This window comes from Janthinobacterium salmonicoloratum (genome assembly GCF_051380845.1).
GTDB lineage: Bacteria > Pseudomonadota > Gammaproteobacteria > Burkholderiales > Burkholderiaceae_D > Janthinobacterium > Janthinobacterium lividum_F.
The window spans coordinates 675810-732515 of sequence record NZ_JBNYXV010000001.1 but is presented as its reverse complement, the minus strand read 5'-3'; the positions used below and the strand labels follow the sequence as shown (position 1 = coordinate 732515).

50 protein-coding genes (2 of these 50 running past the window's edge) are annotated in these 56706 nt (G+C 64.0%); 28 read left to right on the top strand and 22 right to left on the bottom strand.

Going from position 1 to position 56706, the window contains the following annotated elements; all coding sequences use genetic code 11:
* The 3 genes from ACQ4WY_RS03380 to ACQ4WY_RS03370 form a co-directional block, all read left to right on the top strand.
* On the top strand, window positions 1-265 hold the end of the coding sequence (locus ACQ4WY_RS03380; protein WP_436502821.1) for an alpha/beta hydrolase. The gene continues 638 nt to the left of window position 1, outside the view; 265 of the gene's 903 nt are visible here — the last part of the coding sequence; the start codon falls outside the window, past its left edge; it ends in the stop codon at window positions 263-265.
* A gap of 253 nt (window positions 266-518) precedes the next feature.
* Window positions 519-1181, top strand: a complete 663-nt coding sequence (locus tag ACQ4WY_RS03375) for a DUF2625 family protein (RefSeq protein WP_436502820.1) — start codon at window positions 519-521, stop codon at window positions 1179-1181.
* A gap of 239 nt (window positions 1182-1420) precedes the next feature.
* Window positions 1421-1879 carry a nuclear transport factor 2 family protein gene (locus tag ACQ4WY_RS03370; RefSeq protein WP_436502818.1) on the top strand — a complete coding sequence of 153 codons (459 nt, stop codon included), beginning with the start codon at window positions 1421-1423 and terminating at the stop codon, window positions 1877-1879.
* Between the two features lie 51 nt (window positions 1880-1930).
* Here the strand turns inward: ACQ4WY_RS03370 and ACQ4WY_RS03365 are convergent, their stop codons facing one another.
* The 3 genes from ACQ4WY_RS03365 to ACQ4WY_RS03355 form a co-directional block, all read right to left on the bottom strand.
* Window positions 1931-3034 (bottom strand): HD-GYP domain-containing protein, encoded by a 1104-nt coding sequence (locus ACQ4WY_RS03365; RefSeq protein WP_436502817.1) that lies wholly within the window; start codon window positions 3032-3034, stop codon window positions 1931-1933.
* Window positions 3035-3074: 40 nt separating this feature from the next.
* Entirely contained in the window at window positions 3075-4253 is a 1179-nt protein-coding gene (locus tag ACQ4WY_RS03360; protein ID WP_436504383.1) for a pyridoxal phosphate-dependent aminotransferase, read from the bottom strand.
* Window positions 4254-4336: 83 nt separating this feature from the next.
* Window positions 4337-4771: a putative toxin-antitoxin system toxin component, PIN family gene (locus ACQ4WY_RS03355; protein ID WP_436502816.1), complete on the bottom strand. Its 435-nt coding sequence runs from the start codon at window positions 4769-4771 to the stop codon at window positions 4337-4339.
* 30 nt (window positions 4772-4801) lie between these two features.
* Between ACQ4WY_RS03355 and yaaA the strand changes: the two genes are divergently transcribed.
* Window positions 4802-5572 (top strand): peroxide stress protein YaaA, encoded by a 771-nt coding sequence (gene yaaA / locus ACQ4WY_RS03350; RefSeq protein WP_436502815.1) that lies wholly within the window; start codon window positions 4802-4804, stop codon window positions 5570-5572.
* 35 nt (window positions 5573-5607) lie between these two features.
* Here yaaA and ACQ4WY_RS03345 read toward each other — a convergent pair whose 3' ends face one another.
* Window positions 5608-6411, bottom strand: coding sequence for an outer membrane protein assembly factor BamD (locus ACQ4WY_RS03345; RefSeq protein WP_219116005.1), 804 nt, complete (start codon window positions 6409-6411; stop codon window positions 5608-5610).
* Window positions 6412-6500: 89 nt separating this feature from the next.
* Here ACQ4WY_RS03345 and ACQ4WY_RS03340 point away from each other — a divergent pair, with 89 nt between their 5' ends.
* Window positions 6501-7526, top strand: a complete 1026-nt coding sequence (locus ACQ4WY_RS03340) for an RluA family pseudouridine synthase (RefSeq protein WP_436502814.1) — start codon at window positions 6501-6503, stop codon at window positions 7524-7526.
* Window positions 7526-8311 carry a peptidoglycan editing factor PgeF gene (pgeF, locus tag ACQ4WY_RS03335; protein ID WP_436502813.1) on the top strand — a complete coding sequence of 262 codons (786 nt, stop codon included), beginning with the start codon at window positions 7526-7528 and terminating at the stop codon, window positions 8309-8311. Before ACQ4WY_RS03340 ends, pgeF begins: the two co-directional genes overlap by 1 nt.
* Before the next feature lie 16 nt (window positions 8312-8327).
* Here the strand turns inward: pgeF and ACQ4WY_RS03330 are convergent, their stop codons facing one another.
* Window positions 8328-8561 (bottom strand): hypothetical protein, encoded by a 234-nt coding sequence (locus ACQ4WY_RS03330; RefSeq protein ID WP_436502812.1) that lies wholly within the window; start codon window positions 8559-8561, stop codon window positions 8328-8330.
* Between the two features lie 81 nt (window positions 8562-8642).
* Here ACQ4WY_RS03330 and phaC point away from each other — a divergent pair, with 81 nt between their 5' ends.
* The 4 genes from phaC (at window position 8643) to ACQ4WY_RS03310 (ending at window position 14009) form a co-directional block, all read left to right on the top strand.
* Entirely contained in the window at window positions 8643-10388 is a 1746-nt protein-coding gene (gene phaC / locus ACQ4WY_RS03325) for a class I poly(R)-hydroxyalkanoic acid synthase (protein WP_436502811.1), read from the top strand.
* A gap of 225 nt (window positions 10389-10613) precedes the next feature.
* Window positions 10614-11177, top strand: coding sequence for a polyhydroxyalkanoate synthesis repressor PhaR (gene phaR, locus ACQ4WY_RS03320; RefSeq protein ID WP_010399000.1), 564 nt, complete (start codon window positions 10614-10616; stop codon window positions 11175-11177).
* A gap of 194 nt (window positions 11178-11371) precedes the next feature.
* Window positions 11372-12727: a 30S ribosomal protein S12 methylthiotransferase RimO gene (gene rimO, locus ACQ4WY_RS03315; protein WP_010398991.1), complete on the top strand. Its 1356-nt coding sequence runs from the start codon at window positions 11372-11374 to the stop codon at window positions 12725-12727.
* Window positions 12728-12842: 115 nt separating this feature from the next.
* A complete protein-coding gene (locus tag ACQ4WY_RS03310; RefSeq protein WP_436502810.1) occupies window positions 12843-14009 on the top strand; it encodes a cystathionine beta-lyase in 1167 nt (388 codons plus the stop codon).
* Between the two features lie 36 nt (window positions 14010-14045).
* Here ACQ4WY_RS03310 and ACQ4WY_RS03305 read toward each other — a convergent pair whose 3' ends face one another.
* A complete protein-coding gene (locus ACQ4WY_RS03305) occupies window positions 14046-14408 on the bottom strand; it encodes a DUF4870 family protein (RefSeq protein ID WP_436502809.1) in 363 nt (120 codons plus the stop codon).
* An 86-nt stretch (window positions 14409-14494) separates the two neighbouring features.
* Between ACQ4WY_RS03305 and ACQ4WY_RS03300 the strand changes: the two genes are divergently transcribed.
* Window positions 14495-16384: a serine hydrolase domain-containing protein gene (locus ACQ4WY_RS03300; RefSeq protein ID WP_436502808.1), complete on the top strand. Its 1890-nt coding sequence runs from the start codon at window positions 14495-14497 to the stop codon at window positions 16382-16384.
* A 16-nt stretch (window positions 16385-16400) separates the two neighbouring features.
* Here the strand turns inward: ACQ4WY_RS03300 and ACQ4WY_RS03295 are convergent, their stop codons facing one another.
* From ACQ4WY_RS03295 to ACQ4WY_RS03265, 7 genes are all read right to left on the bottom strand, one after another.
* On the bottom strand, window positions 16401-16667 hold the full coding sequence (locus tag ACQ4WY_RS03295) for a hypothetical protein (RefSeq protein WP_436502807.1): 267 nt from the start codon (window positions 16665-16667) through the stop codon (window positions 16401-16403).
* Complete coding sequence (locus ACQ4WY_RS03290) at window positions 16664-17518, bottom strand: MbnB/TglH/ChrH family RiPP precursor modification enzyme (RefSeq protein WP_436502806.1); 855 nt, start codon at window positions 17516-17518, stop codon at window positions 16664-16666. The genes ACQ4WY_RS03295 and ACQ4WY_RS03290 overlap by 4 nt, the downstream gene beginning before the upstream one ends.
* Window positions 17508-18425 carry a TIGR04222 domain-containing membrane protein gene (locus ACQ4WY_RS03285; protein WP_436502805.1) on the bottom strand — a complete coding sequence of 306 codons (918 nt, stop codon included), beginning with the start codon at window positions 18423-18425 and terminating at the stop codon, window positions 17508-17510. The genes ACQ4WY_RS03290 and ACQ4WY_RS03285 overlap by 11 nt, the downstream gene beginning before the upstream one ends.
* Window positions 18422-19150 carry a hypothetical protein gene (locus ACQ4WY_RS03280; protein WP_436502804.1) on the bottom strand — a complete coding sequence of 243 codons (729 nt, stop codon included), beginning with the start codon at window positions 19148-19150 and terminating at the stop codon, window positions 18422-18424. Before ACQ4WY_RS03280 ends, ACQ4WY_RS03285 begins: the two co-directional genes overlap by 4 nt.
* Window positions 19151-19243: 93 nt before the next feature.
* Entirely contained in the window at window positions 19244-20110 is an 867-nt protein-coding gene (gene serB / locus ACQ4WY_RS03275; RefSeq protein ID WP_436502803.1) for a phosphoserine phosphatase SerB, read from the bottom strand.
* Between the two features lie 31 nt (window positions 20111-20141).
* Window positions 20142-23585, bottom strand: coding sequence for a transcription-repair coupling factor (mfd, locus tag ACQ4WY_RS03270; protein WP_436502802.1), 3444 nt, complete (start codon window positions 23583-23585; stop codon window positions 20142-20144).
* Between the two features lie 218 nt (window positions 23586-23803).
* A complete protein-coding gene (locus ACQ4WY_RS03265) occupies window positions 23804-24739 on the bottom strand; it encodes a 5'-nucleotidase (RefSeq protein ID WP_436502801.1) in 936 nt (311 codons plus the stop codon).
* Between the two features lie 340 nt (window positions 24740-25079).
* Between ACQ4WY_RS03265 and ACQ4WY_RS03260 the strand changes: the two genes are divergently transcribed.
* The 4 genes from ACQ4WY_RS03260 (at window position 25080) to ACQ4WY_RS03245 (ending at window position 32643) form a co-directional block, all read left to right on the top strand.
* Window positions 25080-26831, top strand: a complete 1752-nt coding sequence (locus ACQ4WY_RS03260) for a methyl-accepting chemotaxis protein (protein WP_436502800.1) — start codon at window positions 25080-25082, stop codon at window positions 26829-26831.
* A gap of 332 nt (window positions 26832-27163) precedes the next feature.
* Entirely contained in the window at window positions 27164-28762 is a 1599-nt protein-coding gene (locus ACQ4WY_RS03255) for a methyl-accepting chemotaxis protein (RefSeq protein ID WP_436502799.1), read from the top strand.
* On the top strand, window positions 28762-29814 hold the full coding sequence (locus ACQ4WY_RS03250) for a putative bifunctional diguanylate cyclase/phosphodiesterase (RefSeq protein ID WP_436502798.1): 1053 nt from the start codon (window positions 28762-28764) through the stop codon (window positions 29812-29814). Before ACQ4WY_RS03255 ends, ACQ4WY_RS03250 begins: the two co-directional genes overlap by 1 nt.
* Before the next feature lie 51 nt (window positions 29815-29865).
* Entirely contained in the window at window positions 29866-32643 is a 2778-nt protein-coding gene (locus ACQ4WY_RS03245) for an ATP-binding protein (protein WP_436502797.1), read from the top strand.
* A 3-nt stretch (window positions 32644-32646) separates the two neighbouring features.
* On the opposite strand, the gene ACQ4WY_RS03240 is transcribed toward ACQ4WY_RS03245, so the two are convergent.
* Both ACQ4WY_RS03240 and ACQ4WY_RS03235 read right to left on the bottom strand, forming a co-directional pair.
* Window positions 32647-33567 (bottom strand): lipase secretion chaperone, encoded by a 921-nt coding sequence (locus tag ACQ4WY_RS03240; protein WP_436502796.1) that lies wholly within the window; start codon window positions 33565-33567, stop codon window positions 32647-32649.
* 10 nt (window positions 33568-33577) lie between these two features.
* Window positions 33578-34492, bottom strand: a complete 915-nt coding sequence (locus ACQ4WY_RS03235; RefSeq protein ID WP_353656765.1) for a lipase family alpha/beta hydrolase — start codon at window positions 34490-34492, stop codon at window positions 33578-33580.
* 333 nt (window positions 34493-34825) lie between these two features.
* Between ACQ4WY_RS03235 and ACQ4WY_RS03230 the strand changes: the two genes are divergently transcribed.
* The gene (locus ACQ4WY_RS03230) at window positions 34826-35524 is read left to right on the top strand and encodes a TetR/AcrR family transcriptional regulator (protein WP_436502795.1); all 699 of its coding nucleotides are present in this window, start codon (window positions 34826-34828) and stop codon (window positions 35522-35524) included.
* Between the two features lie 44 nt (window positions 35525-35568).
* Here ACQ4WY_RS03230 and ACQ4WY_RS03225 read toward each other — a convergent pair whose 3' ends face one another.
* Complete coding sequence (locus tag ACQ4WY_RS03225) at window positions 35569-37893, bottom strand: penicillin-binding protein 1A (RefSeq protein ID WP_436502794.1); 2325 nt, start codon at window positions 37891-37893, stop codon at window positions 35569-35571.
* 212 nt (window positions 37894-38105) lie between these two features.
* On the opposite strand from ACQ4WY_RS03225, the gene ACQ4WY_RS03220 reads away from it, so the two are divergent.
* Window positions 38106-40373, top strand: a complete 2268-nt coding sequence (locus tag ACQ4WY_RS03220) for an OPT family oligopeptide transporter (RefSeq protein WP_436502793.1) — start codon at window positions 38106-38108, stop codon at window positions 40371-40373.
* Window positions 40374-40429: 56 nt separating this feature from the next.
* Here ACQ4WY_RS03220 and ACQ4WY_RS03215 read toward each other — a convergent pair whose 3' ends face one another.
* Both ACQ4WY_RS03215 and ACQ4WY_RS03210 read right to left on the bottom strand, forming a co-directional pair.
* Window positions 40430-41359, bottom strand: a complete 930-nt coding sequence (locus ACQ4WY_RS03215; protein WP_436502792.1) for an AAC(3) family N-acetyltransferase — start codon at window positions 41357-41359, stop codon at window positions 40430-40432.
* Window positions 41352-42557 (bottom strand): prenyltransferase/squalene oxidase repeat-containing protein, encoded by a 1206-nt coding sequence (locus ACQ4WY_RS03210; protein WP_436502791.1) that lies wholly within the window; start codon window positions 42555-42557, stop codon window positions 41352-41354. The genes ACQ4WY_RS03215 and ACQ4WY_RS03210 overlap by 8 nt, the downstream gene beginning before the upstream one ends.
* Window positions 42558-42670: 113 nt before the next feature.
* Between ACQ4WY_RS03210 and ACQ4WY_RS03205 the strand changes: the two genes are divergently transcribed.
* A complete protein-coding gene (locus ACQ4WY_RS03205; protein ID WP_436502790.1) occupies window positions 42671-42931 on the top strand; it encodes a hypothetical protein in 261 nt (86 codons plus the stop codon).
* 9 nt (window positions 42932-42940) lie between these two features.
* On the opposite strand, the gene ACQ4WY_RS03200 is transcribed toward ACQ4WY_RS03205, so the two are convergent.
* From ACQ4WY_RS03200 to ACQ4WY_RS03185, 4 genes are all read right to left on the bottom strand, one after another.
* Window positions 42941-43321 carry a hypothetical protein gene (locus ACQ4WY_RS03200; protein WP_436502789.1) on the bottom strand — a complete coding sequence of 127 codons (381 nt, stop codon included), beginning with the start codon at window positions 43319-43321 and terminating at the stop codon, window positions 42941-42943.
* A 13-nt stretch (window positions 43322-43334) separates the two neighbouring features.
* Complete coding sequence (locus tag ACQ4WY_RS03195) at window positions 43335-45038, bottom strand: hypothetical protein (protein WP_436502788.1); 1704 nt, start codon at window positions 45036-45038, stop codon at window positions 43335-43337.
* Window positions 45039-45050: 12 nt separating this feature from the next.
* Window positions 45051-45737, bottom strand: a complete 687-nt coding sequence (locus tag ACQ4WY_RS03190) for a UPF0149 family protein (RefSeq protein WP_436502787.1) — start codon at window positions 45735-45737, stop codon at window positions 45051-45053.
* A 130-nt stretch (window positions 45738-45867) separates the two neighbouring features.
* Complete coding sequence (locus tag ACQ4WY_RS03185) at window positions 45868-47316, bottom strand: peptide MFS transporter (protein WP_436504382.1); 1449 nt, start codon at window positions 47314-47316, stop codon at window positions 45868-45870.
* Window positions 47317-47684: 368 nt separating this feature from the next.
* On the opposite strand from ACQ4WY_RS03185, the gene ppnN reads away from it, so the two are divergent.
* From ppnN to ACQ4WY_RS03135, 10 genes are all read left to right on the top strand, one after another.
* Window positions 47685-49055, top strand: a complete 1371-nt coding sequence (ppnN, locus tag ACQ4WY_RS03180; RefSeq protein ID WP_070254173.1) for a nucleotide 5'-monophosphate nucleosidase PpnN — start codon at window positions 47685-47687, stop codon at window positions 49053-49055.
* Window positions 49056-49260: 205 nt separating this feature from the next.
* Window positions 49261-50328 (top strand): LacI family DNA-binding transcriptional regulator, encoded by a 1068-nt coding sequence (locus ACQ4WY_RS03175; RefSeq protein ID WP_436502786.1) that lies wholly within the window; start codon window positions 49261-49263, stop codon window positions 50326-50328.
* A gap of 230 nt (window positions 50329-50558) precedes the next feature.
* The gene (locus ACQ4WY_RS03170) at window positions 50559-51365 is read left to right on the top strand and encodes a transporter substrate-binding domain-containing protein (RefSeq protein WP_436502785.1); all 807 of its coding nucleotides are present in this window, start codon (window positions 50559-50561) and stop codon (window positions 51363-51365) included.
* Between the two features lie 91 nt (window positions 51366-51456).
* Window positions 51457-52149 carry an amino acid ABC transporter permease gene (locus ACQ4WY_RS03165; protein WP_436502784.1) on the top strand — a complete coding sequence of 231 codons (693 nt, stop codon included), beginning with the start codon at window positions 51457-51459 and terminating at the stop codon, window positions 52147-52149.
* Between the two features lies 1 nt (window position 52150).
* Entirely contained in the window at window positions 52151-52801 is a 651-nt protein-coding gene (locus ACQ4WY_RS03160) for an amino acid ABC transporter permease (RefSeq protein WP_436502783.1), read from the top strand.
* Complete coding sequence (locus ACQ4WY_RS03155; protein ID WP_436502782.1) at window positions 52788-53522, top strand: amino acid ABC transporter ATP-binding protein; 735 nt, start codon at window positions 52788-52790, stop codon at window positions 53520-53522. Before ACQ4WY_RS03160 ends, ACQ4WY_RS03155 begins: the two co-directional genes overlap by 14 nt.
* Complete coding sequence (locus ACQ4WY_RS03150) at window positions 53519-54265, top strand: sugar phosphate isomerase/epimerase family protein (protein ID WP_436502781.1); 747 nt, start codon at window positions 53519-53521, stop codon at window positions 54263-54265. Before ACQ4WY_RS03155 ends, ACQ4WY_RS03150 begins: the two co-directional genes overlap by 4 nt.
* On the top strand, window positions 54262-55236 hold the full coding sequence (locus ACQ4WY_RS03145) for a sugar kinase (RefSeq protein WP_436502780.1): 975 nt from the start codon (window positions 54262-54264) through the stop codon (window positions 55234-55236). The genes ACQ4WY_RS03150 and ACQ4WY_RS03145 overlap by 4 nt, the downstream gene beginning before the upstream one ends.
* 20 nt (window positions 55237-55256) lie before the next feature.
* Window positions 55257-56216, top strand: a complete 960-nt coding sequence (locus tag ACQ4WY_RS03140; RefSeq protein WP_436502779.1) for a 2-hydroxyacid dehydrogenase — start codon at window positions 55257-55259, stop codon at window positions 56214-56216.
* 27 nt (window positions 56217-56243) lie between these two features.
* Window positions 56244-56706: the 5' portion of a porin gene (locus ACQ4WY_RS03135; protein WP_436502778.1), read on the top strand. 560 nt of this gene lie beyond the right edge of the window; only the first 463 of its 1023 coding nucleotides appear in the window; the start codon lies at window positions 56244-56246; its stop codon lies beyond the right edge, outside the window.

The window sequence follows — 56706 nt, the reverse complement described above, 5'->3', positions numbered from 1 at the left end:
TGCCGCCAGCCACAAGGACTTGCCGGCGTCCGTGTTCTTCGGCATCGGCGGCCTGGAAAAGCTGGCGGCGGGCAAGAAGCGTTCGCGTTCGGAGGAAGAGGCCGACATGCTGGCCGACGTGCGCGAGTTCGACGGAAAGTTGAAATCGCGCAAGTTCCCCGGCTTGAAAACCCGCCTGCGCGTCTTCGAGGATGAAGATCACGCGAGCGTGTTTCCTTTTGTGCTGACGCATGGACTGCGGGCGTATTTGACGTCCGCAAAATGAATGGCGCTCAGGGGCGCATCAATGCCGGCATGTCGGGCGGCGCCATCAAGCCAGCTTTCCGTGGCGAGTGGCTGGCGTGCGGGCGTGCAGGGTGGAGGCTGTGTAAAATTTGCGGAGCGTTCAGATTTCGTCATTGATACTGGATCGCGTCCAGGGCGAGCAGCTGGAGTGCCTGGCGGTGCCCGCCAGACAGTGCCAGCTTCGCCATGCACTCTCCGACCGCCGGAAGCGGTCATCGATAAGGTCAGGTGACATGCGTACATTGAATGAATTATTGGATAGTGAAGACCCGGCGTTTCCGCTGATCAGGCAATGGGCCAGCGAGGCCGACATCCCGGTGGAATTGCTGCCTCCCTCGGCCGGCAGGGAAGATGTGCTGCTGAGCCTGCAGGTCACCACGCGGTCTCCCCTCGGCGCGATAGCCTATGAAACCGGGGGCATTTTGGTGGATGACGGGTGGCTCCGGATATTGGGGTCTGGCCATGGCAAGCTGGGCCGGAACATTGCTACGTGGAACGAAGGAAAGGCCGAGGGTTTTCTGTTGGTGGCTGATGACGTGCTCGGTGGCTTTTTTGCTATCAATGGCGGTGCGCTCGGAGCCGACCAGGGCAATATGTATTACCTTGCCCCCGAGACACTGGAGTGGGAAGGGCTGGAGATCGGCTTCACGACGTTTGTCGAATGGTCCTTTACAAGCCAGTTGCGGCAGTTTTACGGCCGGCAGCCTGGCGATGCGGATGGCTTTGAGGAATTGCCCTTGTCCGGCGAGCTATGCCTGAATTTTTATCCATTTCTGTGGACGCAAGAAGGTTCCCTCAAGACCAGTTCGCGGCGCGCCATTCCGGTGGCAGAGCAGTGGGCGCTCAATCTTGATCTGAAACAGAAGTCGCTGGATGCTCCTGCGAGCGCGAGCTGAGGCATGGCTTGCTGAGCATCCCGACGCTGCAATGGCAAGCGCGCCATCGAGCCGGCGAAATTGCGTTTCAATCCCTCAATCATGCGGTTTGTCGCAATGGCAGGTGTCAGAAAATGGCAATGGGATAGCATACAGTGGGCTTCCTCGTGATGAGCTTGCCCGCAAGCGAGTGTCCGATACTGGCGGTGCCGCAGTCATCAACGGATGCTTCTCAATGACCTCGACCAGGATGAATACGCATGAAATTGACGTTTCCATATGTTCTTTCCACCTGCCTGCTTGGCGCTGTCGGCGCGATCGCTAGCGCGAACGCGGCTCCCGGCGATGCCGAACTGGTGGCGTTGGTGCAGCGCCATGCGCAGGCGCAGAATAACTTTGATCAAGTTGCCTTGAAAGCCACCACGGCCGAGAATTATGTGGAAATATCGCCGGTCGGCGAGGTGGACGGGCGTGAAAAAATGCTTTCCTTCTATGCGCCCGAACAGAAGCGGCCGAGTCCTCAACTCCAGGTCGATGAGCCAGTGGTGCGCCTCTTTGGCGATACGGCGCTCATCTCGGCACGGCTATCCTACCGTGTCAATCAGGAGGGGGCTGCCCGCACCTTCGCCATGCGCGCCGGGTATGTCGCTCGGCTGGTTGACAAGCAATGGCTACTGGTCAGCGCACAGTACACCGGCATCCGTCCGCCGAAACCGTGAGCTGACATTTTTCCAGGTGGTGGGGCTGGCGTCCGGCGTTGCCCAGGCAGGCTACAGCCGCGCTTCATCGCCCCACACATGCCGCATGCTGAAATGCACGCCGGCATCGTCTTCGTGCAGCGATGAAACGATGGCGTAGCGGCTGTCGGCCGTGTCGCGCGGAGACAGTTGCGCCAGCTCGGCGGCGGCCAGCGGCGCGCCCAGCGGGTCGCTGAGCGGATGCACGTGGCTGGCGCCCCGTTGCGTCACCACCCCCAGTTCGCCGCTGCGCAGGCGGACTAAGGTTCCGGGTGGATATTTGCCCAGCAGATTGACGAACTGTTCGCCCAGCAAGGGGTCGATGGGTACACCCTGGTCGAGGAAGATGTGCTGCAGTGCCTGGTCGGGCACGATGGAGCGGCGGTAGTTGCGCGCCGAGACGCGGGCGCAATAGCGGTCGGCCAGGCCGATCAGCTTGGCATTTTGCAGGATTTCATCGGCCGTGCACCCCTGCGGGTAGCCGCTGCCATCGTCGTTTTCATGGTGCAAGAGCACGCAGCTGAGCCATTCCTCGTCATCGACGCCCGCGCAGCGCAGCAATTCCGCGCTTTCCTGCGGATGCTGGCGCACGATGCGCATTTCGTCGTCATTCAGGGGGCCGCGCCGGTCCTGGAAACTGTCGTGGTGGCGCAGCATGCCCACATTCATCGTCAGCGCGGCCGCACCGATCAGCAATAGCTCATCGTTGGGCTTGTGCATGCTGCGGCCCACGAGCATGGCCAGCAAGGCTGTTTCGATGCAGTGGCGCACGGCATAGCTGCCGGCGATCTGGTTCAGCAGGATGCTGGCCAGGGCGATGTCGGCATCGTGCTCAAGTGCGCGCAGCAGCTCGCGGGCGATGTCGCGCACGTCGCGCTCGGCATTGCTTTCGCTGCGCAAGTCCAGCAGCAAGCGCTGCAGGCGCTGCGCCGCCTCGTTGAGCAGGCGCAAGACGGACGGCTGCTCGGACGTGCCCACGTACAGGCCCAGCTGCATTAGCCGCCCCAGCTGCGCGCCGTCCGTGATGATCTGCCCCTTGCGTAGTTGCGGGCCGGCACTATGGTCAGCCAGAAACAGATCCCAGGGCAGGGGTTCGCCGGGAACCAGGTCGGCCGGGCCGATGCGACGCTGTACCATGCTGTCATCCTTTGCTCCGCCGAAGCGGAGCCGTGCTCGGTTATATGCTGCGCAGGCGCTCCAGCGCCAGGCGCAAGGTCTCGTCTTTCTTGGCAAAGCAGAAGCGCACGATACCTGATTCCTTGCCTTGCGCGTAAAACGCTGACACGGGAATGGCGGCCACCTTGATTTCCGTCGTCAGCCATTCGGCGAACTGGGCTTCGGTCTCTTGCGAAATGGCATCGTAGCGCACGCACTGGAAATATGTGCCGTCGGCCGGCAGCAGGGTAAAGCGGCTGCCCGCCAGGCCGTCGCGGAACAAATCGCGCTTGCGCTGGTAAAACGCGGGCAAGTCCAGGTAGGGCTGCGGGTCCGCCATGTAGCCGGCCAGGCCGTGCTGCATCGGTGTGTTGACGGTAAAAACGTTGTATTGGTGTACCTTGCGAAATTCCGCCGTCAGGGCCGCGGGCGCCGCCACATAGCCGACTTTCCAGCCCGTCACGTGATACGTCTTGCCGAAGCTGGAGACGATGAAGCTGCGCGCCGCCAGTTCCGCATTGCGCGAGAGCGAAGCGTGCGGCACGCCGTTGTAGACCATGTGCTCGTACACTTCGTCGGACAGTATCAAAATTTGCGTGCCGCGCACGATGTCGGCCAGCGCCGCCACATCGGCGGGGCGCAAAATAGTGCCCGTCGGATTATGCGGCGTATTGATGATGATCAAGCGCGTCTTGTTGCTGACGGCAGCGGCCAGCTTGTCCCACGGCACGCTGTAGCCGGACTCTCCCACTTGCATGGCCACCAGCACGGGCACGCCGCCGGCCAGGGCGATGGCGGGCAAATAGCTGTCGTAGGCCGGTTCGATGACGATGACTTCGTCGCCCGGATGCACGCAGCACAGGATGGCGGTGGTGAGCGCCTGCGTGGCGCCGGCCGTGACGGTAATTTCCGTGCCGGCATCATAGCTGTGGCCGTACAGGCTGGCGATCTTCGCGGCAATTGCCTCGCGCAAGGGAGCGGCGCCCGTCATCATCGGATACTGGTTGTGGCCGGCGCGCATGGCGTCGCTGACGCGATCGACCAGGGCCAAGTCGCAATCGAAATCGGGAAAGCCCTGGCCCAGGTTGACGGCGCAATGCTGGGCCGCCAGGCTGGACATGCGGGTAAACACGGTGGTGCCCACGAGAGGCAAGCGGGTGGTCAGGGTGGGAGTCAGATGGGGCAGGGACGGGCTGTTCATGAACGGTAGGGGCGCGGTGCGGAAAGTGGAATCGTGCCCCATTCTAGCGCAGCGCGCCCCGTTGCGTGCGGGCCTTTGGCGGCTCAGCCTGGCAATACCCAGCCTTCCGGCAGCATGATCTTGAACATGCCGGCCTTGGCCGTCTTGCGGGCCAGTTTCAGCAGGGCCTTGTCCTTGGTGATGAGGATGTCGGCGTTGGCGTCGCGCGCCAGTTCGAGGAATTTCTGGTCATCCTTGTCCGTGCAGACGGGCAGGCGCACGCCGGACACCGGTGGCGCCACGACCGTGATGTGGGCGTCGAAGCGGGCGGCGGCAACCGCGCGGCTGGCTTCGTCGAGCGGCAGATGTTTGTAATGTAATACAACCAGATATTCTGCACGGCAATCTTCGCGCGTGATGGCGTGCACGGCGCCGCTTTCCATGGCCGCCAGCAGGGGCGCCCAGCGCGGGTCGTTGAAGACGAACAGGTCGAGGCAAACATTGGTGTCGAGGACGAGTTTTTGTGGAGCAGGTATCATGTCGGCAATTCTATTCTGTAGTGATAATTTATGTTGATCGTGCTTTCGCCCGCCAAGAGTCTCGACCTGGAGACGCCGCCAACAACTTCGTTGCACAGCACCCCCGATTTTCTCGACCATTCCGCCCAGCTGATCGAGCGCATGCGCCAGTTTTCGCCCGCCGAAGTGGGCAGCCTGATGGGCATTTCCGACGCCTTGTCGGCCCTGAACGTGGCCCGCTACGCCTCCTGGACGCCCAAACTGGCGGAAGCGCGCCAGGCCATCATGGCTTTCAATGGCGACGTGTATGCCGGTTTCGAGGCGCGCAGCCTGCAGCCGGCCCAGCTCGACTATGCCCAGTCGCGCGTGCGCATCCTGTCGGGCCTGTACGGCTTGTTGCGCCCGCTGGATCTGATCCATCCGCACCGCCTGGAAATGGGCACGCGCCTGTCGACCACGCGCGGCAAGGATTTGTATGCGTTCTGGGGCGACACCATCACCAACGGCCTGAACCGCACGGCCAAGGAGCAGGGCGCGAAAGTGCTGGTCAATCTTGCTTCCGAAGAATATTTCAAATCCGTCAAGCCGCGCCAGTTGGACGTGCCCGTCATCGCGCCCGTGTTCGAGGACTGGAAGAACGGCAAGTATAAAATCATCTCGTTCTACGCCAAGCGCGCGCGCGGCATGCTGGCCCGCTATGCGGCGGTCAACGCCATCCGCGATCCAGAACAACTGAAACAGTTCGACGTCGACGGTTACGCGTATGTGCCGGAAGCGTCAAACGATAAAAGCTGGGTGTTCCGGCGCAGAGTGGGCGAATAAGTAAAAAAACCGGGCTAGCCCGGTTTTTTCTAATCTTACTGCCAGAATTTCCACCACTTGCGTTCCTTGTTCACCCCTTCCGGGCTGAGGAATGCCGTGTTCGGGTAGTTCTTGGTCAGCACGCGCAAGGCATCGTCGCGCAGGTCGGTCAAGCCCAGCTTGTCATACGAGCGGTACATGATGAACAGCGCTTCTTCGATGGCCGGCGAGGCGGCAAAGTCGCTGACCGTCGTTTGCGCGCGGTTGGCGGCGGCCAGGTAGGCGCCGCGGCGGTAGTAATAGCGCGCCACGTGCACTTCGTATTTCGCCATGGCATCGATCAAATAGTTCATGCGGGCCAGCGAATCGGGCGCATATTTGCTATTTGGGAACTTGTCGACCAGCTGCTTGAAGGCCGCAAACGCTTCGCGCGTGGCTTTCGGATCGCGCTCGGTCGGGTCTTGCTCGTACAGGAAGTTCAGGAAACTGATCTGGTCGTTAAAGCTGATCAGGCCCCGCAAGTAGTACATATAGTCTACATTGGCGTGGTTCGGATGCAACTTGATGAAGCGTTCGACGGCAGCCAGTGCCTGCGCCTGGTCTCCCGACTTATAATACGCGTAAGCGATCTCCATCTGCGCTTGCAGAGCATAGTTGCCGAAAGGATAGTTAGCCTCCAGCTTCTGGAACAGGCCGATTGCAGCTTCATAGTGCTGCCCGGCCATTTCTTCACGCGCCTCCGAGTATAATTTCGTAACGGACCAGTTTTTGGTCTCATCCACTTTTTCAGGCAACAAGCTGCAAGCGGACATGCCGAGCAGAACGACTGAAGCGACTACCAACGATAATTTTTTTTGCATGACGTTTTGCAAGAAGGTTTTAACCAAGATTTTACAATAGGCTGATTATAGCCGATGGGAATGCTGTGATATTAACTCCGAAGCCTAATTTGGCTGACCCCGCGTTTGACTCCCTTTCTGACCATGTTGCCGAAGAGGCGTTTGACGGCGATTTTGCCGCCGACGACGTCTTCGAGGAAATGGCCCCGATTACATTGGAACTGACGCCGGACGCCTGCGGCCACCGCCTCGATAAAGTGATCTCCAAGCTGGTGCCGCAATACTCGCGCAGCCGCTTGCAATTGTGGCTGGAAGCCGGTTTCGTGACCGTCGATGGAAAAGTTGCCAAACGCAACATGACCGCCTATGGCGACGAGAAGATCGTCATTCTGCCGCAAAGCGCGCCGGAAGACGAGGCTTTTAAGCCGGAAGCGATGGAATTGAACATCGTGCACGAAGATGAGCATATCATCGTGATCAACAAACCGGCCGGACTGGTCGTGCATCCGGGCCCCGGCAACTGGTCGGGCACCTTGCTCAACGGCCTGCTGCACCACTGCCCGCAACTGGCTGGCGTGCCGCGCGCCGGCATCGTGCACCGCCTGGACAAGGATACCAGTGGCCTGATGGTGGTGGGCAAGACCCTGGCCTCGCAAACGGACCTGGTGCGCCAGTTGCAGGCGCGCACCGTCAAGCGCGAATATTTCGCGCTCGTGTGGGGCACGCCGAAAATGGCGGGCACCATCGACGCATCCATCGCGCGCCACCCGCGCGACCGGGTCAAGATGGCTGTCTCGGAGAATTTCACCGCCAAGCCCGCCATCACGCACTATGAATTGATCGGCAGCGGTGAACTCGACCGCCGTCCCGTGAGCCTGATGCAATGCCGTCTGGAAACAGGCCGCACGCACCAGATCCGCGTGCACATGCAGCACCTGGGGTTTGCGCTCGTTGGTGACTCCGTGTATGGCAAGCAGCACCTGGTGTCCGTCTTCTCGCGCCAGGCGCTGCAGGCGCGCCGCCTGGGTCTCGTGCATCCGGGCACCCTGGAAGCATGCGAGTGGATCGTGCCGCTGGCCGACGATTTCGCGCAATTGATCGCCACAGCCGGCATTCCCGAGCCGGAACAGGTCTGATGACGTCACCGTTGCCCTGCATTCTTCCCGATTGGCCCGGCTTGCCCGCCAACGTGGGCGCGCTGGCGACCGTGCGTGCGGGCGGCATCAGCCAGGACCCCTACGGTGACGGGCAGGACGGCGGTGGCTTGAACCTGGGTACGCATGTGGGCGACGACCCCGCGCACGTGGCGGCCAACCGCGCGCGGCTGGCGGGCGTCTTGCCATCCGAGCCTGCCTGGCTGTCGCAGGTGCATGGCGTGGCCGTGGCCGATGCTGGCAAGCTGGACGGTTGCGTACCCGATGCCGACGCCAGCATCGCCACGCAGCCTGGCGCCGTATGCGTAGTGATGACGGCCGATTGCCTGCCGGTATTGTTCTGTTCGACCGATGGCTTGGTCGTCGGTGCGGCCCATGCGGGCTGGCGCGGCCTGGCCAACGGCGTCTTGCAGCGTACGGTGGACAGCATGCGCGCGCAGGGCGCGACGGACATCCTCGCCTGGCTGGGGCCGGCGATTGGTCCGCTGCAATTCGAAGTGGGGCAGGACGTGCTGCAAGCGTTCCGCGACGGCGCACGTGATGATGCCGAGCGGCAAGTGTTGAGCTCCGCCTTCGTCGCCCTCGATGGCAAGCCAGGCAAGTACCTGGCCGACATCTATGCCTTGGCGCGTACCATGCTGCTGCGCGATGGCGTGACGCAAGTGGCGGGTGGAGAATATTGCACCGTCAGCGATGCGGTGCAGTTTTATTCGTACCGGCGCGATGGCGTCACGGGAAGACAGGCCAGCTTGATCTGGCGCAAATAATCTGCACGGCAGACACTTATGTGTCTGCCGTTTTTGTTTTATCGTCTGCTGAGGCAAGCGCGCGGGCGTTCACTTCAGCGATACGCTCGGCCTTGCGTTTGCGTCGGCGCGAGCCCGTCAGATAGAATAGGATGGACAGCGGGATGACGCAGTACAGTACGAAGGTCATCACCCCGGCGACGATGGACGGTTCCGTCAGCGCCATGAGGCCGACGACATAGATCCAGGCAACAGCGGTCATGAGCATCATGAGTAGTGGCAGTCAGTAAAAGTTTGCATGCAGTTGGCCCGGAAGTAATTATTTATTAATTCTTGAATGGACTTACATTTTATGAATATGCCCGATCCTCAAATGATGACCAAGGAATGGATGGCGCAGATCAGCAATCCTGAGCAGTGGAAGACGTGGTTCAACATGGTACCGCAGCCCCAGGGCAATCCGATTGCCGGCATTTTGCAGGATGCGGGCGCCAGCATCAAGCCGGAAGCGATCGAGCAACTGAAAAATGCCTACGTGGCCAAGCTGACGGGCTTGTGGGCCGACTTTATGGCCGGCAAGGCGCCGCAGCTGAAAGACCGCCGTTTCGCCGCGCCCGCCTGGCACGCCAGCCCCCTGTCGGCATTCAATGCGGCAGCCTATTTGCTGAACGCGGAGTTTCTCAGCGCCATGGCCGATGCCGTGGAAGCGACGCCGCACCAGAAGCAAAAGATTGCGTTTGCCGTGCAGCAAATCGTCGACGCCATGTCGCCCGCCAATTTTCTTGCCACCAACCCCGACGCCCAGCAAACCCTGATCGAGACCAAGGGCGAAAGCCTGGCCAAGGGTTTGAGCAACATGCTGGCCGACATGGGCAAGGGCCGCATCTCGCAGTCCGACGAATCGGCGTTCGAAGTGGGGCGCAACGTGGCCACCACGCCGGGCACGGTGGTATTTGAAAACGCCTTGTTCCAGCTGATCCAGTACACGCCGACGACGGCCACGGTACACCAGCGGCCGCTGCTGATGGTGCCGCCGTGTATCAATAAATTCTATATCCTTGACTTGCAGCCGGAAAATTCGCTCGTGCGTTATGCGGTAGAGCAGGGCAATACCGTGTTCCTCATGTCCTGGCGCAATCCGGACCTGAGCATGCAGCACCTGACGTGGGACGATTATGTGGAGCAAGGCGTGATCGAAGCCATCCGGGTGACGCAAGACATTTCCGGCCAGGAAAAGCTCAATATGTTCGGCTTTTGCGTGGGCGGCACCATCGTCTCTACGGCGCTGGCCGTGCTCAAGGCGCGCGGCGAGAATCCGGCCGCCAGCCTGACTCTGTTGACCACCTTCCTTGATTTCTGCGACGCGGGCGCGCTCGACGTCTTTATTGACGAGCCGCAAGTGGCGCTGCGCGAGCAGAGCCTGGCCAAGGGCGGCCTGATGTCGGGCCGCGACCTGGGGAGTACGTTCTCGAGCCTGCGGCCGAACGACCTGGTGTGGAACTACGTGCAGTCGAATTATCTGAAAGGCAAGGAGCCACCCGCGTTCGACATGCTGTACTGGAATGGCGACGGCACGGGCTTGCCAGGCCCCATGTTCTGCTGGTATCTGCGCAACACTTACCTGGAAAACAGCCTGAAAGTGCCGGGCAAGCTGACGGTGGCCGGGGAACAGGTCGACCTGAGCAGCATCGATGCGCCCGCTTTCATCTACGGTTCGCGCGAAGACCATATCGTGCCCTGGGGCGCGGCTTACGCCAGCACGGCCTTGCTGAACCCGAAAAAGCCGAAAGCCAACCGTTTTATCCTGGGCGCTTCGGGCCATATCGCCGGCGTGATCAACCCGGCGTCGAAGAAAAAGCGCAGTTACTGGAGCAATGACGCAGGCAAAGGCGCACGCACGGCGAAAGCCAAGCCCTTGACTGCCGAGCAGTGGATGGAAGGCGCGACCGAGTACGTGGGCAGTTGGTGGCCCGAATGGGCGGCTTTCCTGGCCGAACACGGCGGCGCGCAGGTCAAGGCGCCAGGCAAGCCGGGCAACAAGCGCCACGCGGCAATCGAGCCGGCGCCGGGGCGGTATGTTAAAGTCAGGGCAGACTAGTTTATAAAAGCTTCTTGCCTGGCAAGACTGGCGTAATCTCCGGTCTTGTCAGGAATCTACTTTTAGTTGCGTTGCAATAAATGCGGGAATCTACTACCCTGATGTGCAATGGAGCCGTTTTCCACTCTATAATGGAAAAAGTAGGCAGGTGCGAAAGCGGACCCACGTTCGCTTTTTTTTCGGATTAACTCTGTACGCGCTGCGGCGCAATAAGTGGAACTTGTGATGAGTAGTGCAAAAAAAAGTATAGACCGCCTGATTAAAAAATATCCCAACCGCCGTCTGTATGACACGCAAACCAGTTCCTACATCACCTTGACGGACGTCAAGCAGTTGGTGTTGGACAATGAAGTGTTTACCGTCGTCGATGCCAAATCCAATGAGGATTTGACGCGCAGCATCTTGCTGCAAATCATTTTGGAAGAGGAAGCGAACGGCGCGCCCATGTTCTCGAGCAGCGTGTTGTCGCAGATCATACGCTACTATGGCCACGCCATGCAGGGCATGATGGGATCCTACCTGGAAAAGAACGTGCAAGCGTTCACCGACATCCAGCACAAATTCACGGGCACGTCGGCAGGCAGTTTCGAAGGCAAGCCCTTCAGCCCGGAAATGTGGACCCAGTTCATGAATGTCCAGGGCCCGATGATGCAAGGCATGATGAACAACTACATCGACCAGAGCAAGAGCCTGTTCGTGCAGATGCAGGAACAGATGCAGAGCCAGAGCAAGAATCTGTTCGGCACGTTTCCGTTTGTTCCGCCGGTTCCCCCGACCGACAAAAAGTAATCAATGCGATACACTCACGGGGCGATTCGATCGCCCGTGAGTTGTATCGGCGTCATCAAAACAGCATAGTTCTGCCAGCAAGGGGCGGCTCGGGGTACAATAGCCGATTCGCCTCACCATTTTACTAGCTGCCAACTATGTCTGAAATTCACCGTATTCCTGTTCCTTCCGCCCAGCCCGAGGCCATGCTGGCCATGCCAGGTGCGGCGCCGAAAGTGGGCTTTGTCTCGCTCGGCTGCCCGAAAGCGCTGGTCGATTCCGAACAAATCCTGACCCAACTGCGCGCCGAAGGCTACGAAACGGCGAAATCCTACGCTGGCGCCGATCTGGTGATCGTCAATACCTGCGGTTTTATCGATGCTGCCGTGCAAGAGTCGCTGGACGCCATCGGCGAAGCGCTGGCTGAAAACGGCAAGGTCATCGTCACCGGTTGCCTGGGCGCCAAGAAAGATGCTGCCGGCGACGACATCATCATGAAGGTGCACCCGAAAGTGCTGTCCGTCACCGGTCCGCACGCGCTGGCCGAAGTGATGGATTCCGTCCACTTGCACCTGCCGAAACCGCATGCGCCGTTCCTCGACCTGGTGCCGCCGCAAGGCGTCAAGCTGACGCCGAAGCACTATGCCTACCTGAAAATTTCCGAAGGCTGCAACCACCGCTGCAGCTTCTGCATCATCCCGTCCATGCGCGGCGACCTCGTCTCGCGCCCGATCGGTGAACTGATGATCGAAGCGGAAAACCTGTTCAAGGCCGGCGTCAAGGAATTGCTGGTCATTTCGCAAGACACCTCGGCGTATGGCGTGGACGTGAAATTCCGTTCCGGCTTCTGGAATGGCCGTCCCGTGAAAACCCACATGACGCAGTTGACGGAAGCGCTGGGCGAACTGGCCAAGTCCTACGGCGCCTGGGTGCGCTTGCACTATGTATATCCATACCCGCACGTGGACCAGATCATCCCGATGATGAGCGGCGGCCACATCCTGCCATACCTCGATATTCCGATGCAGCATGCGCACCCTGACGTGTTGAAACGCATGAAGCGCCCGGCCAGCGGCGAGAAAAACCTCGACCGCATCCAGGCCTGGCGCGCCATCAACCCGGACCTGACGATACGCTCGACCTTCATCGCCGGTTTCCCTGGCGAAACGGAAGCGGAATTCGAATATTTGCTCGACTTCCTCAAGGAAGCGCAGATCGACCGCCTCGGTTGCTTCGCCTATTCGCCTGTCGAAGGCGCGACGGCCAACGCAATCGCCAATCCTGTGCCGGAAGAGCTGCGCGAAGAGCGTCGCGGCCGCGTGATGCTGCTGCAGGAAGAAATTTCCAAGAAACGCCTGCAAGCCAAGGTCGGCAAGACCGTGCGCGTACTGATCGATGAAGTCACCCGCTCCGGCGGCGTGGGCCGCTCGTCCGCCGATGCGCCGGAAATCGATGGCGTCGTGTATGTGAAGCCGCCGTTTGAGCCGCACCGCAAGCTGGCAGTCGGTCAATTCGTCGACGTGACGATCACCTCAGCCGATGCGCACGACCTGTGGGGGGCGGCAGAATAAGTATTTTGATGCAGGTGTAACACTCTGTCAGACGTACGGCAGGCAAGGGCATAAGCCCTTACAATCAAGGCGGACCAGCAATTGCTGGCCCGCCTTTTTTTTATTTTCCGACGCCATGACCACACCAAAATCTCCGCAAACCGCGCTGATCCACAGCGATTACCAGGCGCCGCAAGGTTTTGCCGCCTTTCCCAACGCCATACATCACGCATCGACCGTGCTGTTCAAGGACGTGGCGGCCATGCGTTCGGGCGACTGGAAAGAGAAAAACGCCTACACCTACGGCTTGCACGGCACGCCCACCACGTTCACCCTGGAAGCGCGGCTGGCCGAGATCGAAGGGGGCACACACTGCCTGCTGGCCCCATCGGGCCTGGCGGCCATCGCCATGGCGGACTTTGCCCTGCTGAAAACGGGCGATGACGTTTTATTGCCGGAAAATATCTACAATCCGAACCGCGAACTGGGACGCTGGCTGGCGCAGGACTTCGGCATCACGGCACGTTACTACGACCCGCTGATCGGCGCCGGTATCGCGGCCCTGATTCAGCCAAACACCAAACTGATCTGGACGGAAGCGCCAGGCTCCGTGACGATGGAAGTGCCGGACTTGCCCGCCATTTGCGCAGCCGCCCACGCGCGCGGCGTGCTGGTGGCTTTGGATAACACCTGGTCGGCCGGCCTGGCCCTGCGCGGCTTTGACCTGGGCGTGGACATCATCATGCAGGCGCTGACGAAGTACCAGTCGGGCGGCTCCGACGTGCTGATGGGCGCGCTCATTACGCGCGAGCGGGCGCTGCACGACCGCCTGGCGCAGGCGCACATGCGTCTGGGCATGGGCGTGGGGGCGGATGACGCCTATCTGGTGCTGCGCGGCTTACCCACCATGAAGCTGCGTTTCGACGCCCACGATGCGGGCGCGCGCACGGTGGCCGCCTGGCTCAAGGATAGGGCCGAGATCGCCACGGTGCTGCATCCGGCTTTCGACGATTGCCCTGGTCACGCCATCTGGCAGCGCGATTTCACGGGCGCGGGCGGCTTGTTTTCCGTGCTGTTCGATGCCCGTTACACGGAGGCGCAAACGGACCGTTTCGTCGACGCCTTGCAGTTGTTCAAGATTGGCTACAGCTGGGGCGGCGCGAACAGCCTGGTGATGCCGTACCGCATCGCCGCCATGCGCAAGGGTTGGCAGTTGCCTGGCCAGCTGGTGCGCCTGAATGTGGGACTGGAAGATCCGCAGGATCTGATCGCCGATATCGAACGGGCGTTCGCGGTGATGTAGGCAGCGGCAAGCCGTTGGCTTGCCGCGAAATACCTTTTACATGGGCACGGGCTTGTTGTTGTTCAGGTCGAGGAAGCCGCGCAGCAAGCGGTAGGCTTTCCACAGCCAGGCCACGCCCCACACGAGGAACGCCAGTGGAATGCCGATCAGCGTGATCCACAGGATGGCGCCGACGACGATCCAGGCCACATACCACCAGAAGGAACGGATCATCCAGCTGTGATGGCTGTACACGAAGGTCCCGGCCGCCTCGTCCCGCTTCACATAATTGATGATGAGCGGAATGAAGGAAAACGCGCCCAGCGAAAACACAAAGCTGGCGCCATGTATCAGGTACAGCCACCAGGCCATGTTTTTGGTCTGCTGGAGTTGGGTATCCAAAATAATATCTTGTGACATGAAAGCTCCCGTCGTTGCTCAATTTTTAATTGTAACAAGCAAAGCGGCACGGGAGCGCAGTCCATGCAAAAAGGCGAAATACATTGTTGAAACGAGATCGATATCCTGCCTTGGCCGCGCGCGCCAGGTCGTGGCTGCGGCGCGCGGTGCCGGCCTTGCTGCTGTGCGCCACGGTGGCCCATGCCGCCGGCGCCCCCCTGGAGGCGGAGTTCGCCGCCGGCTTGAAGGATGAAGGCCTGGCGGGCGCCGTCTGGAGCGAAGTCTTGCCCGATGGCACAGTGCGCACGGGCGCCGCCGGTTTGCGCGACGCCGCCAGGCACATGCCCATGCAGGCGGACACGCGCGTACAGGTGGGTTCCGTGGGCAAGGTGGCGCTGGCGCTGGGCGTCTTGCGCCTGGTCAGCGAAGACCGGCTCACGCTCGATACGCCCTTGCAGCAGGTGCTGCCGGAATTGGCGCTGAAAAACCCGTGGCAAGCCAGCGACCCCGTGCGCATTCGCCACCTGCTGGCGCACACGTCCGGCCTGGATAATGTGCGCTTCTGGCAGGCGTTCAGCCTTAACCCTGCGCCGGACACGCCGCTGGCCGAGGCTTTTGACGGCGGCGGCAATCTGCTGCGCGTGCGCGCCCGGCCCGGCAGCCGCTATGCGTATTCCAACATGGGTTATGGCTTGCTGGGCATGGTGATCGAAAAAGTCACGGGCCAGCCCTACGAACGCTATCTCGATGCGCAGCTGCTGCAGCCGCTGGGCATGGCGGACAGCACGTTTGCCTTCGTGACGCAAACGAGCACGCAGACGGGCGCGCAGGCGGGCGCGCAGCTCGATCCGCGCCTGGCCATGGGCCACTTCGAGCATGGCGTGGCGCAGCCGGCCGTGCCCCAGTATTTGCGCCCGGCCGCGCAATTCACCACCACGGCGGCCGACATGGCCAAGCTGGCGCAATTCCTGATGGGCGACGGCAAGCTGCAGGGCAAGCGCTTCATCGACCTGGCGCTGATGGGCGCCTTGTCCGAACCGGCCGGTACGGATGCGGCGCAGGCAGGCCTGGCAACGGGCCACGGCCTGGCGCTTGCCGTGCGCGACCGCCACAATGTGGTGGGCGCCTGCCACCCCGGCACGGCCGTGGGCTTCCGCGCCATGCTGTGCCTTTATCCGGAACAGGACAGTGCATTTTTCGTGGCCTTCAACACGGATGCCGAGCAGGCCGACTATGAACGCTTCAACCGCCTGCTGCTGCGCGACCTGGAACTGCCGCTGCGCGCGCCGGCCCCGCACGGCATGCCCGCGCCCACGGTGGAAAACTGGCAGGGCGTGTATGTGCCGTCGCCCAGCCCTATGGCCAGCATGGCCTGGGTCGATGCCGTTTTCGGCTTTACGCGCCTGAAATGGGATGGCGAATCGCTGTTCCTGATCCCGTTCCAGGGCGAGCCGAAGGAACTGGAGCCGGTGGGCGGCTTGCTGTTCCGCGCCAGCGATCGCAGCACGCCGTCGCACGTGCTGATGCAAGAGGATGGCAAGCATGTGCTCAGCGATGGCTTGCGCAGCTATGAGCGGGCGTCGATGTTGCGCATGCTGGTGTTGTGGGGCAGCCTGGCCCTGGGCATGGCGGGCTTGCTGTACGTGCTGGTGGTGGGTGTGTGGCGCGCTGCGCTGCGCAGCCTGGGGCGGGGCGACCATCTGTTTGCGCCTTTGCTGTCGATGCTGGCGCTGCTCTTACCGCTGCCGTTCTTCTATTTCCAGTCTTACTTGCGTCTGGGCGACGTCACCATCGCCAGCGTGCTGCTGGCACTGGCGACGGGTGCGCTGCCACTGGCGACGGCGTTCGGCCTGGCCCGCTGCTGGCGTAGCCGCGGCACGGCGGCCGAGGCGGGCTCGTGGGCGAAATGGGATTGGGTCGCCTTGCTGGCGGCGCTGCAACTGCTGCTGGTGCTGGCCTGGTGGGGCTTGCTGCCGCTGCGCCTGTGGCAGCTGTAGCAGCTGTAGCGAGCGCTCAGCGCCAGACTTGCAGCAGCCGGCGCCACCAGCGCTGCGCTGGCGTGGTCCGTGCAGCGTGTTCGGCGCGGCCGGCCCGCTTGGCGCGATAGCTGGCCGCCGCCATTTGCAGGCCGATGCGGTCCATCGCCGCCATCGCCTCGGCTTCCTGCGGCGACAAGCCATGCCTCAAGGCTTGAGTTCGGGGATCGAGCAGGAAGGCTGCACGCAGGGCGTCGTCCGTGTACAGCCTTGCCAAATAGGTTTCCAGTGCGGGGGAACTCATGCGTTTCGCCCCGAGCGCAAGGCCGCGCGCGCCAATTCCAGCTGGCCCAGCACATGGTCGAACGATGGGTAATTGCCGTCGCGTTCGACGATCACCGTCAAGGGCTGGGGCGCATGGCGCGCCAGCACGGTCAATAAAGCGAAGACTGCGGGCGGCACATCGTGCAGATGGTCGTCCAGCAGGCGCTGGCCGCCGTCAGGCGCAGCTATCCAGTGGCCACCGCTCAGGTGCACGGCGCCAACCCTGTCCAGGGGAAAGCGCAGCAGCAGTTGCTCCGGCTCTTCGCCAAAATTGACGGCATTCGCATACAGGTTGTGCAGGTCGAGCAGCAGCGGCACTTGCGCGCCGTCGATGATTTGCGTCAGCCATGCGGCCTCGTCCATCGTGCTGGCGGGCGGCTGGACCAGGGTGGCGATGTTTTCCATCAGCGGCGCGCTGCCGACGATGCGCGTGGCCAGCGCGATATTGGCCACTGCGCCGGCGGCGCTCTGGGGCGTGCGCGGCGGCGCCGCCAAGTGGCCGATTTCCACGCCGCCGGCGCGCACGAAACTCAGGTGCTCGGACCACGATTCGGCTTGCACCTGCCGCATCAGGCGCGCCATCGCATGCAGCCGGCGCGGGGCGGCGGGAATCGTCGACGCCAGCCCCATGCCGACGCCGTGCAGGCTGACAGGCACCTGGCGCGCCAGGCTGCTCAAGGCCGCGATGCCGGCGCCCGAGGCGCGGTAGTAATCGTCGGCGATCACTTCCAGCACGTCGATGTGGGTCAGGTTGGACAGGATGCCGGCAGCCAGTTCGCCGCGCCAGCCCAGGCCGACGCGGTCGCGTGTGGCCTCCAGGCTAACTGCCACAGCCGCCACCACCGCCGCAACCGCCGCAGCCGCTGCCGCACGAAGAGCCGCCGCCGTCGCCGCCCGAGGAGGAACCGCTCGAGTCGCCGGACGACGAGTCGCTGCCCGTGTTTTGCCGGGGTACCGGGTACAGCTCGGCGACATACGCGTACACCGACGGTGGCAGGGCGCCGATGCCGAAGATGGCGGCCAGCAGTGCCATGTCGGCGCTGCTGTTGCCCGCCTGCAGGCGCGATGCGCGCATGTTCAGGCGGCCAAACAGCATGCGCAAGTCGGTCAGCAGGCGCTGCGCGCTCCAGCTGGTCGACTGGGTGCGCAAGCCGCGCAGCATGAGCAGGAATATCGCCAGCAGCAGCGCCAGGAACAGCAGGTTGTAGTGCTGGCGGCTGATGGCGATGACGGCCTTGACGGCGGCCACCGTCAGCAGCAGGTAGTGTGCGGCCCATGTGATGCGTTCGCGCCGCAGCAGCAGCGGCGGGCCGACCAGCAATTCCTGCTGCGTCAAGGTGTCCAGGTAGGCGCGGCACGACGGCAGCATCTCGGCCTGCACGGCCAGCTCTTTGCTGTGGCCCTGGCGGCCCAGGTACAGCCGCAGCACGTCGCGTTCGATGTCATGGCTGGCAAAGCGCAGGCTGTCGGCGCTGGCCGTTTCCAGCAGCGGGCCATCGGCGCGCAGCAAGCCGCGGTCGACCAGCACGATGGCGGCGATTTTCACGGCTTCGAGCGCGCCGCCGCGCAAGAAGGCGATGCGGTAGGGATCATCGGCCAGCGACAGCTGGGCGTGCGGATTGCGCAATTCCCGGCGGATCAGCAGCTCGCGCACGCTGTAATACACAAGCACGCCGAAGAGCAGGTAGGCCAGCAGGAACCACGGCCCGCTCCAGTCAAACGGATTGTAGCCGTTCACCGCATCGACTCCGCGTGTTCGCGCAAGCGCTCGGTAATCGTCATCAGACCCGTAAAGGCGGGCAGGGCCTGCCCCGGCGCCAGGCGCGCCGTTTCGCGCGCCGCCGACATGGCTTGCAGGGCCGTGTGCAGGGCTGGCTCGCCCAGCTGGTCGACAAACGCTTCGAGCGCCTGCTTGCCGGATAGCGCAGACTTGCCCTCCAGCTGCGCCAGCGACGCTGCGGCCGAGCGCAGCGGACCGGCTGCGTCGGCAATGGCGCCGGCCAGCTGTTCTTCATTCAGGCTCACTAGCATATACCGTTCGCGCATGCGCACCTGCTGGTTCAGCAGCACTTGCCGCAGCCGGCGCAGTACGGCGTCGCGGCTGGTGTGCAGGCTGGCGAAAGGGTCAACGCCGTGCAGCACCTTGTGGCGCGCGATGATGTCGGCGAACTTGACGGCGAAGGCGTCGGCGGCCTGCGTCAATTCGCCCTCGAGCAGGAACATCACCTGCAAATCGATGGCGGCGTGCGCCAGGCGCAAGGGCCCGCGCAGCGCATCGGCCGCTGGCGGCGTAAAGCGCTTGAGCAGCAACAGCAGGTTGACGTCGGAGGTGGCGCGCAACTGGCCATCAGCGGCCGAGCCAAACAGCACGGCGGCGGCAAGGTCGGCGCCGAAGGCACTTTGCGCGGCGGCGACAAACACGTCCAGGTGGCGTTGTATCTCTTCTGGCAGCGGTGGCGGCATGCGGTGTTCTTTCACGAGGGGTTGGCACGATGGCATAAGTTTGCAATATAGCAAACTTATGCCATCGTGCGCGCACCGCCAAGCGCCGCCAGGTCAGCTCAGGACGTTCAGCAAGCCGTCGAGTCCCACAAAGTTCAGCGCCACGTCGGCTTGCGAGCGCACCACGGGCTTGGCGCGGAAGGCCACGGACAGGCCGGCGATGCCCATCATTTTCAAGTCGTTGGCGCCGTCGCCCATGACGATGGCCTGCGATGGCGCAATGCCCAGCTCCGCGCAGACGCGCTCCACCGTGCGCTGCTTTTCCTCGGCGTCGACGATGCCGCCAATGACTTTGCCCGTCAGCTTGCCGTCGACGATTTCCAGTTCGTTCGCATGCGTGTAATCGAGGCCCAGACGCGCCTTCAGACGCTCGGTGAAGAAGGTAAAGCCACCCGAGACCAGCAGGGTTTTCAGGCCGGCCTTCTGCACGGCCGCCAGCATGGCTTCCGCACCCGGCGACAGTTTCAGGCGCTCGTCGTAGACGCGCTGCAGGGCCGATGCATCGAGGCCTTCGAGCAGGGCCACGCGCTGCTTCAGACTGGCGGCAAAATCGAGTTCGCCGCGCATGGCCGCTTCCGTGATGGCCGCCACTTGCGGTTTCAAGCCCTGCATGTCGGCGATTTCATCGATGCACTCGATGGTGATCAGGGTCGAATCCATGTCCATCGCCACCAGCTTGAATTCACTCAGTTCGCGCTGGCCCATCATGTAGGTGGCGTCCAGCTGGGCCGCCTGGGCCGCCACTTCGATGGTGGGGCGCAGCGCGGGCGAATAGGCGATCTGTTCGCAGCGCACGGCGTTCGGTCCCAGCCGCGTGATGGCCGCGGGCGCGGCCAGCGCGGCGATGCGTTCGAGGCGGGCGCTATCGCCGTCCAGGCCCTGCAGGATCAGATTCATGGTGATGGTCTTGGTATTGGTCATGGGGCAGTCCTGCATAGAGTATCGAAATGGTCTACACCGTCAATTGCTTGATGGTGGTCTTGATCTGCGTCACGCGCGCGGCCAGGTCCGGCATGGCGGCCGTGATTTTCAGCTTGTCCTGGCCATGCAGCTTGATATGGCGGTTCTTCTGGATCAAGTCGATGATGCGCATCGGGTCGATGGGCGGCTTGGCCATGAATTGCAGGGTGGCCGCCTCGCCATGCACGTCGATCTTGACGATGCCCACGGTTTTCGCCGCGATGCGCAAGCGGTGCGTCTCGACCAGGGCCTTGACGGCGTCGGGCAGCTTGCCGAAGCGGTCGATCAGCTCCTCCTGGATATCGTCGATCTTGTCCTGCGTGGCGCAGTTGGCCAGGCGCTTGTAGATCGACAGGCGCTCGTGCACGTCGCCGCAAAAATCCGCCGGCAGCAGGGCAGGCACGTGCAGGTTGATTTCCGTCGTCGACGCCAGCGGCGCGGCCAGGTCCGGCTCCTTGCCGGCTTTCAGCGAGCGCACGGCTTCATTGAGCATGTCCGAATACAGCTGGAAGCCGATTTCCGTCATCTCGCCCGACTGGCTCTCGCCCAGCACCTCGCCGGCGCCGCGGATTTCCAGGTCGTGCATGGCCAGGTAAAAGCCGCTGCCCAGTTCTTCCATCTGCTGGATGGCGTCCAGGCGGCGCTGCGCCAGTTTCGTAAGGCCCTGCACGTCGTGCACCAGCAGGTAGGCGTAGGCCTGGTGATGCGAGCGTCCCACGCGGCCGCGCAGCTGGTGCAGCTGTGCCAGGCCGAACTTGTCGGCGCGGTGCATGATGATGGTGTTCGCCGTCGGCACGTCGATGCCGGTTTCAATGATCGTCGTGCACAGCAGGATATTGAAACGCTGGGCGACGAAGTCGCGCATGACTTTTTCCAGGTCGCGCTCATGCATCTGGCCGTGCGCCACGGCGATGCGCGCCTCAGGCAGCAATTCCGTCAGCATGGCCAGGCGGTTCTGGATGGTTTCCACCTCATTGTGCAGGAAGTAGATCTGGCCGCCGCGTTTGAGTTCGCGCAAGCATGCCTCGCGGATGATGGCTTCACCCTCGCTGCGCACGAACGTCTTGATGGCCAGGCGCTTTTGCGGCGCCGTGGCGATGATGGAAAAGTCGCGCAAGCCTTCCAGCGCCATGCCCAAGGTGCGCGGGATCGGCGTGGCCGTCAGGGTCAGCACGTCCACTTCCGCACGCAGGGCCTTCAACGCTTCCTTCTGGCGCACGCCGAACCTGTGTTCCTCGTCGATGATGACCAGGCCCAGGCGGGTAAATTTGACGTCGTCCGACAGCAGTTTATGCGTGCCGATGACGATGTCGATGGTGCCGTCGGCCATGCCCTTGAACGCCTGCGTGATCTCCTTGCCGCTGCGGAAACGGGACAATTCCGCGATGCGCACGGGCCAGTCGGCGAAGCGGTCGGCGAAGGTTTGCGCATGCTGTTCCGCCAGCAGGGTGGTAGGCGCCAGGATGGCCACCTGCTTGCCGCCCATCACGGCGATAAACGCCGCGCGCAGCGCCACTTCCGTCTTGCCGAAGCCGACGTCGCCGCAGACGAGGCGGTCCATCGGCTTGCCCGAAGTCATGTCCTTGATGACATTGTGGATGGCCTCGGCCTGGTCCGGCGTCTCGTCGAAGCCGAAGCTGTCGGCGAAACGCTGGTAGTCGTGCGCGGAGAATTCGAAGGAGTGGCCCTGGCGCAGCGCGCGGCGCGCGTACAGGTTGAGCAGCTCTGCGGCCGTGTCGCGCACCTGTTCGGCAGCGCGCTTCTTCGCTTTTTCCCACTGGCCCGAACCGAGCGAGTGCAGCGGCGCGTCTTCCGGCGACGCGCCCGAATAGCGGGAAATGACGTGCAACTGCGACACGGGCACGTACAGCTTGGTGTCCTTGGCGTATTCGAGGTGCAAAAACTCCGTCTCGCCTTCGCCCAGGTCCATGCTGGTCAGGCCCATGTAGCGCCCGATGCCGTGGTTGATGTGCACCACGGGGTCGCCGATTTTCAGCTCCGACAGGTCGCGCACCATCGACTCGACCTGCGTCACGCCTTCCTGTTTTTTTGTGCCGACCCGGCGGCCGGAACCGGCATACAGCTCGGTTTCCGTGATGAAGGCCAGGTTGCCATCCGGCGTGAACAGCTCGAAACCCGCGTGCAGCGGCGCCACGCCCAGCATCAGCTTGGCGTCGGACTGCAGGAAGCCGTCGCTGCCTTCCACCGGCGTCAGGTGCAGATCGTATTCGGTGAAGTACTGCTGCAAGGTTTCGCGGCGGCCGTTCGATTCGGCGCAGATCATCACGCGGCGGCCAGATTGCAGCAGGTAGCTGCGCAGGTTGGCCAGCGGATCGTCGGCGCGGCGGTTGACGGCGATGTTCGGCACGGGCGCCGACAGTTCGGACGCCAGCGCATCGTTCGATTTGGCTATCGCCAGGCGCGGATACGGTTTGGCCAGGCCGAAGAACTGCTCGTCGGTCAGGAACAGCGCTTCGGGCGGCAGGATCGGCCGCTCGCGGTCCGCCTTCAAAAAGCGGTAGCGCGATTGCGTGTCGGTCCAGAAGCGCCCGATGGCCGCGTCGATCTCGCCCACCAGGGCCAGCGAGGCGTCTTCCGGCAGATAGTCGAACATGGTGGCCGTCTGCTCGAAGAACAGGGGCAGATAGTATTCGATACCGGCCGAGGCGATGCCGCTGCTGATGTCCTTGTAGACGACCGAGCGCGATGGGTCGCCTTCGAACTGTTCGCGCCAGCGGTTGCGGAAGGTGGTGCGGGCCGCTTCGTCCATGGGAAATTCGCGGCCCGGCAGCAAGCGCACCTCGTGCACCGGATACAGCGAGCGCTGGGTGTCGGCGTCGAAGGTGCGGATGGTTTCGATGGTGTCGCCGAACAGGTCGAGCCGGTAAGGCAGGGCGGAGCCCATGGGGAACAGGTCGAGCAGGCCGCCGCGCACCGAGTATTCGCCGGGCGACATCACTTGCGAGACATGGCTGTAGCCGGCCAGGGTCAGCTGCGACTTCAATCGCGCTTCGTCGAGCTTTTCGCCCTTCTTGAAGAAGAAGGTGTAGGCGGCCAAAAAGGACGGTGGCGCCAGGCGCACGAGCGCTGTGGTGGCCGGCACGATCAGGACGTCGCACTGGCGCGTCTGGATTTCGTGCAGGGTGGCCAGGCGCTCGGAGACCAGGTCCTGGTGCGGCGAAAAGGCGTCGTAGGGCAGGGTTTCCCAATCCGGCAGCAGATGGCAGCGCAGTTCCTTGCCGCCAAACCAGGGGATTTCATCGAGCAGGCGCTGGCCGTCGCTGGCCTGCGCCACCACCACGGCCAGCATCTGGCCCCGCGCTTTCAATTCCAGCGCGGCCAGCGCCAGGGCATAGGCGTCGGATGAACCATACAGGGCGGGCAGCGCATAGCGGTTGCCGGGCTTGGGGAGGGCTTTTTTTAAGTCTAAGGACATGCAGGCGATGACACTAGTGGCAGAGGCAGTTGAGTGGGACAGCTGTGGTGCGCGCAGCGCCGCCAGTGACGGCGCTGACAGGCGAGATTATAGACCATCGCCCTTATCTCCGCGCTTGAGAAAACCGTCGCGAGCGGCAGTGATTTGTGGCTAAGAAGCGCAACCGTACTTTAGTACGGTGAGCATCGCAGGCCGCAAAGCACGACGTGCAGCAGGTTTTATCCTGCACGCACATTCGCGATACCGAAGGGGACATGCACCATGGGGATGGTGCCGCCCGCCGATTTCAGGTGGCTCAGCTGGTCGTCGAAGAAGATATGCGGCTTGAACACGGCCAGCACGCGCGATTTGTCCATGCCGCCCAGGAAAAACGTCTCGTCGGCCGCCACGCCCCAGCTTTTCAGGGTCGTCACGACTCTTTCGTGCGAAGGCGCGTTGCGCGCCGTGATGATGGCGATGCGCAGGATCTTCTTGTAGCCGGGATCGCGCCGCTGCGCTTTTTCTTCCAGGCGCTGCATGGTGGCCAGCTTCTGGAACAGGTCGGCCAGCGGCCCGGGGCGGTGCGGCGTGCCCACGTTCAGGGTTTCATGGGCGTGGAATTCATCGACGTCATTGTTGCGCTTGAACACGGTTTCCGCTTCGTCGTCGGCGATCACGCCGTCGAAATCGAAGGCCACGCGCAGCTCTTCGTCGTTCTCGTCGTCTTCCGTGCGCGACGGCAGCACCAGGCCGGCCGGATAGTTGCAGGCCAGCGCGCTGCGCACGTCATCTTCATTCGCGCTGAGGAAGAGCGAGGCGTTGAAGGCGGGCAGGTAGGGGTAGGGCGACTTGCCCGTCATGAAGGCGGCGCGCGAGATATCCAGGCCGTAGTGGGCGATGCTGTGCATCACGCGCAAGCCCGTTTCCGGCGAATTGCGCGAAAACAGCACCACTTCCACGGGCGACTGGCGCGGATAGTGCTTGTTGATGTTCAGGAAGCGGCGGATGAAGGGAAAGGCCACGCCGCGCGGCAAGACCGTGTCGATATGCGTTTCCTGGTACTTGCGGTATTCCTCGGGGCCGTTGTCGAGGTAGACCTGGTGCGATTCGGCCAGGTCGAACAGGGCGCTGGAAGCGACCCCGATCACCAGTTTGTGTTCGATTGGATAAGCCATGCTGTGCCTGTGGTGTGCGTGTTGCTCATCTTATACGACTATTAAGTGCGCAGCCAATAGTGGCGCACGGGGATTTTTCGCACCAAAGCAGGGCGCCAGGCCAATTTTTCTGACCTCTGTGCAATACGCACCACAGTAAAGAAATAAATATTGTTTTGTATCAAGTATGTATCAGTCAGAAACATATTTTTCCTCTATGCTTCCACTTATAAAATCTCGCCAATTGTAACGAAGCGTACGCCCCACCCCCGCCACCTTTATACAAATGTCAGCTGTTTTACTCGAACATGCCAGCCTCAACCTCGCCAGCAGCCGTCGTGACTTTATAAAGGACCTAGCCATGTTTAAGAATTTACTGATCAAATGGAAGTTGGCGACGCTCGTCGCCGTGATGATGGCAGCCTTGCTGGTGGTGGGCATCTGCGGTTACACGGGCATTGCCACCGTGGGCCGCGCCGTCAATGAAATCGGCGTGGTGCGCCTGCCGTCGATCCAGGGCTTGATGATGATCAGCGAAGGCCAGACGGCTGTCGCCGCGGCCACCCTGACGGCCGCCATCTATGAAAACAATTACCAGGCACAGGACAAGTTCGCGGAAGCGCTGCAGCTGCGCACCAAGGCCTGGAACAATATCGAGGCGGGCCGCAAGCTGTACGAGCCGCTGCCGCAAACCCCCGAGGAAGCCGTGCTGTGGCAGCGTTTCCAGGGCGAGTGGACGGCCTGGAAGGCGGACGACGACAAGGTGCGCGCCATCTTGCGCCAGCTGGCCGACAACCGCGACGAGCAACAGCAAAAGACCCTGTTCGTGACGTTCTATCAGCAGTACCTGGATTCGCGCGCGCTGTTCGGCAAGGCCGAAGGCACGCTCAACGAGATCATCAAGCTCAATAACGGCGTGGCCGACGCCAGCGTCAAGGACGGCAGCGCGGCCGTGATCCGCTCGGAAAGCCTGATGGTCATCCTTGGCCTGCTGGCCTCCGCGCTGGGCATCGGCTGTGCCGCCTACATCACGCGCGCCATCACGCAGCCGATCAACTTGGCCGTGAAAGTGGCGCAGACGGTGGCTTCGGGCGACCTGACGAGCCATATCGAGGTGCACACGACGGAAGAAACGGGCCAGCTGCTGCAGGCGCTCAAAGACATGAATTCCAGCCTGGTCAACATCGTCGGCCAGGTGCGCAGCGGCACGGAGACCATCGCCACGGCCTCGTCTGAAATTGCCAGTGGCAATCTGGACCTGTCCTCGCGCACGGAAGAACAAGCCAGTTCGCTGGAAGAGACGGCATCGTCGATGGAAGAGCTGACGTCGACCGTGCGGCAGAACGCCGACAATGCCCAGCAGGCCAACCAGCTGGCGCTGAGCGCCTCGGGCGTGGCGGTGAAGGGCGGCGCCGTGGTGGGCAAGGTGGTCGAGACCATGGACGCCATCAACGATTCGTCGCGCAAGATCGTCGACATCATTTCCGTCATCGACGGCATCGCCTTCCAGACGAATATCCTGGCCCTGAATGCCGCCGTGGAAGCGGCGCGCGCGGGCGAGCAGGGGCGCGGCTTCGCCGTGGTGGCGACGGAAGTGCGTAATCTGGCGCAAAGATCCGCTGGCGCAGCGAAAGAAATCAAGACCCTGATCGGCGACTCCGTGGTGGCGGTCGACGCGGGCAGCAAGCTGGTGGCCGAGGCGGGCAGCACGATGGCTGAAATCGTCTCCAGCGTGCAGCGCGTGACGGACATCATGGCGGAAATCAGCCTGGCCACGCAGGAGCAAAGCTCGGGCATCGACCAGATCAACCAGGCCATCGGCCAGATGGACCAGGTGACGCAGCAAAACGCGGCCTTGGTGGAGGAGGCGGCCGCCGCAGCCGAATCCTTGCAGGAGCAATCGGGCCATTTGGCCGAGGTGGTCAGCGTCTTCAAGCTCGATGGCGGACAGGCGCCCGCCGCGCGCTCGAAGCCTGTGGCCCGGCGTGCCGTAGCGGCCAGCGCGGCGCCGAAGCGTCCGGCACCGCGTCCCACCGCAGGCCGCCCGGCCCTGCACGCCGTGCCGTCCCCGCAGCGCAGCGCGCCGCGCGACGACGAGTGGGAAGTGTTCTGACGGATTGACGGCGCCAGCATGCGCTACCGGACGGCCGCCTTGCGCGGCCGTTTTTACATGCGTGCACTGCGGTTACTACTTACTAAAAAAACAGCGTTATAAAAATAGCTGTTTTGCCATCTAAGCAAATCTTTGCAAAACTTAACGCGACATTGCTTGTGAGATAACTCACACTGGCTGCCGTAACACCCTTGTTCCCGCCTCGGCCACATCCCGGCTGACCCTTCCGCCTGCTGCGTCCAGCCATTCGTGGCAGGCGGCAGCCATTGCCGTCAGCCTTGCATGCAAGCCCGGCGCGATGACCGATGCACTACACTGAAGGATGCGAATAGATGGCAAATATGAAAATCGGCACGCGCCTGCGCTGCGCCTTTGCATTGTTGACCTTGCTGCTGCTGGCGACCGCCGCGCTGGGCATGCTGCGCCTGTCCAGCCTGGAACTGCGCATGCGCGACGTGATCGATGACAAATATCCGAAAACCGTGCTGGCCAACGACATCATCAAGAATGTCAACATCATCGCGCGCTCTTCGCGCAACTTGCTCCTGATGAGTGAGCCGCAGCAGCTGGCGCAGGAACGCGCCACCATCGCCAGGGCGGGCGGCGAAACGGAAAAGGGATTGGCGCAGCTGGAAAAGGTGGTGCTGTCGCCGCAGGGCCGCCAGTTGATGGCGGCCGTGACGCAGGCGCGCACCGCCTTCAACGGCGGGCGCGACAAGGTACTGGCCCTGCTGGAAGAGGGGGCGCGCGACGAAGCGACCAGCTTGCTGCTCGGCACGGTGCGCGGCGAGCAGCTGCGCTACATGGCGGCGCTGGAAAGCCTCATCACGCATCAGCATGAGCTGATGGAGGAGGCGGGCGCCCAGGTGCACCACGAATACGTCACGGCGCGCAACATGATGCTGGCGCTGAGCGCGCTGGCCGTGCTCTTTTCGCTCGTCACCGCCTGGCTGGTCACGCGCAGCATCGTCAATCCGCTGCGCCATGCCCTGACCGTGGCGCAGACCGTGGCTGCCGGCGACCTGACATCGACCTTCGGCCGCCACGGCGGCGATGAAACGGGCAAGTTGCTCGACGCGCTGTGCATCATGAACGGCAACCTGCTCGAGATTGTGCAGCGGGTACGCGGCGGCACCGACACCATCGCCACGGCCTCGTCGCAGATCGCGGCCGGCAATATCGACCTGTCCTCGCGCACCGAGGAGCAGGCCAGCTCGCTCGAACAGACCGCGTCGGCCATGGAGGAACTCAGCTCGACGGTGCAGCAGAACGCGGACAATGCCCGCCATGCCAGCGTCCTGGCCGTCGAGGCGGCGAACATTGCCGGCGCTGGCGGGCAAGCCGTGGGACAGGTGATCCATACGATGGACGCCATCAGCGCGTCGTCGGCGCAGATTGCCGACATCATCGGCGTGATCGACATGCTGGCTTTCCAGACGAATATCCTGGCCCTGAATGCGGCCGTGGAAGCGGCACGCGCCGGTGAACAGGGGCGTGGCTTTGCCGTCGTCGCGACCGAAGTACGCAACCTGGCGCAGCGCAGCGCGGCGGCGGCGCGTGATATCCGCGCCCTGATCGCCACCTCCACGCAGCAGGTCGATGCGGGCGCGGCGCTGGTGGCGCAGGCTGGCGCCACGATGCAGGAAGTGGTGGCGGCCGTGGGCCGGGTCAGCCAGATGGTGGCCGACATCACGGCTGCCAGCGCCGAGCAAAGCACGGGTATCGGCCAGATCAGCCAGGCGGTGCTGCAGATGGACGAAGTGACGCAGCAGAATGCCGCCCTGGTGGAAGAGGCGGCGGCCGCCTCGCAATCGCTGGAGAGCGAGGCGGCGAACCTGCTGCAGGTGGTCAGCGTGTTTCGCCTGCAGCAGGGGCCTGCGCACAGCTTGCCGCGCCGAAGCGCGCCGGCCGTGCCGCGCCTGCTGGCCTAGTGGCGCGCCTAGCAAGGTTCGGGCACGGCGCGCGCGCGCTGCTGTGCGGTGCGCTGACCGCCTGCCTGCCGCTGGGTATCTGGCTGGACGGCGCGCGGCTGCGACATGTGGTGCTGGCGGCACTGATGTCGCTGGCGCTGGGCTGCGCCATGCTGTGGCGGAGGCGGCGCCAGGTGTGCGATGGGCGCGGCGGCAAGCCCAGGGCGTCGGCACGCAGCCAGCAGTTGCGGGCGCGCCTGGACAGCGCCATCGGTGACGGCGAATTCTGCTTTCACTACCAGGGCAAGTTCGATACGGCGCAGCTGCGCCTGGTCGGCCTGGAAGCGCTGCTGCGCTGGGACCATCCGCGCCATGGCCTGGTCTACCCGAACGAATTCATCGGCCTGGCCGAGCAGACCGACGCCATCGTCGCGCTGGGCAACTGGGGCATCGATGCGGCCTGCCGCCAGCTGGCGCAGTGGCGCGCGGCGGGACTGCCTTTGGTGCCGGTCGCGGTGAATGTCTCGGCGCGCCAGCTATGTCAGCCGCACTTGCCCGACTTCGTGCAGCACTGCCTGCAGCGCCACGCCATCGCGCCTGGCCTGCTGGAACTGGAAGTGACGGAAAGCTGCTGCATCGACGACATGGCGCAGGCGACGCAGGGATTGCGCCGGCTGCGCGCGCTGGGGCTGGTTATTTCGCTCGACGACTACGGCACCGGCCATGCGGGGCTCAGCCATGTCAGGATGCTGCCGATTCACACCATCAAGATCGACCGCTCCTTCATCCGCGACGTGGGCAGCGGCGGCAGCGCAGGCAGTGATACGGTGATCGTCGCCTCGACCATCGCGCTGGCGCGGGGCCTGGGCTTGCAGGTGCTGGCCGAGGGCGTGGAAAACGGGGAACAGCTGGCGCAGCTGCGGCGGCTGGGCTGCCCGCAGGTACAGGGCTTCTATCTGCACCGCCCGGCGCCCGCGGCCGAGGTGGCCGCGCTGCTGTCCGCTGGCGCGCCGGCCGGCCTTGTAACAGTATCGCGACATGGCGCCATGCGGCCTGGCGCGGATGCTCAGTAGAATATGACCACTGCAAGCCGCGTGCTTTAACACCTACTCCCCCACGCAAGAATGATAAACAGTCCCGTCCCGGCCTATGTCTTCGGCCCGTTTCGCCTTTTGCCGCTAGAACGCCTGCTGTTCGAGGGCGACCGCGCGCTGCGCCTGGGCAGCAGGGCCATGGACTTGCTGCTGGCGCTGCTGGAGCGCGCCGGCGACATCGTCGACAAGCATGAACTGGTGGCCATCGTCTGGCCCAATGCCGTGGTCGATGACGCGACCTTGCGCGTGCACCTGGCGGCGCTGCGCAAGGCGCTCGGCGATGGCCGCGATGGCCAGCGCTACATCACCACCATCCCCGGGCGCGGTTACGGCTTCCTGGCGCCGCTGGCGCACACGGGCCGGCTGACGTCCGGTGCGGCGGGCGCCGAGCCGCGGCATAACCTGCCCGTCATGCTGACGCGCATGCTGGGCCGCGCGGAGGTGCTGCAAACGATGGCCAACCAGCTGCTGCAATTGCGCCTGCTGTGCATTGCCGGTCCGGGGGGCATCGGCAAGACCACGCTGGCCGTCGTCCTGGCCACGCGCGTGCTGCGCCGCTATGCCGACGGCGTGTGTTTCGTCGACCTGTCGCCGCTGGAAGAGGGGCGCCTGGTGCCGCTGGCGCTGGCCACGGCGCTGGGGGTGGCGGTGCCGGCTGGCGACGCCATGCCGATCCTGCTGGCCTACCTGCGCCCGCGCCATATGCTGATCGTGCTCGATAACTGCGAGCACGTGATCGGCGCGGCCGCCATGCTGGCCGACGCCTTGCTCAAGGGCGCGCCGTTGCTGCACGTGCTGGCCACCAGCCGCGAGCCGCTGCGCATCACCAGCGAGCAGTTGCAGCGCCTGCCCGCGCTGGAATTGCCGCCGGCCGACGCCGTGCCCGATGCGGCGGCGGTCCGGCATTTCGCCGCGGTGCAGCTGTTTTGCGAACGCTGCGCGGCCGTCGACGACGCTTTCGTGCTGGCCGACGCCGATGTGCCCGTGGTGGTGGATATCTGCAGGCGGCTCGACGGCATCCCGCTGGCGCTGGAACTGGCGGCCGGGCGCATCGGCCATTTCGGCTTGCACGAATTGCGCCGCCAGCTCGACGACCGCTTTCGCCTGCTCACGCGCGGCGCGCGCAACATGCCCTTGCGCCACCAGACCCTGCGCGCCACGCTGGACTGGAGCTACGGCCTGCTCGACCCGCAAGAGCGCCAGGTGCTGCAGGCGCTGAGCGTGTTCAAGAGCCGTTTTCGGCTGGAGTCGGCCAGCGCCGTGGCGGGATGCGACGTGTTCGATACGCTGGCCGACCTGGCCGCGAAGTCCCTCGTCAGCATCGAGTTTTGCTGCCAGCACGTGTATTACCGGCTGCTCGACACCACGCGCGCCTATGCTGGCGCGCAGCTGTCGGCGGGCGGGGGCGAGGGCGCCGTGCTGCTGCGCCATGCGCACCATTGCCTGGGCCTGGCCGCACGTATCGCCGCCGACTGGGAGCGCATGCCGCCGGCCCACTGGAGCGCGCGCTACGGCCGCCATGTCGACGACCTGCGGGCCGCCGTCGACTGGGCCTTCGGTGAGGAGGCCGACGTGGCGTTGGGCGTGGCCCTGACCCTGGCCGCGCAAACCCTGTTCTATCAGCTGTCGCTGATGGATGAATACCGCGTGCGCGTGGAGCGGGCGCTCGAGCGCATGGCCACGCATGCGCTGGACGACGCCGACAGCGAGATGCAGCTGCATGCCTCGCAGGCGCACCTGCTGCTGCATACGCAGGGCATCACCGGCACCATGCTGCGTTCGTTTCAGCGCGGCTATGCGCTGGCCATGCGCACGGACGATGGCAGGCGCCGCTTTGAGGCGATTTGCGGCATGTGGATCTGCAGCCTGAAGCTGGCCGATTTCCAGCGCGCCGACAGTTACGTAACCCAGCTTGCCGTCCTGTGCGACACGCGCGACGACACGGCAATGCGGCTGGTGCTGGCGCGCATGCGCTCCGTGGGCGAGTATTTGCAGGGACGCTACGCGCAGTCCGCGGCGCTGGCGCGCATGGTACTCGCGCATCCCGAGGGCGCGGGGCGGCTCGGCTTCAACAATGCCTTGCTGGCCGATCACCAGGTTTGCCTGCGCGGCACGCTGGCGCGCTGCCTGTGGATGCAGGGCCGTCCCGACGACGCCCTGGCCCTGGTGCGTGAGGCGGTGGCGGTGGGCTTCGGGCACAATGGCGTCACGTTGTGCGTGGCGCTGGCCATCAATGCCATTCCCGTCGCCCTGTGGTGCGGGCAGCGGGGGCTGGCGCATGCGTGGACTTGCCTGCTGTGCGAGCACGCCGCCCGCTACGGCTTGCTGTACTGGAGCGCCTGGGGCGCCGCCTACCAGCGCCTGCTCGATGGGGGCGAGGCGATGAAGGAGTTCCCCTGGCCTTCGGTGCGCAGCTGGCCGATACAGGTCGATTTGATGGCCACCCTGCACGACGCGGCCGCCGATAGCCAGGCGCTGCGCCGTGCGCGCATGGGCCTGGCGCCGTGGAGCGCGCCGGAGGTGCTGCGGCGCGACGCACACCACCGCTGGCGGGCGCTGGCGCCAGACGATGCGGCCGGCCTGGAAGCGGTGCGGGTGCAACTGGAGGAAGCGCTGCAGCTGGCCAGGGGCCAGCAGGCGCCGGGCTGGGAACTGCGCTGCGCCACCAGCCTGGCGGCCGTGCTGCAGGCGCAAGGCCGCGGCGCTGCCGCGCATGCTGTGCTGGCCCCTGTCCATGCCGGCTACCGGCAGGGGCGCGAGACCACGGACGTGATGGCGGCAGCGGCTTTGCTGGCGCAGCTGGCCTGATGGCTATTCGTAGGCGCCCAGCCGGCGCTGTTCCTCCGGCGTGAAACTGGCGTCGCGCAGCTGCTGCAGGGCTGCCGCATCCTGCGCGCCGCCGGCCAGGCCGACCTGCTGCGCCTTGAGCGCCTGATAGGCGATGATGCGCTGCTGCCACTGCGATTCCTCGCGGTCCAGTTCCGCCAGACGCGCCGCCGCCGCCGGCGTGAACGTGCTGGCGCGCAGGCGGTAGACTTCATTTTCACCCGCGCCCTGGGCCCGCAGCGTCTTGACGGAGGTGTCCAGCTGCGCCACCTGCAGCGGCGCGTCGCGCGCGGCGCGCTGGGCCGGCGACATTTTCTGCTCCAGCGCGGCCAGTTGCGCCTGGCGCTGGGCTTCATCGAGCGTCGTGTCGCCGAGTATCGCCATGCGCGCCACGGCATCGTCGTCATACGCGTCGCTGGCGCCGAACAGGCCCGCGCTTTCCTCGGGCGTAAAGTAATTGCCGCGCAAGGCGCGCATGGCTTGCAGGCGCGCGCGCGCCGCCAGGGCCGCATCGGCTTGCGCCGGCAAGGCCTGTTCCGCGCCGGCCAGTGCCTGCTTGTAGGCCAGCCAGGCCCCCAGCAGGCGCTTGGCTTCGCGGGCGGGGACGGGCGCCAGGCGCCGGTCCAGTTCCGCCTCGATCTGGCTGCGGATGGCGGCCAGCGGCTTTTCGCCGAGGCCGGCCAGGTAGTAGTCGAACAGGTGGCCCAGTTCCGCGTCGACCACCAGCTTGTCGCCGGCGGCCACCGTCACGTTGCCGTCGGGCCGCGTGCCTTCCATCGAGCGCACGAACGCGAACAGGTCCGGTTCCGCCTTTTCCGGCGGCGGAGCGGGCGGCTCGCCCGGGCGCAGCACAAGGTACAGGGCCAGGGCTGCCAAGCTACCGCCGATGATCCATTTCGCGTGCATGCGCTTCTCCTTACAGTCCCAGGCCTTGCAGGCGGTTGGCTTGCTGGCGGAAGACGGTGACGGGGTTCGTCTCGAACAGGTTGACGATGCCGACGAACTGGTTGACTTCATCGAGGTGGTTCATGGCGTAGTCGTCGCGGATCACCTTGCCCAGGTGGCTGGAGCAGCTGCTGACCAGGCCATCGTTCTTGACGCCGCCGAAGGCCAGGCTGATGGCCGCCAGGGCCGGGTCGCCCACGTCGAGCACATTCGTGTACGGTTGCGCGCCGCTCCACGAAAAGTAGTACACGCCTTGCACCTGGTAGGCGCCTTCGCCGCAGGCGGAGGTGGGCACGCCTTGCGGATGACGGCTGTTGAAGGCCAGCGAGCCGGCCGTGGAGAGGGAGGTGAGCGAGGCGCCCGCGTTTTGCGGCAGTCCCTTGTTGCCCGACAAAATGCCGATCAGGGAGGCGAGTGCATTGCCCAGCGCGCCGCTGGTGTTGGGAATGGCGCCGCTGAGGATATCGGCCACCTTGGAACCCTTGTTGACGCCGGCCACGCTGGTGACGGATGCCACCAGGTCGGGGCGTACGGAAGCGACATAGCGGGCCGTGGGGCCGCCGTGGCTATGGCCGATCAGATTGACCTTGGCCGCTCCCGTGGCGGCGAGGATTTGCCGCACCTGCGACAGCAGCTGCTCGCCGCGCACTTCCGTGCTGTTGGCGGCCGACACGGTGGTCACATACACTTGCGCGCCGCCGCTGCGCAGGGCGGCGGGGACGCCATAAAAATATTCGACGGGACCCAGCTTGTCGAAGCCGAACAGGCCATGCACCAGCACGATCGGGTACTTCGTTTGCGTGTAGCCGGCGGCGCTGGCGCTGCCGGGCAGGATGGCGAGGGTGAGCAGCAGGGTCGATAGCAGTTGCCAAAAGCGAGTCTTCATTTTGTCTCCGTTATGTATTAATACTCGATTAATAGTGGAAATGTCGATGCTGTAGCGATTACCCGTGTGCTCCTTCACATTCTATCGATGCATTAAATATAGCGAGCGCTCGGTTTTCTGAATGTAGCACCACTGGATTTAAATTGCATTTGAATTGCATGATGCAGCGCAATAACTGTGGAAATTTGGCGTTGCTTATGTACCCATTGCATAGTTGAAAAGTAAAATAGTTGTTTTCCTGAGCTATAATCGGCCCGGCATCAGCCGTCCCGCCGTCTTGCAATGCCGTGTCCAGGCATTGCATGGATATCGCTCCTACACCGTTACTTGGGAATGCACTTGTCGACCCATTTTAATTTTGAACAGTTTCAGCAGATGACGCCTTTGAATGGCGAAAATATCTGGGAATATATTCTTGACCGCCATGCGGAGCGCATCGGCGTCAAACGCCGCAAGCCGGCGCTGGAAAATCTTGAACGCATCTTCGTCGCCACTTTCCGCCTGGCCAATGACGTGGGCTTCCGCGCCATGAGCTTGCGCGACCTGTGCCGCGAGACCGGGCTGTCGATGGGCGGCCTGTATGGCTACATCACCAGCAAGGACCAACTGGCCGAAATGATCGAGGACGTGGTGCGCCACGCGACGCAAGCGTTGCCGCTGCTGTTTGCCGACGTGAAGTCGCCGCTGGACCGCCTGGAAGCGATGATACGCTCGTCGATCTACCTGTCCGAGGTGCTGCAGCCGTGGTTCTATTTTGTCTTCATGGATTCGCGCGTGCTGCAGGTGGCGCAGCGCAGCATGGCGAAGAATTCGGAACTGTATGTGCAGACCCTGATCGCATCGACCATCGGCGAAATCGAACCGAAGCCGCAGGGCGATCCCACCTTGCTGGCCGCGCACTGCCTGGCCCTGTTCCAGGACTGGTACGTGAAACGCTGGAAGTACCGCGCCGCGAAGGTCAATGTCGACGATTTCGCCGACAGCGTAGTCAGCACGGTGCGCGGATACCTGAGCATGGTCAAGGCGCCGTAAAAACGCAGCCGAAAAAAAAGCCAGGATCGCTCCTGGCTTTTTCACTAGTTCGTTTCTACCGGTACTGTCTCCGGCAGGGCCGCCGGATCGGTCGGCGTCTCCACGTCCATATCCAGGGTCTTGATCCCGTTCATGTCGATGAATTCGTCATACAACCACTCGCCATCGACCTGGCTCAGGCCCGCCGGAACGGCGCGCGTGATTTGCGGGCGCGTCGACAAGGCCGTGCGCATGTAGTCGATCCAGATCGGCATGGCCAGGGTCGAACCGAATTCGCGTCCGCCCAAGGACTTGGGCTCGTCATAGCCCATCCACGCCACGGCCACGATGCCGCCGCCGTAGCCGGCGAACCAGCCGTCGACGGCATCGCTGGTGGTACCCGTCTTGCCGGCGATGTCGCTGCGTCCCAGTTTTTTCGTTGCCGCCGCGCCCGTGCCCGTGCGGGCTACTTCGCGCAGCATACTGTCCATCACGAAGGCGTTGCGCGGGTCCAGTGCCAGGGTCTTGTCGTCGTTCGGCGCGGGCGGCTTGGTCTGCATCAGCACCGTGCCCTTGGCGTCGACGATGCGGTCGATCAGATACGGTTCCACCTGGTGGCCGCCATTGGCGAACAGGGCGTAGGCGCCCGCCATCTGCACGGGCGTGACGGAACCCGTGCCCAGCGCCATGGTGAGGTTGCTGGGCTGGCGCGCCGGATCGAAACCGAATTTTTCCATGAAGTCGTGCGTATATGACACGCCCAGCGCGCGCAGGATGCGCACCGAGGCCACGTTCTTCGATTGCGCCAGCGCGTAGCGCATGGTGATGGGGCCGTCGAACTTGAAGTCGTCATTCTGCGGCGCCCACACCTTGCCGCCCGCCTGCATTTCCAGTGGCACGTCGTTGATCAGGGTGGCCGGCGAAAAGCCTTTTTCCAGCGCCGCCGAATACACGAAAGGCTTCATGGCCGAACCGGGCTGACGCCAGGCCTGCGTGACGTGGTTGAACTTCTGCAGGTTGTAGTCGAAGCCGCCCACCATGGCGTGGTAGGCGCCCGTTTCCGCGTCCAGCGAGACGAAGGCGGCGGCCACCAGTGGCACTTGCGTGATGGCCCAGTTGCCCTTGGCATCCTTGCTGATACGGATCACGGCGCCAGGGCGCAGCTTGATGCCGGCGCTCGCCTTGGCGGACAGGGCAGGGGCGGCAAAGCGCAAGCCGTCGCCCGTGATGGCCTTGGCGTCGCCGTCGCCCGTGTCGGCCACCACCTTGCCGCTGGCCACGTCCGTGACGACGGCGGCGATCAGGCCATCGCTGTCCGGGCGTTTTTGCAGCGCCGCGTCGATGGCGTCGTCGCGCTGCTCGGGGTCGATCGGCATGTCGATGAAGGTCTCCGGGCCGCGGTAGCCGTGGCGCTGGTCGTAGGCGATGACGTTGCGGCGCGTCGAGGCGTAGGCCGCATCCTGGTCCGCTTTCAGTATCGTCGTATAGACGCTGATACCCTTGGTGTAGCTGTCTTCCTTGAACTGCGCAAACACGGCCTGGCGCGCCAGTTCGGCCACGTATTCGGCGTGCGTATCGAAACCCTGCTTGCCGCGGGTATTGATATGCAGCGGCTGGGCCAGCGCCTGCCGGTACTGGCCTTCGCTGATGTAATCGAGTTCGCGCATGCGTTTCAATACCAGCTGCTGGCGCGCGTGCGCCTTTTTCGGATTGCTGATCGGGTTGTGGCGCGAGGGGTTTTGCGGCAGGCCCGCCAGCATGGCCATTTCCGCGATCGACAGTTCCGACAAGGGCTTGCCGAAGTAGGTCTGCGCCGCGCTGCCGAAGCCGAACGAGCGCTGGCCCAGGTACATCTGGTTCATGTACAGCTCGAGGATCTGGTCTTTCGACAGGGCCGACTCGATTTTGAGGGCCAGCATGATTTCATTGAGCTTGCGCGAGGCGACTTTTTCGCGCGTCAGGAAGAAATTGCGCGCCACCTGCATGGTGATGGTGGAACCGCCGCCGTGGCCGAAGCCGTGGCGCAGGTTCGACAGCACGGCGCCGCCGGCGCGCACGAAGTCGATGCCGTGGTGTTCGTAAAAACGGCCATCCTCGATGGCCAGCAGGGCCTTTTTCATCATTTCCGGCACTTGCGCAATCGGCACGAAGTCGCGGTGCTCTTCGCCGAATTCGCCGATCAGCACATTATCGGCCGTGTACACGCGCAGCGGTATCTTCGGCTGGTAGTCCGTGATGACGCCCAGTTCGGGCAGGCGCGGGCGTACGTACAGGAACAGGTAGGCGGCCAGCAGCACGGCTGCGGCCAGCGCGGCGGCGCCGGCGAGGATGAAGCCGCGCACGGTGGCGCGGCGGGAAGGCCAGGGGAATCCGGATCGTTTGGCAGTCAAGGCAGTCTCACATGAGCGTGCAAGGCACGGTGGCAGCGATTATAGACCAATGCGCGAGCGCTTCCTGTGCGGGCGGGGCGGCGGGGCAGGTCTCCGGGACCGGGTGCAAAAAACCTTTTCATCGAAACGCGGCTGTGCGATAGTCTCGGCTTCAAGAAAATAGCCCGGGCGTCGATCCGGGCTGTTTATTTTATACAATTAAGGATTTATTTATGGCAAAAGATGCAATGCCGAGCGCCGTGAAGCCGTATATTCCGGCCGATGCGAAGCTGCCCGAGATGACCTTCCGCGCGCTGTTCATGGGCGTCATCCTGGGGATGGTCTTTGGCGCCTCCTCGCTGTACCTGGTGCTGAAAGTGGGCCTGACCGTCAGCGCCTCGATCCCCGTCGCCGTGATCGCCATCACCCTGTTCGGCCTGGCCAAGAAGGTGGGCGGCAAGGATTCGTCGATCCTGGAAAACAGCATCACGCAAACGGCCGGTTCGGCCGGCGAGTCGTTGGCCTTCGGCCTGGGCGTGACCATGCCCGCCATCCTGATCCTGGGCTTCGACCTGGAAATCTCGCGCGTCATGCTGGTCGGTATCCTCGGTGGCCTGCTGGGCATCCTGATGATGATCCCCATGCGCCGCACCATGATCGTCGACCAGCACAAGGAACTCAAATTCCCCGAAGGCACGGCTTGCGCCGAAGTGCTGAAGGCGGCCGCCACGGAAGACTCGCGCATCGCCGCCGGCGAAAGCATCGAGAAAGACTCGGCCGCTGCGCTGGACGCCAAGCGCCGCGCCAAGATCATCTTCGGCGGTTTCGCCGTCGGCTTGCTGTATAAAGTGTTCAATATCTCGTTCAAGGGCTGGAAGGATACGCCGGGCGTGGAATTTGCCGCACCGCTGAAGGGCGGCTCCATCGGCGCCGAGATTTCCCCTGAATTGCTGGGCGTGGGCTACATCATCGGCCCGCGCATCGCCGCCACCATGGCGGCCGGCGGCGTGCTGTCGTACCTGCTCTTGATCCCGATGATCAAGTTCTTCGGCGACAGCCTGACCACCGTGCTTTCGCCAGGCACCAAGTTGATCAGCGAAATGGGTGCCGACGACGTGCGCAGCGCCTACGTGCTGTACATCGGCGCGGGCGCCGTGGCCGCGGGCGGCCTGATTTCGCTGGTGCGCGCCATGCCCATGATCTGGCGCAGCCTGTCGGCCGGCCTGAAAGGCATCGGCAAGGGCGTGAAGAGCGATTCCACCTTGCGCACCGACCAGGATATCCCCCTGAAATGGGTCATCGTCGGCTGCCTGTCCATCATCGCCGTGATCACCTTTGCCACGCCGCTGCACATGAATTTCCTCGGCGCGCTGCTCATTCTCGTCTTCGGCTTCCTGTTCGCCACCGTGTCGTCGCGCCTGACGGGCGAAATCGGCTCCTCGTCGAATCCGATCTCCGGCATGGCCGTGGCCACCTTGCTGTTTACCTGCCTGATCTTTCTCATCATGGGCTGGACGGGCGGGCGTTACTATGTGACTGCCTTGTCGGTGGGCGCCATCGTGTGCATCGCCGCCAGCAATGCCGGCACCACTTCGCAGGATCTGAAAACGGGCTACCTGGTGGGCGCCACGCCGCGCCTGCAGCAGTACGCGATCCTGGCCGGCGCCTTGTCGTCGGCCCTGATCCTCGGTCCGATCCTGCTGAAACTGAACGAAGCGAGCACCGTCTACGTGCCGGCCGCGCAAGTGGCGCCAGGCTTGACGGTCGATGCGTCCAAGCTGACGGTGACGGGCGAGCTGCATGGCCCGCAAGCCGACACCGACCACAATACGTATAAAGTCTGGCAAAAGACGGACACCGTGGGCGGCCCGGCCGGCAAATATTTTGTCAAGGACGATGGACAACTGGCTTACCTGGTCGATCCGGGCATCAATGGCCATTACAGCAAGCGTCCGGACGGTTCGGAAGTGAAAAAATACGATGCGCCGAAAGCCGTGCTGATGTCCTACATCATCAAGGGCATCCTCGACCAGCAACTGCCGTGGACCCTGGTGCTGTTCGGCGTGATGATCGCCGTGGTGCTGGAAATGGCCGGCATACCGTCGCTGGCGTTTTCCGTGGGCGTGTACCTGCCGCTGTCGTCCACCCTGCCGATCTTCGTCGGCGGCCTGGTGCGCTGGCTGGCGGACCGTCGCAACAACAAGCTGGAACACAACGCAAAACTGAACGAGGAAGAGCGTCAGCTGGCGGGCGACCGCAGTTCGGGCGTGCTGCTGGCGTCCGGCTACATCGCCGGCGGCGCGCTGGCTGGCATCATCATTGCGATTACGGCCGGCGTGCTGACGCACTTCGACCAGATGATGGCCGACTGGGCGGAGCACGGCAACCCGTTCTACGCGGGCCTGCACTCGGATGCGCTGTCGTTGCTGCCGTATGCGGCCATCATCGTGCTGCTGTATATCGTGGCGCGTGAGAAGAAAGCGGATCGCCCGCAGGCTTGATGTTTTACGCACGCCAATGAGAACCGCCCGGTGTCATGACTATCCGGGCGGTTTTTTTATGTGTGCCCGATGGGCCGCGCCGCCAGCTGCGCCGCGCTGGCGTAGATCGTCACGTGCTCACTGGCCAGCCGGTGCAGGTGCTCATAAAACGCCTGCGCCGGAATGGCCCACGACGCCGCGTCGCCCACCTGGCCGTTGACGCGCAGGCCGGCGGTGTCAAATTCCCGGTGAAAATACGCGCGCAGGTCGCCGCGGCCGGGATGGTCGATGCGGCGGTGTGCGACGGCGGGATCGAAAGGGCGCACGGGCACGTCCCAGCGCTGGCCGGCGTGGTCCAGGCAGGCCAGCAGCTTTGTATCGTCTTCCCACACGGGCACGGGAAAGGCGTCGCCCATGGCGTCTTCCAGCGCGTGATAGAACGTCACCGGCCCCATGGAAATGCCGAGACCCAGCACCTTCGCGTGCTCGCAGCCGATAAACCGCTGCCAGGGCGAGTCCATGCCGAAGATCGAGGGCGCGTGGTGGTGCGCCTCGGTGAGGTCGGCGGCATGGTGGCCCCACGCGGAGACGGAATGGGTGGGGTGGATGCTGCGCCGGACACCGGCGCTGGCGAGGAACGCTTCGGGCAGGCGGCCCATGTGCGTGCCATGGCGGCGCGGGTCGAACACATAGTCCGGCATGGCGCAGGTGGCGCGCACCGTGCCGCCGGGCAGATAGTAGGTGGGCAGCAGCAGGGTGCCTTGCGGGCCGACGGCGTCCTGCAGGGCGCCTATCACGGCCAGCGCGCCGCCTTCCACGTAGCCCAGGCTTTTCAGCGAAGAATGCACGAACAGCGTATCTCCCTGCGCGATGCCCAGCCGCGCAAGGTCGGCGGCCAATCCGGCGCGCGTCACGTGGGGCGCGTTGTGGCGCACGTGCCGGGCGCTGGCGGCGCGGTGCCACGCTTCCAGCGCGGCCCTGGCGGCCCGCCTGGCCTGTTCAAGCATCGTTTGCTTTCCCAGCCAAATCCGGTTCCAGGTCCAGTTCCAGCAGGTTGGCATCGATGCAGAATTTGGCGGCCCAGTTCAGGTAAGCCCAGGTGCCGTAGTCGCCATCGACGGGAAACGAACCCTTGACGCCGCCGCGCGCGTGCGCGGGACCGTCGATGCTGACCGAGCGACGCACAAAACGGTTCAGTCGGCGCCCCGCGTCGAGGTAGTGCCGCTCGCCCGTGAGCTGGTACAGCAGGAACAGGCAATGGGCGTTTTGCGCGGAACCCGTGAGGCAGGCGTAGCCGGCCCCCGGCTGGAAGTCCGGACCGAGGCGACCGGCCAGATAGCCGTCGGCAGCCACGGCCCTGGCGACGCTCGTTCCGGTGCGCGCGGCGGCGTTCAGCAAGTCGGCGCGCGCCGAAAAGCGGTGCGCTTCGAGCAGGCCGCGCAAGGCGTAGCCGATGGTATGGGTCAGGGGCAGCAGCGGGTTGTCGAGGCAGTTCGAGGCGAACCAGCCGTTGGGACGCTGTTTGGTCAGTGCCCAGTCGACCTGGCGCAGGCCGGCCGCGCCATAGCCGTGGCCCGGCGCGACGCACTCCGCTTCGAACAGGCCCCACGCCACATGCGTTTCGTAGGCCTTGTCGCCCGCGCTGGCGAACGGCGTCGGATGCCGGCGCCAGCAGCCGTCGGCATCCTGGCTGTCGCGCAGCCACCTTGCCGCGCGATGCATGGCTTCCTGGTATGGCGCGCCGTACGCTTGCACGCCGGCGGCCAGGCCAAGCAGGATTTGCCCCGTGTTGAAGGTGACGGGCACGCGCGGCGTGGAATCGATCTTCCCGCCCTGAAAACCGCCTTCCGGGAACTGGATGGCCACGCACCAATCGAGCATGCGGCGCGCGCGCCCGTGCAGCCCATCGTCGCCCGTGCGCTGCGCCAGGGCGATGAAGGTGGGGATGATGTAGCCGGTGGTTTCCGGGTAGGAGCTCGACCACCCTGTCAGCAGGCTGTAGTCGCGCGCGACGCCGCCGTCGTTTGAGCTGGAATGGTCCTGCGCCGCGCATAGCCAGGCCGTGCAAGCCTTGACGACGGCTTGCGGTCCGGGATCAACGGCGGGCAGGCCGCGCCGGTCCGACAGCCGCTCCATGCGCGCCGCCGCCGGCAGCCCCGCCTGCGGCGCCAGTGTGTTTCTGATTTTCGTGAGCAAGGTGCGCATGGCAGCGATGGCGTAGTGGTTGGCTTTGGCTACTGTAGCGCTGGCTGCCGGCAGGGCTATTGACTTGCCGCAAGGATCAGCCGCCGCATCGCTGCGGCCGGAATTGAAGCATAATGGCTACTTCACCGTCGTCGACGAGGCCCGCCATGAACAGCGTCACGCTTGAGTACACAGTCGTCACCAATCCCGACTCCTTTGTTGGCTTTAAGTATTACGTCAAGGCGGGGCAGGCATTCGATGCCGACGATTTCGCCTATTCCTACAAGCTGAACCGGTCCGACCTGGACCCGGACAGCGTGCTGGCCACCCGCGAGGCGGCGGCGAACCTGCAGCCGGGCGAGTGGCTGACGGTGTCGCATTCGATTGCGGCGTAGCCGGCAGCCTTACGCTGACGCAAACCAGGCGCGTAGCTCGTCCTCGGCCCTCTGCGCCGTTGCCTGCGTCAAGGTCAGCACGATGATTTTTTCCCGCGCCGGGCGGTGTCCATCGCCGTCGGCCAGCTCGATGGCTTGCTCGAAGCTCGTGTAGTCGTGGCCGAATTCCAGCGGGCATTGCTGCACGATGCGCGCCGCCTTGCCAGCGTTCCGGTCCGCCAGGTTGATGATGGGATTGCCGTCATAAAACGGCTGGCCGTTGGCAAAGGCGGTGCGCAGATACGGCGCGCATAGACCGTCGAGGAAGGCCAGGCGTGCCTGCCAGTAGGCTTCTAGCGCCGCATACACGGCCTGGTCCTCGAGAAAATCGGCAAACAGGAAATCGTTCATAGGGTCTCTCCGGCTAGATGCCGAACACTTTCAACAGGGCGTCCGTCAATCCCTCGAACCAGCTGCCCACCTTGCCCGGCTGCTTGCCGTGGCGCGGAGTTTCCTCGTACAGGTAGACGCCGTTGGCGCCGTCGAAGCGGTCGTTGAGCAGCGCCTGCTGGCCGCGCAGGTAGGGGATGAAGGTTTCGCTGCGCAGGGTCGAGTACAGCACGTCGGTAGTAAAACCCAGGGTGGCGGACTGGCTGATGGAGCGGCCCTGGCCGGCCCGCTCCAGGCGCACGCCGCGGCAGCCGCGCACGATCAGGGTGACGGGGCCGCGAAAGACGACGAAGCGCAGCTGCAAGGTAAGCCAGGCGTGCAGGCTGCCCAGGCGCCAGTGGCACGATATCGCCAGTGGCTGGCCAGAGTCGCAGATCAATCCCACCAGCCCCCGTGGCTGGAATACCAATGCGCTGCCGGCTGGCAGGTGAACGATGGCCACTTCCAGCAGCGGATCGTCGCTGGCGGAAATTGTCACGGATGCCGTCGCGTCGCTGTGCAGGCGGGTCAACGCCACCATGCCGGCGGCCAGGCTGGTGAACGGGAAGCGCCAGTCCAGCAGCCATTGTGTGCGCTTGCGCGTGCTGACGGGCGACGATTGCAGGTATTCGGGATGGATCAGCATCTGCTGCCCAGGGTTTAGCTGTAATGCCTGCGACACGGAGGAGATGCGCGATTCGCCATGTGGCGGAAGGGGAAGGGAGCTGCCCGCCATCTGCAACTCGCGCGCAATCGACAGCGGCGGCAAACGGGAAGCGATGGGTGCCAGCACGAAGTAAAAGAAGGCCTTGATGGCGACGGGGAGCAGGATGGCCGACAGTACCAGCAGGGCGGCCGTGGGCGCCACGTCCATGACGGGAGCGCGCCAGCGAGCGATCCAGTTGTGCGCCAGCTGTGTTTCGCCGGCCGCGATGGCCTTTTGTACGGGTGCCAGCGCGCCGGCTAGCGCTTGCTCGTCGATGGCGAATGGCGCGGGGCGGGCGGCGTTCGTGGCGTCGCTGGTGCGCGCGCGCTGTGCTGCCCAGGCCTTGTAAGCCTGCAGGTTGATGTCGCGCAGGCGCTGGCCTTGCAATTCGAGCTGCGACAGCTGCGCGTAAGCGTCGCTGCCGGGCAGGCGGGCCGCCAGCGGGTGCTGCGCTTCCAGTTCCCGGCGCTGGAGCAGGTTCTGCTGCAGCATCGCATACGCGCTGACGTGTTCCGCGTGCAGGCGCGCCAGCGCGTGCCGCGCATCTTCGCCGCTGAGCGCCGCCTGCAGGGAGGTCAGATAACGGGCTTCCTGCACCAGCACTTCGATTTCCACGCGGCGCGCCGCTTCGTCCTGCGCGTGCAGGGCCAGGGTGTTCGTGTCGGGCAGGGGAAGAGTAAACAGCGACGGTTGCTGCCGCGCGTGCAAGGCGGTCAATTGCGCCTGCACTTGCGCCAGCCTCGCGGCGATGGCCGTTTGCGAGGTCTTTTGCAGGGCGTTGACTCTCGCCGTGGCGGCCGCCGCCAGGCCGGCGCCATGATGATCGGCGCCGTAGGCGGCCAGCCTGAGCGCGGCCACGGCCTCGCTGCCGGCGCTGTAGGCGCGCCATTCGGCCAGCAGCAGGCGGCCGGCCAGCAGGATGACGATGAAGAGCGCGAACTGCAGCGCATGGCGCAGCAGGAAGCGCAGGATGGCCGTCAGCAACTGGCGCAAGGACGGAACGCCTTAGGTGGCCGCGCTATCGGCGTCGGCACAGCATTTTTTATATTTCTTGCCGCTGCCGCAGTGGCACGGGTCGTTGCGGCCCGTCTTCGGCACGTCGCGCAAGACCGTAGCGCCGGGCTGGCTGTGTGCCTGGCTTTTCAGGTGGCGCTGGCGCGCCCAGGCCGCATTGATGGCGATGACAGCGGGAATCACGCCATCCATGGCCGTTTCGGCCGCATCGTCATCGAGCTCGCTGGCCGTGGCCAGGTGCTGGAACGGCGCCAGGTACTCCGGGTGGCTGACGGCCAGGGCCGCCCACTGGGGCTTGTCCAGGCTGGTGCCAAGCAGGAAGCCGGCACACCAGGCAGGCACGCTCCATTCGGGGCCGCAGACGTAGATGGGCTCGAAGCTGTCCGGGTCCTTCGCCAGCCATTCGACCATGTAGGCGTGGTGGCGTTGGGCCAGGCTGGCCGCCCGTTCGCTGGCCGCGTCGGGTGCTGGCAAGACGCTGCCGGCCGTCTTGTCCCAGACCCAGGGCAGCCATTGTTCCGGCGCGATCTGTTTCGGGCTCAGGGCGACGGCCGTGAGGAAACCTTCCAGCATGGACACGTCCATGGCCGCTCCGGCCAGGGCAGGGGCGGCCAGCAGGGTGTCGAGTTCGGCGTATTCGTCGTCGGAGAGGGGCGTGGTGGTGGAGATGCTGGACATGGGATTTTTCAGTAATGTGGGTGGATGGCCGGTGGCCCTGGCCGTATTGTACCGCCCGGCAAGGGAGAAACTGCTGCCGGAATGAAAAACGGCGGCCCGCAGGCCGCCGTTTTCAGCTAAGGCAAAACGCTTACTTCACGCCGTGCATCAGTTTGTTGATCAGCGGTGCGATCAGGAACAGCACGACGCCGGCGCCCAGCAGGGACCAGAAGCCGAAGGTGTAGCCGGACAGGGCCGACTGTACCGACATGCCGCTCGTGCCGCTGACGTGGCTGGCGAAGATGCCCGACAGGTTGTTGCCGATACCGGTCGACAGGAACCAGCCGCCCATGCCCAGGCCGACCAGGCGTACTGGCGCCAGCTTGGTGACCATCGACAGGCCGATAGGCGACAGGCACAGCTCGCCGATCGATTGCAGCACGTACACGGTTGCCAGGGTCCAGAACGGGATCTTGTTATCGGCGCCAACCAGGCTCGACAGAGCGAAGATCAGCAAACCGAAGGCCAAGGCATTCCCCAGCAAGCCCAGGCCGAATTTGCGCGGGATCGATGGATTGACGTTGTGGCGCGCCAGGAAGACCCAGATGGCGGCGATGATAGGCGCAAAAATGATGATGGCGACCGAATTGACGGTCTGGAAGTAGGCGGTCGGGAAGATCCAGAAGCCCAGGTCGCGGTTGACGATCTTGTCAGCCAGGAAGGTAAACGAGCTGCCTGCCTGTTCGAAGAACATCCAGAACAGGATGTTGAAGACAAAAATCAGCAGCATGGCGATGACACGGTCACGCGCAACTTTACCGTTGCGTATGCCTTCGATCATCAGCATCACGGCCAGGCCGATGAATAGCGCGGTCAGGACGATTTGCAGCTTTTCAGCGCCGACGGTCAGCAGGAAGTACACGAGCGGGATCACGCACAGGGAGCCGACGGCTACCCAGACGACGCGCATCGGGTTGCCGGAACCGGCTTCCGGAGCGCCGATGCCTTTCAGGGCGCGGCGGCCGATGGCGAACCAAACCAGGCTGATCAGCATGCCGAAACCGGAGGCCATGAAGACCATCTTGTACGAAGGCATGGCGCTGGTGCCGAAGATCGACTCGGCCAGCCACTGGGTGAAGACAGGCGCAACCATGGCGCCCATGTTGATACCCATGTAGAAGATCGTGAAGCCACTGTCGCGGCGCGGATCGGCTGTCGTGTACAGCTTGCCGACCATGGTCGAGATGTTCGGCTTGAACATGCCGTTACCGACGATCATGGTGGCCAGGCCCAGGTTGAAGATGTCCTGGTTCGGTACCGAGATGCAGAACAGGCCGGCAGCCATGAAGACGGCGCCCAGCAGGATGGAGCGCTGGTAACCGATGACCCGGTCGGCGATGTAGCCGCCGAACAGGGCGCCGGCGTACACCAGCGCGAGGAAGGAACCGTAGGTAAGGTTGGCCGCTGCCTGTCCCGAACCGTCGCCGCCGTGGAACTGGGCAACGATGTACAGTACCAGCGCCCAGCGAACTCCGTAGAACGCGAAGCGTTCCCAGAATTCAGTCATGAACAACATCCACAATGGGCTTGGATGGCCCATAATCTGCTTGAACTCGGGAATAACGGCTTCCTTGTTGGGCGTAGTCGCACCGCTCATGCGGTTCCTCCTGAAAAATTATTATAGTCAATCGATACAACGAACTTATGGAAGCCTGCGGGCGGCGGGGACTCTCATGAAGAACCTCACGCACGGGAATTCCAATAGGCTGGCATTCTAATCTACAAATTGCGCTGAGCGAAGATTTCGATTCGCATTAGCAAGAATGACTGTTTCATATTAGTCAAACCGGTTTGCAGGCAAGGGCGGCCCGGGCGATTTTGCGGCGGCACAGCACAACTTGCCTGACTTGTCGTATATTAAGGCTGCAAGACCTTCGAGCATCGATTTTTAAAGGGATTTTTCGCATTATGGAACACGACGTTATCGATACTCTGGTTTCACCGGAAGGCCGCCTGGACGTGCTCTCCAAGACTGAAGTCAACAAACTGCTCGACACCAGCCAGGGCGGCCTGTACAACACTTTCCGCCGCTGCGCGCTGGCGGTCTTGAATTGCGGCAGCACCATCGACGATGGCCGCGCCCTGCTGGAGCGCTACCAATCGTTTGAAATCTCCATCATCCAGCGCGAGCGCGGCATCAAGCTCGACATCAAGGGCGCGCCAGCCATCGCCTTTGTCGACGGCAAGATGATCAAGGGCATCCACGAGCACCTGTTTGCCGTGCTGCGCGACATCATCTTCGTCAGCGATGAAGTCACGGGCAACCCGAAATTCGATTTGCAGAGCACGGAAGGCGTGACGGACGCCGTCTTCCATATCCTGCGCAACGCGAACGTACTGCAAACCCAGCTCAACCCGAACCTGGTCGTGTGCTGGGGCGGTCACTCGATCAACCGCGCCGAATACAATTATTCGAAGGAAGTGGGCTACCAGCTGGGCTTGCGCGGCCTCGATATCTGCACCGGTTGCGGCCCCGGCGCCATGAAGGGCCCCATGAAGGGCGCCACCATCGGCCACGCCAAGCAGCGCCTGCACAATGGCCGCTACCTTGGCATCACGGAGCCGGGCATCATCGCCGCCGAGTCGCCTAACCCCATCGTCAATGACCTGGTCATCATGCCGGATATCGAAAAACGCCTGGAAGCGTTCGTGCGCGCGGGCCACGGCATCGTCGTTTTCCCCGGCGGCGCCGGCACGGCCGAAGAGATTTTGTATATCCTCGGTATCCTGCTGCATCCGGACAATGCCGAGATTCCGTTCCCGCTGATCTTCACGGGCCCGGAAACCTCGCGCGAGTACTTCGTGCAGATCAACCAGTTCATCAGCGACACGCTGGGCCCGGAAGCGCAGCAGCGCTATAAAATCATCATCGACGACCCGGAACTGGTGGCGCGCGAAATGCTTGAAGGCATCCGCCAGGTGCGCGAATTCCGCAAGGCGCACAGTGACGCGTATTACTTCAATTGGCTGCTGAAGATCGACCACGAATTCCAGAAGCCGTTCCAGCCCACGCATGAAAACATGCGCAACCTGAGCCTGCACAAGAACCAGCCCACGCACTTGCTGGCGGCCCAGCTGCGCCGCGCGTTCTCGGGCGTGGTGGCGGGCAACGTCAAGGATGACGGCATCCGCTCGATCGAAAAGCACGGCAATTTCGAGATCCACGGCGACAAATCCATCGCCGGCCCGATGGATGCGCTGCTCGCTTCCTTCGTGGCGCAGCACCGCATGAAGCTGGCGGGCACGGCATACGTGCCTTGCTATACCGTGGTCCAATAAGACGTTTTTCAAGCAGCGCCGCCCGCTCCCTGCGTTTGCCGGGGGGAGGGCGGCGCCTTTTCATCTGCGTTCCCAGCCATGCCCCCATCGTGTTCCTTCGCCGCCACAGGCAATCAAATCGCTTGCGTCATCGATTCGTGGGTGCTATCTTTGGAACCGGTTCCAAAATAAAAATATGCATATCAACAGGTAGTGGAGATCAACCTTGGATTTAGTACGCGGCAGCAAAAAAACAGTCTCCGGCGAGCCGGCCCGGCCCGTGACCATCGCCCAGGTGGCGCGCGAGGCGGGCGTGTCGAAGACGAGCGTGTCGCGTTTTCTCGGCGGCGAACTCGATGCCCTGTCCGAGAACATCCGCCAGCAGATCACCAGTACCATCGCGCGCCTCGGCTACCAGCCGAACCAGATGGCGCGTGGCCTCAAGCGCGGACGCACGCGCTTGATCGGCATGGTCGTGGCGGACATGCTCAATCCCTACACGGTGGCCGTGCTTCAAGGCGTGGAAGCGGCTTGCCAGCAACATGGTTATACCTTGATCTTGTGTAATACCGGCAATGACGAACAGCGCGAACGCCAGTCGCTTGCCGCGCTGCGCTCGTACAGCGTGGAAGGGCTGATCGTCAACACGCAGGGGCGCAATATCCAGTCGTCCGACTTGCAGCTGGCGGGCATGCCTATCGTGCTGGTCGACCGCCGCATCGAAGGCGTCGATTTCGACCTGGTGGGCCTGGACAATGTGCAGGCGGGCCGACTGGCTACCGCGCATCTGATCGAGCAGGGTTTCGACGCCATCGTCTTTGTCGCGCCACCCTTGACGGGCGTCAGTTCGCGCCTGATGCGCGCCGACGGTTTCCAGTCCGTGATGGCCGAGCATCCCGGCTGCGTGGGCGAAGTGCTGGCGGTGGACCTGGACGACCGGCCCTCCATCGACGCGCAGGTGCGGCAACGCCTGGCGCAATGGCGCGGCCGCCGCGTGGCGCTGCTGGCGTCGAACGGCATGGTGGCGCTGGAACTGGCGCTGATGCTGCAGCGCCTCGAATTGCGCATGCCGCAAGACGTGGGCTTGCTGGGCTTTGACGAATTGCCGTGGTCGCCGCTGGCGGGCCTGAGCACGATCGAGCAACAGACTTACGAGATCGGCTTTTCGGCGATGACGTGCATGCTGTCTCGCCTGCAGGGCGATCAGTGCCCGCCGCGCGAGGTGCTGTTGCCAGGTAAGTTGATTGTGCGCAATTCCACCCAGCGAGGAATTGCGGGCAAGGACGGAGCTTGACGGAAAGAGGGCGTCGCCCTTTTTTTTGGGGAAGCTATGGAACCGGTTTCATAAACGGTATTTTCATTGGAAAGGGGCATGGATAGTCAGGCAGGGCAATGGCAGGAGGTTGGCATGAGGTTGAAAATAAGTTGAAACGACACGGCAAGAGACGATCTGAATCGTCCATTTGACAATATTCCCGGAAGCGCCTCGACGAGGCCGATACCGGGATCACAGGAGACTGAAGCATGAAGATGACGACACTGTTTTACGCGAAGTTCGTGGCCTGTGCGCTCGCAGCAACGTGCGCCCTGGGCGCGGCCGCCGACGCCGGCGCCCAGACGCTTGGTGACCTGATCAAGAAGGGCAAGCTGAGCATCGGCGTGGTCAGCGGCACGCCGCCGTTTGGCAGCATCGACGCCAAGGGCGCGCCCGTCGGCTACGATGTCGACGTCGCCAACCTGATCGGCAAATACCTGAACCTGCCCGTGGAAGTGGTGCCCCTGACAGCGCCGTCGCGCGTGCCATCGTTGGAATCGGGCAAGGTCGACTTCCTCGTGGCGACCCTGGCGCCCACGCCGGAACGGGCCAAGACCCTGATGTTCACCATGCCCTACAGCGCGTTTGAGTTGGCGATCGTCGCACCTGTCGGCGGAAAATTCAAGGCCCTGGCCGACCTGAAGGGCAAGAAAGTGGGCGTGACGCGCGGCACCACGAATGACACGGCGCTGAGCCGCATGGCGCCGGCCGGCACCAGCATCGTGCGTTTCGAGGATGACGCCACCGTCACCCAGGCCTTGCTCAGCAAGCAGGTCGACGCCGTGTCGATCCCCAGCACGATGGCGCTCGACATCATCAAGACGCGCGGCGCGGGCAAGATCGAGGTTCGGTTCGCCTACTCGCTGCAGCCCAACTCGATGGCGGTGCGCCGCGGCGACTTCGAGCTGCACCAGTGGCTCAACAACTTCATCTACTACGTCAAGCTGAACGGCGAACTCGACGCCATCGCGCGCAAGTGGAGCGGCGCGCCGCTGCCAGCGCTGCCGACCTTCTGATACCGCAACCCGCACAGGGATAGTGCCTGTCCGCACGGCGCGCCGCCATGGTGGCGCGGCCGGGGATGCGCACGTAGAAAAGGAGTTGAGTATGCCGTATGAATTTCATTTTGAACTCGTCATGCAATCGCTGGACCGCCTGTTGTGGGGCGCGGCGCTGACGATACGCCTGAGCGCCCTGGCTATGGTGCTGGGGCTGGCGGTGGGCGTGTGCGCCGCCGTCATCCTGAAGAACGGTCCCGCCTATGCCCGCGCCGCGGTGCGCGCCTATGTCGAGGTGATTCGCAGCACGCCGTTCCTGGTGCAGCTGTTCATCATTTACTTTGGCCTGCCGTCGCTGGGCCTGCAGCTCGACGCGAACGGCGCCGCGCTCGTCGCCATGACGGTCAACCTGGGCGCCTATGCGGCGGAAATCGTGCGCGCCGGCATAGTCGCCGTGCATCCGTCGCAGCTGGAGGCGGCCCAGGCGCTGGGCATGACGCGCTGGCAGGTGATGCGCCACGTGGTACTGCTGCCGGCGCTGGAAAAAGTCTATCCGGCGCTGGCCAGCCAGTTCACGCTGATGATGCTCGCCTCGAGCGTCGTGTCGGCCATTTCCGCCGAAGAGCTGACCGCCGCCGCCCACCTGCTCGACGCGGAAACCTTCCGCAGCTTCGAGATCTACATCGTCGTGATGGTGCTGTACATCCTGCTGGCCCTGCTGTTCCGCTTCAGCTTCTGGGTATTGGGCCAGATCGTCTTCAAACGCCGCCGCCGTCTGGGCGCGGTGCGCATGGGAGCATGACATGATCAGTGACTTTTCCTGGGATAACCTGCAATTTCTGCTCGAGGCCACGCGCTGGACCATCGGCCTGTCGCTAATCGTCTTTCTCACGGGCGGCATCGCCGGCTTCGCGGTGGCGCTGCTGCGCACGGCGCGCAGCCCGTTCCTGCGTTTCGCCAGCGCCCTGTACATCCAGCTGATCCAGGGCACGCCCGTGCTGATCGTGCTGTTCCTTACCTATTACGGCCTGGCCCTGTTCGGCTACAAGCTGTCGCCGATCGTCGCGGCCGGCGCGGCGATGACGATCTTTTCCAGCGCTTACCTGGGCGAGATCTGGCGCGCCTGCATCGAAGGCGTGCAGCGGCAGCAGTGGGAAGCGTCCGCCGCGCTGGCGCTGAACCGCTACCAGCAGCTGCGCTACGTGATCCTGCCGCAGGCGCTGCGCCATTCGCTGCCGTCGACGGTGGGCTTCATGGTGCAGATCATCAAGAACACCTCGATCACCTCGATCATCGGCGTGGTGGAACTGACGCGGGCAGGGCAACTGGTCAGCAATGCGACCTTCCTGCCTTTCATCGTCTTCCCCGTCGTCGCCCTGATCTACTTCGCGATGTGCTATCCGCTGTCGCGCTACAGCCATTCACTGGAAAGGAAATTCCATGCCCATCGTTGAAATTGACAATATCAGCAAGAGCTTCGGCGCCAACCACGTGCTCAAGGGCGTTTCCTTCGCCGTCGAGCGTGGGCAGGTGATCGCCGTGATCGGCCGCAGCGGCTCCGGCAAGAGCACCATGCTGCGCTGTATCAACGGCCTGGAAACCATCGACAGCGGCAGCATCGTCGTGGCCGGCCATACGCTGACGGCGCGCCAGGAGCGTCTGCTCGACTTGCGCAAGGATGTCGGCATGGTCTTCCAGAGCTACAACCTGTTCCCCCACCTGACGGTGGAAGAAAACGTCATGCTGGCGCCGCGCATCGTCAAGAAGGTGCCTGATGCCCAAGGCCGCGCCACGGCGCTGCGCGTGCTCAAGCAGGTGGGCCTGGACCACAAGCGCGACGCCTATCCCGAGCAGCTGTCGGGCGGCCAGCAGCAGCGCGTGGCGATCGCCCGTTCGCTGGCGATGGAGCCGCAGGTGATGCTGTTCGACGAAGTGACGTCGGCGCTCGACCCGGAGCTGACGCAGGAAGTGCTGAAGGTGATGGAAGAACTGGCGCAGGCCGGCATGACGATGCTGCTGGTGACGCACGAGATGGAGTTCGCGCGGCGCATGGCCGACGTCACCGTCTTCATGCATCAGGGAACGGTGTGGGAGAGCGGGCCTTCGGAAGCTTTTTTCAGCAACCCGCAAACGCCCGAAGCGCGCCAGTTCGTCGGCGCGGGAGCGATCAAATGAGCCCCGTCCTGGTGGCGGCGTCGGCCTATGGCGCAAGCAGGGTAAGGCAACTGGGGCAAAGCCATTTCATCGACGTGGTGGCCGAGGCGGGCGGCGCCGGCATCGAGATCCGCCGCGAGCTGTTCACCTCCGACTTGCCGGACCTGGTGCGCATGGGCGCGGCGGTGGCCGCGCGCGGCCTGTACTGCGTGTATTCCACGCCCATCGAATTGTGGGGCGCGGACGGCTTGTTGCAGCAGGAGCTGCTGCAGCAGATGCTGGACGAGGCGGCGCGCCTGGGGGCGCGTTACCTGAAGGTGTCGCTGGGCCATTACCCGGCCGTGCCGGACCTGCCGGCCTTGAATGGTTTGCTGGCGGCCGCGCCCGTGGCGCTGCTGGTGGAAAACGACCAGACGGCCCATGGCGGCGCGCTGGCGACCATGGCGCGCTTCCTGGCGGCGGCGCGCGAAGGCGGGCTGCCGGTGGGGCTGACCTTCGACATCGGCAACTGGCGCTGGGTGGGCGAGGACGCGCAGCAGGCGGCGCGCCTGCTGGCGCCATACGTGCGCTATGTGCATTGCAAGGCTGTCCTCGATGACGGGGGCCGGCTGTCCGCCTGCGCCGTCTCCGAGGCCGATCCGGCCTGGCGCGCCGTCTTCGCCCACTTTGCGCCTGGCGTGCAGCGGGCCATCGAATTCCCGTTGGAGGGGGCCGACCTGGTGGCCGAAACGGGCCGCTACATTCAGATGCTGGAGACCGCATGATGGAACATGAAATGCTTCAAGGGGCGCATGCGCTCGACGTCGTCACCTATGGCGAGGCGATGGCGATGTTCGTTGCCGAGGAAACGGGAGATCTGGCGGCCGTGGCGCACTTTACGCGCCGCCTGGCCGGCGCCGAGACGAATGTCGCCATCGGCCTGGCGCGCCTGGGCTTGCGGGTCGGCTGGCTGAGCCGCGTGGGCGACGATTCCTTCGGCCGCTTCATCCGCGCCAGCGTGCAGGCCGAGGGCGTCGATTGCAGCCGCGTCGTCACCGTCGCCGGCCAGTCCAGCGCCTTCCTGCTCAAGGAGAAGGCCGAGAACGGCGCCGATCCGCTGGTCGAATACTTCCGCAAGGGTTCCGCCGCCAGCCGGCTGGCGCCGGAACATTTCGACCCCGCCTATTTCCTGTCCGCGCGCCATTTGCACGCCACTGGCGTGGCCGCGGCGCTGTCCGAGACCAGCCTGGCGTTCGCCGGCCAGGCGCTCGACTTCATGCGCGAGCATGGCCGGACCGTGTCGTTCGATCCGAACCTGCGGCCCTCGCTGTGGCCCTCGCAAGCTGTCATGGTCGAACAGATCAACCGCCTCGCTGCCAAGGCGGACTGGGTGCTGCCCGGCCTGGGGGAGGGGAAAATTCTCACCGGTCACGACTTGCCGCACGACGTCGCCGGCTTTTATCTGCAGCGGGGCGCGCGGCTGGTGGTCATCAAGCTGGGCGCCGAGGGCGCCTATTACCGCACGGCCGATGGCGACAGCGGCATGGTGCCGGGCGAGCGCGTGGCCAAGGTGGTCGATACGGTGGGCGCCGGCGACGGCTTCGCGGCCGGCCTGGTCAGCGCCTTGCTGGAAGGCTTGCCGCTGGCGCAGGCGGTAAGGCGCGGCAACAGAGTCGGCGCCTTCGCCATCCAGGTGGCCGGCGACATGGAAGGCTTGCCGACCCGCGCCCAACTCGACGCGCTGGCCCAATCTTGAACCGAACAGGGGAAACACTCGTGAAAAAACATGTCGTTGTGTATAAAAAGCTGGCTGAGCCGCTGCTGGTGCGCCTGCGCGCCGAATGCGACGTGACGTACTTTGAGGCGATCGATGCGGGCAACCGCGCCGCGTTCGCCGCCGCCATTCGCGGCGCGCACGGCTTGCTGGGCGCCAGCGTGCGCCTGGACCGTGAACTGCTGGACCCGGCCTTTGACCTGCGCATTATTTCCACCATTTCGGTGGGCGTCGACCAGTTCGACGTCGACTATTTGCGCGAACGGGGCATCTTGCTGGCCAATACGCCGGACGTGCTGACGGAAACGACGGCCGACACGATCTTCGCGCTGATCCTGGCCAGCGCGCGGCGCGTTGTCGAACTGGCCGAATTCGTCAAGGCCGGACGCTGGACGCGCAGCGTGGGGGAAAGCCAGTATGGCGTCAACGTGCATGGCAAGACCATCGGCATGCTGGGCATGGGCCGCATCGGCCGCGCCGTCGCCCGCCGCGCTGCGCTGGGTTTCGGCATGCAGGTGCTGTACGTGAATGGCGAGGCGGTACCCGAGGTGGAGGTGGCGCTGGGCGCGCGCCAGGTGGCGCTCGACGACTTGCTGGCCGGCTCCGATTTCGTCTGCGTGGTGCTGCCGCTGACGGCGCAGACGGAACGCATGATGGGTCGGCGCGAGTTCGCGCTGATGCGCCCCGGCGCCATCTTCATCAACGGTTCGCGCGGGCGCATCGTCGACGAGGCGGCGCTGATCGAGGCGCTGCAACAGGGCACGATCCACGGCGCCGGTCTCGACGTGTTCGAGCGCGAACCGCTGGCGCCGGACAATCCGCTGCCGGGCATGGCCAATGTGGTGGCGCTGCCGCACATCGGCTCGGCCACGCATGAAACGCGCTACGCCATGGCGCAGCAGGCTGTGGACAACCTGCTGGCCGGCTTGCGCGGCGAGCGTCCACGCCACCTGGTGAGCTAAGCGCAGTATCCACAGACAGGGAAAGAGATGAAGAATAAGGTAGCAATGGCAATGATCATCGGCGCCGGCGCCTGCGGCAGCCTGTGTTGCGCGCAGTCGAACGTGGCCATGTACGGTATCGCGGACCTGGGCGTGGTGTCCGAGAGCGGCGGCGCTGGCGGCAGGGTGCTCAAGGTGACCAGCGGCATCGCCAACGGCTCGCGGCTGGGTTTCAAGGGCAGCGAAGACCTGGGCGGCGGCATGACGGCGATCTTTACGATGGATGCAGGCATCCTGGCCGACACGGGCGCTTCGGCCCAGGGCGGCCTGCTGTTCGGGCGCCAGGCTTTCGTTGGCCTGAGCGGCGCGGCGGGCACGCTGCGACTGGGCCGCCAGTACACGTTCATCGATAGCAGCCTGGGCGCGCTGGACCCGTTTTACCTGGGTTTTGCGGGCAGGATGAGCAATGTCTTCACGGCCGGCTACATCAGTCGGGTCGACAACAGCATCA

Bases quoted from the DNA above. Each gene is read 5' to 3' on its own strand.
- ACQ4WY_RS03145 (WP_436502780.1), top strand. From the start codon at position 54,262: ATGATGGAACATGAAATGCTTCAAGGGGCGCATGCGCTCGACGTCGTC.
- ACQ4WY_RS03220 (WP_436502793.1), top strand. From the start codon at position 38,106: ATGGCAAAAGATGCAATGCCGAGCGCCGTGAAGCCGTATATTCCGGCC.
- ACQ4WY_RS03210 (WP_436502791.1), bottom strand. From the start codon at position 42,557: ATGCGCACCTTGCTCACGAAAATCAGAAACACACTGGCGCCGCAGGCG.
- ACQ4WY_RS03260 (WP_436502800.1), top strand. From the start codon at position 25,080: ATGTTTAAGAATTTACTGATCAAATGGAAGTTGGCGACGCTCGTCGCC.
- ACQ4WY_RS03365 (WP_436502817.1), bottom strand. From the start codon at position 3,034: ATGGTACAGCGTCGCATCGGCCCGGCCGACCTGGTTCCCGGCGAACCC.
- ACQ4WY_RS03280 (WP_436502804.1), bottom strand. From the start codon at position 19,150: ATGCCGCCACCGCTGCCAGAAGAGATACAACGCCACCTGGACGTGTTT.
- ACQ4WY_RS03305 (WP_436502809.1), bottom strand. From the start codon at position 14,408: ATGTCACAAGATATTATTTTGGATACCCAACTCCAGCAGACCAAAAAC.
- ACQ4WY_RS03185 (WP_436504382.1), bottom strand. From the start codon at position 47,316: ATGGGCCATCCAAGCCCATTGTGGATGTTGTTCATGACTGAATTCTGG.
- ACQ4WY_RS03150 (WP_436502781.1), top strand. From the start codon at position 53,519: ATGAGCCCCGTCCTGGTGGCGGCGTCGGCCTATGGCGCAAGCAGGGTA.
- ACQ4WY_RS03295 (WP_436502807.1), bottom strand. From the start codon at position 16,667: ATGAGTTCCCCCGCACTGGAAACCTATTTGGCAAGGCTGTACACGGAC.
- ACQ4WY_RS03165 (WP_436502784.1), top strand. From the start codon at position 51,457: ATGCCGTATGAATTTCATTTTGAACTCGTCATGCAATCGCTGGACCGC.
- ACQ4WY_RS03265 (WP_436502801.1), bottom strand. From the start codon at position 24,739: ATGGCTTATCCAATCGAACACAAACTGGTGATCGGGGTCGCTTCCAGC.
- ACQ4WY_RS03360 (WP_436504383.1), bottom strand. From the start codon at position 4,253: ATGAACAGCCCGTCCCTGCCCCATCTGACTCCCACCCTGACCACCCGC.
- ACQ4WY_RS03205 (WP_436502790.1), top strand. From the start codon at position 42,671: ATGGCTACTTCACCGTCGTCGACGAGGCCCGCCATGAACAGCGTCACG.
- ACQ4WY_RS03170 (WP_436502785.1), top strand. From the start codon at position 50,559: ATGAAGATGACGACACTGTTTTACGCGAAGTTCGTGGCCTGTGCGCTC.
- serB (WP_436502803.1), bottom strand. From the start codon at position 20,110: ATGACCAATACCAAGACCATCACCATGAATCTGATCCTGCAGGGCCTG.
- mfd (WP_436502802.1), bottom strand. From the start codon at position 23,585: ATGTCCTTAGACTTAAAAAAAGCCCTCCCCAAGCCCGGCAACCGCTAT.
- ACQ4WY_RS03370 (WP_436502818.1), top strand. From the start codon at position 1,421: ATGAAATTGACGTTTCCATATGTTCTTTCCACCTGCCTGCTTGGCGCT.
- ACQ4WY_RS03245 (WP_436502797.1), top strand. From the start codon at position 29,866: ATGATAAACAGTCCCGTCCCGGCCTATGTCTTCGGCCCGTTTCGCCTT.
- ACQ4WY_RS03255 (WP_436502799.1), top strand. From the start codon at position 27,164: ATGGCAAATATGAAAATCGGCACGCGCCTGCGCTGCGCCTTTGCATTG.
- phaR (WP_010399000.1), top strand. From the start codon at position 10,614: ATGAGTAGTGCAAAAAAAAGTATAGACCGCCTGATTAAAAAATATCCC.
- ACQ4WY_RS03190 (WP_436502787.1), bottom strand. From the start codon at position 45,737: ATGTCCAGCATCTCCACCACCACGCCCCTCTCCGACGACGAATACGCC.
- ACQ4WY_RS03215 (WP_436502792.1), bottom strand. From the start codon at position 41,359: ATGCTTGAACAGGCCAGGCGGGCCGCCAGGGCCGCGCTGGAAGCGTGG.
- ACQ4WY_RS03160 (WP_436502783.1), top strand. From the start codon at position 52,151: ATGATCAGTGACTTTTCCTGGGATAACCTGCAATTTCTGCTCGAGGCC.
- ACQ4WY_RS03230 (WP_436502795.1), top strand. From the start codon at position 34,826: ATGCACTTGTCGACCCATTTTAATTTTGAACAGTTTCAGCAGATGACG.
- ACQ4WY_RS03345 (WP_219116005.1), bottom strand. From the start codon at position 6,411: ATGCAAAAAAAATTATCGTTGGTAGTCGCTTCAGTCGTTCTGCTCGGC.
- ACQ4WY_RS03200 (WP_436502789.1), bottom strand. From the start codon at position 43,321: ATGAACGATTTCCTGTTTGCCGATTTTCTCGAGGACCAGGCCGTGTAT.
- pgeF (WP_436502813.1), top strand. From the start codon at position 7,526: ATGACGTCACCGTTGCCCTGCATTCTTCCCGATTGGCCCGGCTTGCCC.
- phaC (WP_436502811.1), top strand. From the start codon at position 8,643: ATGAATATGCCCGATCCTCAAATGATGACCAAGGAATGGATGGCGCAG.
- ppnN (WP_070254173.1), top strand. From the start codon at position 47,685: ATGGAACACGACGTTATCGATACTCTGGTTTCACCGGAAGGCCGCCTG.
- ACQ4WY_RS03240 (WP_436502796.1), bottom strand. From the start codon at position 33,567: ATGCACGCGAAATGGATCATCGGCGGTAGCTTGGCAGCCCTGGCCCTG.
- ACQ4WY_RS03355 (WP_436502816.1), bottom strand. From the start codon at position 4,771: ATGATACCTGCTCCACAAAAACTCGTCCTCGACACCAATGTTTGCCTC.
- rimO (WP_010398991.1), top strand. From the start codon at position 11,372: ATGCCAGGTGCGGCGCCGAAAGTGGGCTTTGTCTCGCTCGGCTGCCCG.
- ACQ4WY_RS03375 (WP_436502820.1), top strand. From the start codon at position 519: ATGCGTACATTGAATGAATTATTGGATAGTGAAGACCCGGCGTTTCCG.
- yaaA (WP_436502815.1), top strand. From the start codon at position 4,802: ATGTTGATCGTGCTTTCGCCCGCCAAGAGTCTCGACCTGGAGACGCCG.
- ACQ4WY_RS03235 (WP_353656765.1), bottom strand. From the start codon at position 34,492: ATGAAGACTCGCTTTTGGCAACTGCTATCGACCCTGCTGCTCACCCTC.
- ACQ4WY_RS03330 (WP_436502812.1), bottom strand. From the start codon at position 8,561: ATGATGCTCATGACCGCTGTTGCCTGGATCTATGTCGTCGGCCTCATG.
- ACQ4WY_RS03310 (WP_436502810.1), top strand. From the start codon at position 12,843: ATGACCACACCAAAATCTCCGCAAACCGCGCTGATCCACAGCGATTAC.
- ACQ4WY_RS03155 (WP_436502782.1), top strand. From the start codon at position 52,788: ATGCCCATCGTTGAAATTGACAATATCAGCAAGAGCTTCGGCGCCAAC.